57 protein-coding genes, 1 tRNA gene and 1 riboswitch (2 of these 59 running past the window's edge) are annotated in these 55,281 nt (G+C 71.6%); of the genes, 18 read left to right on the forward strand and 40 right to left on the reverse strand.

The features are described from left to right. On the reverse strand, window positions 1–711 hold the 5' portion of the coding sequence (locus Q9S71_RS13110) for a proline--tRNA ligase (RefSeq protein ID WP_311862777.1). Its footprint begins 1,083 nt before the window's first position; 711 of the gene's 1,794 nt are visible here — the first part of the coding sequence; it begins with the start codon at window positions 709–711; its stop codon lies beyond the left edge, outside the window. Between the two features lie 62 nt (window positions 712–773). Between Q9S71_RS13110 and pcp the strand changes: the two genes are divergently transcribed. After that, window positions 774–1,409: a pyroglutamyl-peptidase I gene (gene pcp / locus Q9S71_RS13115; protein WP_311862778.1), complete on the forward strand. Its 636-nt coding sequence runs from the start codon at window positions 774–776 to the stop codon at window positions 1,407–1,409. On the opposite strand, the gene Q9S71_RS13120 is transcribed toward pcp, so the two are convergent. Both Q9S71_RS13120 and Q9S71_RS13125 read right to left on the reverse strand, forming a co-directional pair. Next, complete coding sequence (locus tag Q9S71_RS13120; RefSeq protein WP_311862779.1) at window positions 1,402–2,415, reverse strand: hypothetical protein; 1,014 nt, start codon at window positions 2,413–2,415, stop codon at window positions 1,402–1,404. The genes pcp and Q9S71_RS13120 overlap by 8 nt on opposite strands. Before the next feature lie 39 nt (window positions 2,416–2,454). Next, a complete protein-coding gene (locus Q9S71_RS13125) occupies window positions 2,455–3,282 on the reverse strand; it encodes a cation-transporting ATPase (protein WP_311862780.1) in 828 nt (275 codons plus the stop codon). Window positions 3,283–3,366: 84 nt separating this feature from the next. Here Q9S71_RS13125 and Q9S71_RS13130 point away from each other — a divergent pair, with 84 nt between their 5' ends. Genes Q9S71_RS13130 through Q9S71_RS13140 form a run of 3 tightly spaced genes read left to right on the forward strand, consistent with a single transcriptional unit; the run spans window position 3,367 to window position 6,522 of the window. Then, window positions 3,367–4,800, forward strand: a complete 1,434-nt coding sequence (locus Q9S71_RS13130; RefSeq protein ID WP_311862782.1) for an RNB domain-containing ribonuclease — start codon at window positions 3,367–3,369, stop codon at window positions 4,798–4,800. Between the two features lie 46 nt (window positions 4,801–4,846). Further along, complete coding sequence (locus tag Q9S71_RS13135) at window positions 4,847–5,506, forward strand: GntR family transcriptional regulator (protein WP_311862783.1); 660 nt, start codon at window positions 4,847–4,849, stop codon at window positions 5,504–5,506. Further along, window positions 5,503–6,522 (forward strand): 1-aminocyclopropane-1-carboxylate deaminase, encoded by a 1,020-nt coding sequence (locus tag Q9S71_RS13140; protein ID WP_311862785.1) that lies wholly within the window; start codon window positions 5,503–5,505, stop codon window positions 6,520–6,522. The genes Q9S71_RS13135 and Q9S71_RS13140 overlap by 4 nt, the downstream gene beginning before the upstream one ends. A gap of 19 nt (window positions 6,523–6,541) precedes the next feature. On the opposite strand, the gene Q9S71_RS13145 is transcribed toward Q9S71_RS13140, so the two are convergent. Together Q9S71_RS13145 and ispG are read right to left on the reverse strand one after the other, a co-directional pair. Continuing rightward, complete coding sequence (locus Q9S71_RS13145) at window positions 6,542–7,609, reverse strand: hypothetical protein (RefSeq protein ID WP_311862786.1); 1,068 nt, start codon at window positions 7,607–7,609, stop codon at window positions 6,542–6,544. A 101-nt stretch (window positions 7,610–7,710) separates the two neighbouring features. Beyond that, on the reverse strand, window positions 7,711–8,841 hold the full coding sequence (gene ispG, locus Q9S71_RS13150) for a flavodoxin-dependent (E)-4-hydroxy-3-methylbut-2-enyl-diphosphate synthase (RefSeq protein WP_064002420.1): 1,131 nt from the start codon (window positions 8,839–8,841) through the stop codon (window positions 7,711–7,713). A gap of 238 nt (window positions 8,842–9,079) precedes the next feature. Between ispG and Q9S71_RS13155 the strand changes: the two genes are divergently transcribed. After that, on the forward strand, window positions 9,080–10,981 hold the full coding sequence (locus tag Q9S71_RS13155) for a chorismate-binding protein (protein ID WP_311862788.1): 1,902 nt from the start codon (window positions 9,080–9,082) through the stop codon (window positions 10,979–10,981). Between the two features lie 8 nt (window positions 10,982–10,989). Here the strand turns inward: Q9S71_RS13155 and Q9S71_RS13160 are convergent, their stop codons facing one another. Next, window positions 10,990–12,303 (reverse strand): M50 family metallopeptidase, encoded by a 1,314-nt coding sequence (locus Q9S71_RS13160; protein ID WP_311862789.1) that lies wholly within the window; start codon window positions 12,301–12,303, stop codon window positions 10,990–10,992. A gap of 86 nt (window positions 12,304–12,389) precedes the next feature. Between Q9S71_RS13160 and Q9S71_RS13165 the strand changes: the two genes are divergently transcribed. The 3 genes from Q9S71_RS13165 to Q9S71_RS13175 all read left to right on the forward strand — a co-directional run bounded on the left by Q9S71_RS13165 (window position 12,390) and on the right by Q9S71_RS13175 (window position 15,354). After that, on the forward strand, window positions 12,390–12,971 hold the full coding sequence (locus Q9S71_RS13165) for a hypothetical protein (RefSeq protein ID WP_311862791.1): 582 nt from the start codon (window positions 12,390–12,392) through the stop codon (window positions 12,969–12,971). Between the two features lie 90 nt (window positions 12,972–13,061). After that, window positions 13,062–13,739, forward strand: coding sequence for a DUF1775 domain-containing protein (locus Q9S71_RS13170; protein ID WP_311862792.1), 678 nt, complete (start codon window positions 13,062–13,064; stop codon window positions 13,737–13,739). Window positions 13,740–13,779: 40 nt separating this feature from the next. Continuing rightward, window positions 13,780–15,354, forward strand: coding sequence for a Mur ligase family protein (locus Q9S71_RS13175; RefSeq protein WP_311862794.1), 1,575 nt, complete (start codon window positions 13,780–13,782; stop codon window positions 15,352–15,354). 31 nt (window positions 15,355–15,385) lie between these two features. On the opposite strand, the gene dxr is transcribed toward Q9S71_RS13175, so the two are convergent. Together dxr and Q9S71_RS13185 are read right to left on the reverse strand one after the other, a co-directional pair. After that, entirely contained in the window at window positions 15,386–16,468 is a 1,083-nt protein-coding gene (dxr, locus tag Q9S71_RS13180; RefSeq protein ID WP_311862796.1) for a 1-deoxy-D-xylulose-5-phosphate reductoisomerase, read from the reverse strand. A gap of 42 nt (window positions 16,469–16,510) precedes the next feature. Continuing rightward, window positions 16,511–17,470 carry an FKBP-type peptidyl-prolyl cis-trans isomerase gene (locus Q9S71_RS13185; protein ID WP_311862798.1) on the reverse strand — a complete coding sequence of 320 codons (960 nt, stop codon included), beginning with the start codon at window positions 17,468–17,470 and terminating at the stop codon, window positions 16,511–16,513. Between the two features lie 141 nt (window positions 17,471–17,611). Here Q9S71_RS13185 and Q9S71_RS13190 point away from each other — a divergent pair, with 141 nt between their 5' ends. Further along, a complete protein-coding gene (locus Q9S71_RS13190; protein ID WP_064001494.1) occupies window positions 17,612–18,391 on the forward strand; it encodes a lysophospholipid acyltransferase family protein in 780 nt (259 codons plus the stop codon). Here the strand turns inward: Q9S71_RS13190 and Q9S71_RS13195 are convergent. Next, window positions 18,360–18,854: an OsmC family protein gene (locus Q9S71_RS13195; protein ID WP_311862800.1), complete on the reverse strand. Its 495-nt coding sequence runs from the start codon at window positions 18,852–18,854 to the stop codon at window positions 18,360–18,362. The genes Q9S71_RS13190 and Q9S71_RS13195 overlap by 32 nt on opposite strands. Window positions 18,855–18,915: 61 nt before the next feature. Between Q9S71_RS13195 and Q9S71_RS13200 the strand changes: the two genes are divergently transcribed. Beyond that, window positions 18,916–19,905: an asparaginase gene (locus Q9S71_RS13200; protein WP_311862802.1), complete on the forward strand. Its 990-nt coding sequence runs from the start codon at window positions 18,916–18,918 to the stop codon at window positions 19,903–19,905. A 17-nt stretch (window positions 19,906–19,922) separates the two neighbouring features. Here Q9S71_RS13200 and Q9S71_RS13205 read toward each other — a convergent pair whose 3' ends face one another. Beyond that, window positions 19,923–22,646, reverse strand: a complete 2,724-nt coding sequence (locus Q9S71_RS13205; protein WP_311862804.1) for an FtsK/SpoIIIE domain-containing protein — start codon at window positions 22,644–22,646, stop codon at window positions 19,923–19,925. A 66-nt stretch (window positions 22,647–22,712) separates the two neighbouring features. Next, window positions 22,713–23,531 (reverse strand): PP2C family protein-serine/threonine phosphatase, encoded by an 819-nt coding sequence (locus Q9S71_RS13210; protein ID WP_064001490.1) that lies wholly within the window; start codon window positions 23,529–23,531, stop codon window positions 22,713–22,715. 178 nt (window positions 23,532–23,709) lie between these two features. Here Q9S71_RS13210 and Q9S71_RS13215 point away from each other — a divergent pair, with 178 nt between their 5' ends. Continuing rightward, window positions 23,710–24,246: a DUF4870 domain-containing protein gene (locus Q9S71_RS13215; protein ID WP_311862806.1), complete on the forward strand. Its 537-nt coding sequence runs from the start codon at window positions 23,710–23,712 to the stop codon at window positions 24,244–24,246. On the opposite strand, the gene Q9S71_RS13220 is transcribed toward Q9S71_RS13215, so the two are convergent. From Q9S71_RS13220 to prmC, 13 genes are all read right to left on the reverse strand, one after another. Continuing rightward, window positions 24,236–25,000, reverse strand: coding sequence for a YaaA family protein (locus Q9S71_RS13220; protein WP_311862808.1), 765 nt, complete (start codon window positions 24,998–25,000; stop codon window positions 24,236–24,238). The genes Q9S71_RS13215 and Q9S71_RS13220 overlap by 11 nt on opposite strands. A 66-nt stretch (window positions 25,001–25,066) precedes the next feature. Further along, on the reverse strand, window positions 25,067–25,327 hold the full coding sequence (locus Q9S71_RS13225) for a F0F1 ATP synthase subunit epsilon (protein ID WP_064001487.1): 261 nt from the start codon (window positions 25,325–25,327) through the stop codon (window positions 25,067–25,069). 1 nt (window position 25,328) lies between these two features. Then, complete coding sequence (gene atpD, locus Q9S71_RS13230; RefSeq protein ID WP_311862810.1) at window positions 25,329–26,777, reverse strand: F0F1 ATP synthase subunit beta; 1,449 nt, start codon at window positions 26,775–26,777, stop codon at window positions 25,329–25,331. 22 nt (window positions 26,778–26,799) lie between these two features. Next, window positions 26,800–27,696, reverse strand: a complete 897-nt coding sequence (locus tag Q9S71_RS13235; RefSeq protein WP_311862812.1) for a F0F1 ATP synthase subunit gamma — start codon at window positions 27,694–27,696, stop codon at window positions 26,800–26,802. Window positions 27,697–27,719: 23 nt separating this feature from the next. Then, the gene (atpA, locus tag Q9S71_RS13240) at window positions 27,720–29,360 is read right to left on the reverse strand and encodes a F0F1 ATP synthase subunit alpha (protein WP_253035920.1); all 1,641 of its coding nucleotides are present in this window, start codon (window positions 29,358–29,360) and stop codon (window positions 27,720–27,722) included. 74 nt (window positions 29,361–29,434) lie between these two features. After that, a complete protein-coding gene (locus Q9S71_RS13245) occupies window positions 29,435–30,223 on the reverse strand; it encodes a F0F1 ATP synthase subunit delta (RefSeq protein ID WP_311862813.1) in 789 nt (262 codons plus the stop codon). After that, the gene (locus tag Q9S71_RS13250) at window positions 30,223–30,777 is read right to left on the reverse strand and encodes a F0F1 ATP synthase subunit B (protein ID WP_064001482.1); all 555 of its coding nucleotides are present in this window, start codon (window positions 30,775–30,777) and stop codon (window positions 30,223–30,225) included. Before Q9S71_RS13250 ends, Q9S71_RS13245 begins: the two co-directional genes overlap by 1 nt. 28 nt (window positions 30,778–30,805) lie before the next feature. Further along, entirely contained in the window at window positions 30,806–31,039 is a 234-nt protein-coding gene (gene atpE, locus Q9S71_RS13255) for an ATP synthase F0 subunit C (protein WP_064001481.1), read from the reverse strand. A 46-nt stretch (window positions 31,040–31,085) separates the two neighbouring features. Continuing rightward, a complete protein-coding gene (gene atpB / locus Q9S71_RS13260) occupies window positions 31,086–31,877 on the reverse strand; it encodes a F0F1 ATP synthase subunit A (protein ID WP_231872742.1) in 792 nt (263 codons plus the stop codon). Between the two features lie 129 nt (window positions 31,878–32,006). Continuing rightward, complete coding sequence (locus tag Q9S71_RS13265) at window positions 32,007–32,501, reverse strand: Cg1360 family ATP-synthase-associated protein (RefSeq protein WP_311862815.1); 495 nt, start codon at window positions 32,499–32,501, stop codon at window positions 32,007–32,009. Beyond that, window positions 32,498–33,658, reverse strand: a complete 1,161-nt coding sequence (locus Q9S71_RS13270) for an MraY family glycosyltransferase (RefSeq protein ID WP_311862816.1) — start codon at window positions 33,656–33,658, stop codon at window positions 32,498–32,500. The genes Q9S71_RS13265 and Q9S71_RS13270 overlap by 4 nt, the downstream gene beginning before the upstream one ends. Continuing rightward, window positions 33,655–34,350, reverse strand: coding sequence for an L-threonylcarbamoyladenylate synthase (locus tag Q9S71_RS13275; protein WP_311862818.1), 696 nt, complete (start codon window positions 34,348–34,350; stop codon window positions 33,655–33,657). The genes Q9S71_RS13270 and Q9S71_RS13275 overlap by 4 nt, the downstream gene beginning before the upstream one ends. Before the next feature lie 58 nt (window positions 34,351–34,408). After that, complete coding sequence (gene prmC, locus Q9S71_RS13280) at window positions 34,409–35,299, reverse strand: peptide chain release factor N(5)-glutamine methyltransferase (protein WP_311862820.1); 891 nt, start codon at window positions 35,297–35,299, stop codon at window positions 34,409–34,411. Between the two features lie 129 nt (window positions 35,300–35,428). Here prmC and cysK point away from each other — a divergent pair, with 129 nt between their 5' ends. Both cysK and epsC read left to right on the forward strand, forming a co-directional pair. Next, window positions 35,429–36,364 (forward strand): cysteine synthase A, encoded by a 936-nt coding sequence (gene cysK / locus Q9S71_RS13285; protein WP_064001476.1) that lies wholly within the window; start codon window positions 35,429–35,431, stop codon window positions 36,362–36,364. 26 nt (window positions 36,365–36,390) lie between these two features. Continuing rightward, entirely contained in the window at window positions 36,391–36,996 is a 606-nt protein-coding gene (epsC, locus tag Q9S71_RS13290; protein WP_082886059.1) for a serine O-acetyltransferase EpsC, read from the forward strand. A 4-nt stretch (window positions 36,997–37,000) separates the two neighbouring features. Here epsC and prfA read toward each other — a convergent pair whose 3' ends face one another. From prfA to Q9S71_RS13340, 10 genes are all read right to left on the reverse strand, one after another. After that, complete coding sequence (prfA, locus tag Q9S71_RS13295; protein ID WP_311862823.1) at window positions 37,001–38,080, reverse strand: peptide chain release factor 1; 1,080 nt, start codon at window positions 38,078–38,080, stop codon at window positions 37,001–37,003. Window positions 38,081–38,090: 10 nt separating this feature from the next. Next, a complete protein-coding gene (rho, locus tag Q9S71_RS13300; protein WP_311862824.1) occupies window positions 38,091–40,094 on the reverse strand; it encodes a transcription termination factor Rho in 2,004 nt (667 codons plus the stop codon). Between the two features lie 163 nt (window positions 40,095–40,257). Beyond that, window positions 40,258–41,190 (reverse strand): homoserine kinase, encoded by a 933-nt coding sequence (gene thrB / locus Q9S71_RS13305; RefSeq protein WP_064001473.1) that lies wholly within the window; start codon window positions 41,188–41,190, stop codon window positions 40,258–40,260. Then, the gene (thrC, locus tag Q9S71_RS13310) at window positions 41,187–42,269 is read right to left on the reverse strand and encodes a threonine synthase (protein WP_311862825.1); all 1,083 of its coding nucleotides are present in this window, start codon (window positions 42,267–42,269) and stop codon (window positions 41,187–41,189) included. The genes thrB and thrC overlap by 4 nt, the downstream gene beginning before the upstream one ends. A 1-nt stretch (window position 42,270) precedes the next feature. After that, window positions 42,271–43,608 carry a homoserine dehydrogenase gene (locus tag Q9S71_RS13315; protein ID WP_064001471.1) on the reverse strand — a complete coding sequence of 446 codons (1,338 nt, stop codon included), beginning with the start codon at window positions 43,606–43,608 and terminating at the stop codon, window positions 42,271–42,273. Next, complete coding sequence (gene lysA, locus Q9S71_RS13320) at window positions 43,605–45,032, reverse strand: diaminopimelate decarboxylase (protein ID WP_311862826.1); 1,428 nt, start codon at window positions 45,030–45,032, stop codon at window positions 43,605–43,607. The genes Q9S71_RS13315 and lysA overlap by 4 nt, the downstream gene beginning before the upstream one ends. Before the next feature lie 106 nt (window positions 45,033–45,138). Continuing rightward, window positions 45,139–45,912 (reverse strand): LmeA family phospholipid-binding protein, encoded by a 774-nt coding sequence (locus Q9S71_RS13325; RefSeq protein ID WP_311862827.1) that lies wholly within the window; start codon window positions 45,910–45,912, stop codon window positions 45,139–45,141. A gap of 1 nt (window position 45,913) precedes the next feature. Further along, window positions 45,914–47,581, reverse strand: a complete 1,668-nt coding sequence (argS, locus tag Q9S71_RS13330) for an arginine--tRNA ligase (RefSeq protein ID WP_311862828.1) — start codon at window positions 47,579–47,581, stop codon at window positions 45,914–45,916. A gap of 29 nt (window positions 47,582–47,610) precedes the next feature. Beyond that, a complete protein-coding gene (locus tag Q9S71_RS13335; protein WP_231872691.1) occupies window positions 47,611–48,783 on the reverse strand; it encodes a sensor histidine kinase in 1,173 nt (390 codons plus the stop codon). 34 nt (window positions 48,784–48,817) lie between these two features. Then, window positions 48,818–49,642 carry a transglutaminase-like domain-containing protein gene (locus tag Q9S71_RS13340; RefSeq protein ID WP_311862830.1) on the reverse strand — a complete coding sequence of 275 codons (825 nt, stop codon included), beginning with the start codon at window positions 49,640–49,642 and terminating at the stop codon, window positions 48,818–48,820. A 66-nt stretch (window positions 49,643–49,708) separates the two neighbouring features. On the opposite strand from Q9S71_RS13340, the gene Q9S71_RS13345 reads away from it, so the two are divergent. Next, a complete protein-coding gene (locus Q9S71_RS13345; protein ID WP_311862831.1) occupies window positions 49,709–50,500 on the forward strand; it encodes an SGNH/GDSL hydrolase family protein in 792 nt (263 codons plus the stop codon). A 4-nt stretch (window positions 50,501–50,504) separates the two neighbouring features. On the opposite strand, the gene Q9S71_RS13350 is transcribed toward Q9S71_RS13345, so the two are convergent. Then, window positions 50,505–51,149 (reverse strand): NAD(P)H-binding protein, encoded by a 645-nt coding sequence (locus Q9S71_RS13350; RefSeq protein ID WP_311862832.1) that lies wholly within the window; start codon window positions 51,147–51,149, stop codon window positions 50,505–50,507. A gap of 127 nt (window positions 51,150–51,276) precedes the next feature. On the opposite strand from Q9S71_RS13350, the gene Q9S71_RS13355 reads away from it, so the two are divergent. Then, window positions 51,277–52,281 carry a DUF2510 domain-containing protein gene (locus Q9S71_RS13355; protein WP_311862833.1) on the forward strand — a complete coding sequence of 335 codons (1,005 nt, stop codon included), beginning with the start codon at window positions 51,277–51,279 and terminating at the stop codon, window positions 52,279–52,281. Here Q9S71_RS13355 and Q9S71_RS13360 read toward each other — a convergent pair. After that, complete coding sequence (locus Q9S71_RS13360; protein WP_311862834.1) at window positions 52,269–52,994, reverse strand: NUDIX hydrolase; 726 nt, start codon at window positions 52,992–52,994, stop codon at window positions 52,269–52,271. The two genes, Q9S71_RS13355 and Q9S71_RS13360, sit on opposite strands and share 13 nt — an antisense overlap. A 71-nt stretch (window positions 52,995–53,065) precedes the next feature. On the opposite strand from Q9S71_RS13360, the gene Q9S71_RS13365 reads away from it, so the two are divergent. Next, window positions 53,066–53,138 (forward strand) — tRNA-Arg (locus tag Q9S71_RS13365). Window positions 53,139–53,196: 58 nt separating this feature from the next. Here the strand turns inward: Q9S71_RS13365 and Q9S71_RS13370 are convergent. Together Q9S71_RS13370 and Q9S71_RS13375 are read right to left on the reverse strand one after the other, a co-directional pair. Then, entirely contained in the window at window positions 53,197–53,346 is a 150-nt protein-coding gene (locus Q9S71_RS13370; protein WP_311862835.1) for a hypothetical protein, read from the reverse strand. 85 nt (window positions 53,347–53,431) lie between these two features. Further along, on the reverse strand, window positions 53,432–53,749 hold the full coding sequence (locus tag Q9S71_RS13375) for a DMT family transporter (RefSeq protein WP_217531235.1): 318 nt from the start codon (window positions 53,747–53,749) through the stop codon (window positions 53,432–53,434). A gap of 12 nt (window positions 53,750–53,761) precedes the next feature. Next, window positions 53,762–53,825, reverse strand: a riboswitch (guanidine-III (ykkC-III) riboswitch). Between the two features lie 294 nt (window positions 53,826–54,119). Here Q9S71_RS13375 and Q9S71_RS13380 point away from each other — a divergent pair. Further along, complete coding sequence (locus Q9S71_RS13380; RefSeq protein ID WP_311862836.1) at window positions 54,120–54,302, forward strand: hypothetical protein; 183 nt, start codon at window positions 54,120–54,122, stop codon at window positions 54,300–54,302. 115 nt (window positions 54,303–54,417) lie between these two features. Here Q9S71_RS13380 and Q9S71_RS13385 read toward each other — a convergent pair whose 3' ends face one another. Together Q9S71_RS13385 and Q9S71_RS13390 are read right to left on the reverse strand one after the other, a co-directional pair. Continuing rightward, window positions 54,418–54,573: a hypothetical protein gene (locus tag Q9S71_RS13385; protein ID WP_197471560.1), complete on the reverse strand. Its 156-nt coding sequence runs from the start codon at window positions 54,571–54,573 to the stop codon at window positions 54,418–54,420. Between the two features lie 98 nt (window positions 54,574–54,671). Continuing rightward, window positions 54,672–55,154 carry a pyridoxamine 5'-phosphate oxidase family protein gene (locus Q9S71_RS13390; RefSeq protein ID WP_311862837.1) on the reverse strand — a complete coding sequence of 161 codons (483 nt, stop codon included), beginning with the start codon at window positions 55,152–55,154 and terminating at the stop codon, window positions 54,672–54,674. Window positions 55,155–55,279: 125 nt separating this feature from the next. Between Q9S71_RS13390 and Q9S71_RS13395 the strand changes: the two genes are divergently transcribed. Next, window positions 55,280–55,281, forward strand: partial view of a hypothetical protein gene (locus Q9S71_RS13395; RefSeq protein WP_311862838.1) — a 2-nt sliver only. 499 nt of this gene lie beyond the right edge of the window; just 2 of its 501 coding nucleotides fall inside the window; the start codon is cut by the window's right edge — 2 of its three bases fall inside, at window positions 55,280–55,281; the stop codon falls past the right edge of the window.

The following is a 55,281-nucleotide window of genomic DNA, read 5'->3' on the forward strand; positions in this document are numbered from 1 at the left end:
GAAGGCCTCGACGTTGGCCGCGTAGCCGCCCGCGGACCGGACGAAGGTGTCCTCGCCGACGGCGATCGGGTGCAGGAACTCCTCACTGCGCGCACCGCCCATCAAGCCGTTGTCGGCGGCGACGATGACGTACTCCAGGCCGAGGCGCGTGAAGATCCGCTCGTACGCGTCGCGCTGCGACTGGTACGAGACGTCCTGCCCCTCGTCGGTGTAGTCGAACGAGTAGGCGTCCTTCATCGTGAACTCACGGCCGCGCAGCAGGCCCGCGCGGGGACGCGCCTCATCCCGGTACTTGTCCTGGATCTGGAAGATCGTCAGCGGCAGGTCCTTGTACGAGGAGTACAGGTCCTTCACGAGGAGCGTGAACATCTCCTCGTGCGTGGGGGCGAGCAGGTAGTCGGCGCCCTTGCGGTCCTGCAGGCGGAAGATCCCGTCGCCGTAGGAGGTCCAGCGTCCGGACTGCTCGTACGGCTCGCGCGGCAGCAGCGCGGGGAAGTGGACCTCGAAGGCCCCCGCGTTCGCCATCTCCTCGCGGATGATCTGCTCGAGCTTCGCCTTCACCCGCAGGCCGAGCGGCAGCCAGGTGAAGACGCCCGGGGCGGCGCGGCGGATGTAGCCGGCGCGCACCAGCAGGCGGTGACTGGTGACCTCGGCGTCGGCCGGGTCTTCGCGGAGCGTGCGGAGGAAGTATGTCGAGAGACGGGTGACCACGAGGGTCAAGTCTAGGTGCGCGGGCCGGGACGCCGTGGCGGCGAGGCGCTTAGCCTGAAGGGATGCGCACCGTCCTCCTGACCGGATTCGAACCGTTCGCCGGCGACGCGGTGAACCCGTCGGGGGATGCCGTCCGCGCACTCGCCGCGCGATGGCGCGGACCCGAGCGCCTCGTCACCGAGGTGCTGCCCGTCGCCTTCGACGGTGCGACGGCACGCCTGGCCGCACTCCTCGAGGCGCATCGACCCGACGTCGTGGTGGCCACGGGTCTAGCCGGCGGTCGTGCGGCCGTGACCCCCGAACGCGTGGCCGTGAACCTGGCCGACGCCCGCATCCCCGACAACGCGGGCCACCGCCCCCAGGACGCCCCCGTCGTCGACGGCGGACCCGCGGCGTACTTCGCGACGCTCCCCGTCAAGGCGATCGGTGCGGCGCTCGCGGACCGCGGCATCCCGTCCACCGTCTCGCACACGGCCGGCACGTTCGTCTGCAACGCGGTGATGTACGCCGCCCTGCACGCCACGGACGGTGCCCCGGTGCGCGCGGGATTCGTCCACCTCCCGTGGGCGGACGGCACCGGGCCCGGCGACGTGCCGTCGCTGCCCTTCGACCGCCTCGTCGACGCGCTCGAGGTCGCGGTCCGGGTGTCGCTCGACGCCGGTGACGACGCCGGCGGGGTCGGCGGCGAGATCAGCTGAGGGCGAGGAGCTCCTGCGCCACCGTCCGGAGATCCTCCGGGCTGACGGCTCGCTCGGGATCCCCGAACCGGCCTTCGACCAGGATCAGGTCGACACTTCCGCGGACGAGGAGCCGGACGCGGTTGTCCTCCTGGACCTCGGTGGCGTCGGCGCCGTCGACGGACGCAGCCGTGCCGCCGAGCCGGTCGCTCACCTCGCCCCACTTCTCCGCTCCACCCGGGACGATGACGACCTGCAGCTCTCGGGAGTCGGTCAACTCGGACCAGTCGCAGGCCCGCACGAGCTCCGCCGCCTCGACGGTCCGCCGGTCGAACGGGACGTCGCCCTCCATGATCGGTTCCGGGAACACCTCCTCGGCGCGCAGCACGGCGGACGGGTCGATGGCGTCGCCGAGCTCGGTGCACGACGGGGGCAGCGCCGCCGGCTCGGCGAGCGGCGCCCGGTCGGCGGCGCGCACCGCGTCGAGCGCGGCGTCGCGCAGTCGCGTCACGAGATCGGTCTGCGCCTGCGTCTGCTCCACGGTGAGGAACGACACGGCGACGGTCATCCCGTCCGCGGCACCCGTCCCGATGCATTCGACGGCATCGTAGGACGGGGCGCATTCGGCGTCCGCCGCGGCGGCCAGCGACCCTGCCCGGTCGGCGGGCAGCGCGACGATCGTGCCCGACAGCTGGGCGGAGTCGAACCCGCAGACGAGCCCGCCGGCCACCTCCGCCGCCGTCGACCACAGGCCGTCGGGTTCCGCCGACGACGCCGAGCCGGTCGCATCGCTCAGCGAGGGATCGGCGAGCAGGTCGTCGCACGTCGCCGAAATACCCTGCGCTTCGGCATCCGTCTCCTCCGGTGAGGAGGACGGTCCGGGCGACGATGCGGACGGTGACGACGGAGAGGGGGACGGGGATGCCTCGACGGCGCCCGCGCATCCGGCCAGCAGCAGGACGGAGGCCGCAGCCGCCAGGCTCGTCCCGATGATCCGACGACGTGTACCGCTCCCCCGAGTGCTCATGAGGCGACACTACGAGAGCGCGCCCACGCGCGCGAGGATTCAGCGGCCGAAGATGTCGTCGAGTCCGGGCAGCCCGAAGCCGCCGAGGTTCTCGCCGAAGCCCGAGACCTGCTCCCCGAAGCCGGAGACCTGCTCACCCGCACCGGAGAGCGCCTCTCCCGCCATGCCGTCGAGGTCGACGCCTGCGGCGAGCGCATCGAAGTCGACACCCATGCCGACAGCCTGGGCGAGCAGGGGCCCCGCCACCGAGGTGACGACGGCGCCTGCGGCGACCGCGCCGAGGATGCCGACACCGGCACCGATCGCCGCACCACCGGCGACGCGGGCCGCGCCACCGCCCGTCCCGGCCCGCGCCAGGAGACCCTTGAGCAGGCCCGGGCGCGTCGCCTCGCCCCGTGCCGCCGCGCGGGCGAGGTCATCCGGTGACGCCGATCGCGGGCGCTCGTGGGCGGGCAGCTCCGCGGCCATCCGCGCCTGCACGTGCGCGCGCTGCTCCGGAGTGAGACGGGCGAACGCCTCGCGGTGGATCTGCTCGACCTGATGAGGATCAGCCGTCTGCAGGAGGTAGTCGTACCGCGCGACCGCCTGGCGATCGGCCGCCGACAGAGGACTGTGCGAAGCGGATGCCGGGGCTCCGGCCGCCGGCGGCGTCAGACCCACCGGGGCGCCCGCCGAACGCACGTCGGGATTGTGCGCGGGCGACGGCGGAGCGCCGCGCCCGTCGCCCGTGAGCGCGTCCGCGGCGGAGCGGACCATGCCGCGCCAGTCCCCCGCTGACGAACCCTGCCGGGACGACGAGGTGGATGACGACGAGGACGAGTCGAGGGCTTTGGCGGCCAGGCCGATCAGTCGCGAGAGCTTGCTCATGCCGCTCACGGTATGCGGTGCCGTTATGGACGCGCTGGACGCAACCGAGCAACCCGCTGAGGCAGCCCGGCCTACACTGACCGCGTGCCCTCCCGCCGCGCCCGCCTCGTCTCCCCCGTCCAGTCGGAGCTGAGCGCCGCACTCGGCGCACTGCGCGAGCAGTTCGACCTTCCGGGCGCCTTCCCGGCCGAGGTCCAGGCCGCGGCGGAGCGGGCGGCACGCGAGGTCCCGGTCTCGGCGTCCGCGGAGCTCGCCGACCTGCGCGGCATCCCGTTCCTCACGATCGACCCCGAGGGCTCGACCGACCTCGACCAGGCCGTGCACCTCGAGCGGACCGCGGACGGCGGCGGCATCCTGCACTACGCGATCGCCGACGTGCCCGCGTTCGTGCCGATGGGCGGCGCCGTCGACGCGGAGGCCCGGCGACGCGGCCAGACCGTCTACGCGCCCGACGGCCGCATCCCGTTGCACCCGGCCGTCCTCAGCGAGGACGCGGCCTCGTTGCTACCGGATCGCGACCGGCACGCCTTCGTCTGGCGTTTCGAGCTGGATGCCGATGCCCGCCCAGCCGCCGTCACGCTCGCACGCGGAGTCATCCGGTCCCGCGCGCAGTGGTCGTACGTCGACGCGCAGGCGGCGCTGGGGCGCGGCGACGCCCCCGAGACTATCCAGCACCTCGTGTGGTTCGGCGACGAGCGCGCCCGGCGCGAGAGCGAGCGCGGCGGCGCCAGCCTGAACCTGCCCGAGATCCGGGTCGTGGCGACGCCGGAGGGGTACGACCTGCAGGCCGACGAGGGCGTGCCGCTCGAGGACGCGAACGCCCAGGTGTCGCTGTTGACCGGGATGGCCGCCGCGGAGATCATGCTCGCCGGCAAGGTGGGCATACTCCGGACGATGCCCCCGGCATCCGAGGAGGACGTCGCGGCGTTCCGCGCGCAGACCGCCGGGCTCGGCGTGCCGTGGCACCCGGACGTCCCCTACGGCGACTACCTCCGCGATCTGCCGCGGACCCCGGTCGGCCGCGCGATCCGCGAGCAGGCCGCGGGCCTCTTCCGCGGAGCGGGGTACACCGTCCTCGACGGCGAGGTACCGGACCTCGTGACGCAGGCGGCCATCGCCGCGCCCTACGCGCACACGACCGCGCCGCTGCGGCGCCTCGTCGATCGCTGGTCGCTGCTCGTGTGCCACGCGCTCGCGAACGGCGAGGAGGTGCCGGCCGAGGTCCGCGGGTCGCTGACGGAGTTGCCCGAGGCGATGGAACGCTCCGCGCGCGTCGCGTCGCAGGTAGATGCCGCCGCGATCGAGCACGTCGCCGCGGCGGTCCTCCGCGGTCGGGTGGGCGAGGTCTTCGACGCCGTCGTGCTCCGCCGCCGCGAGAACGGCGGGCGGGTCGCCCTGACGGTCCCGCCCCTCGAGACGACGGTCGGGGGCGTCGACGCCGAGCCCGGCGCGACGATCCGGCTGCGCCTCGTCGCCACCGACGTCACCTCCGGAACGGTCGAGTTCGCGCCCGCCTGAGCGCGTCGATTTGCGTCCGGCTGCCATCACGTGTGCAATATATTGCATGCCGGTGCCCTCGACCTCCCTTCCCCCGCGCGGACTGCTGCGCGACGAAGTCCGCACGAGACTGCGCGACGCGATCGTCGACGGGACCCTCGCCCCCGGCGAGCAGCTGCGCGACGTCGAGCTCGCCACGTGGCTCGGGGTATCCCGCACCCCCGTCCGTGAAGCGCTCCTCGACCTCGCCCGCTCCGGCCTCGTCCTCGCCCTCCCGGGCCGGTCGACCGTCGTCGCTCCCGTCGACGACGACAAGGTCCGGGATGCCGCGGCGGTCGTCGCCGCGATGCACCGGGTCGCGGTCGTCGAGGCGACACCCCGGTTCACCGACGACGACATCGACCGGATGCGTCAGGCGAACGACGCATTCCTCGCCGCACACGACGCGGGAGACACGTCCGCCGCGCTCGCTGCCGACCACGCGTTCCATGCCGTCGCCGTCGACCGCGCCGACAACGAGGCCGTGCGCACCGTCCTCGCCCTCTACGGACCGGTCCTCGAACGCGCCGAGCGCCTGCGCTTCGCCTCGAACGACGCGACCGCCTCCGCCGCCCGCCATGCCGAGCTCATCCGCCACTGCGCAGCGCGCGACGCGCAGGCCGCGGCAGCCGTGGCCGAAGGCCTCTGGCTCGACCTGCTCACCGACACCACCCAGGAGACCCCGTGATCCTCGACCAGTTCCCGCGCCACCCGCTGACCTTCGGTCCGAGCCCCCTGCAGCACCTGAAGCGCCTCACCCAGCACCTCGGCGGAGCCGAGATCTGGGCCAAGCGCGAAGACGTCTCGAGCGGACTCGCGTTCGGCGGCAACAAGACCCGCAAGCTCGAGTACATCGTCCCCGACGTCCTCGCCAGCGGCGCCGACACGATCGTCTCGATCGGCGGGTACCAGTCCAACCACACGCGTCAGGTGGCCGCGGTCGCCGCGCACCTGGGTCTGAAGGCTCGGCTCGTCCAGGAGAAGTGGGTCCCGTGGGACGAGCCCGTCAACGACAAGGTCGGCAACATCCTGCTCTCGCGCATGATGGGCGCGGACTCCCGCCTCGACGACGCCGGGTTCGACATCGGCATCCGTGACTCCTGGATGCAGGCGCTGCAGGAGGTGGAGGATGCCGGTGGCACCCCCTACCCCATCCCCGCCGGAGCCTCCGAGCACCGCCTCGGCGGCCTGGGCTTCGCGAACTGGGCGTTCGAGGTGGCCGAGCAGGAGAAGCAGCTGGGCGTGTTCTTCGACACGATCATCGTCTGCACCGTGACGGGATCCACCCACGCGGGCATGATCGCTGGTTTCGCCGCTCTTGAGGAGCTGACCGGAGTGAGGCGTCGGGTCCTCGGCATCGACGCCTCCGCCACCCTGCAGAAGACGCGCGATCAGGTGGCCCGCATCGCGCGCAACACGGCGGAGCTCATCGAGCTCGGCCGCGACCTGCGCGACGAAGAGATCCAGGTGCTCGAGGGGTGGGCGGGCGACCTTTACGGCATCCCGGTGGACTCCACGATGGAGGCGATGGCGCTCGGCGCGCAGCTCGAGGCGATGATCACCGACCCCGTCTACGAGGGCAAGTCGCTCGCCGGTCTCATCGACCTCGTGAAGAGCGGCGACATCCCGAAGGACTCGACCGTCCTCTATGCGCACCTGGGCGGGCAGCCGGCGATCAACGCCTACCACTCCCTCTGGAGCTGACGACGCGCGGTCGGCGCGCTCAGGAATTTGCGACGTCGAGCACACGCTCGGCGACGTCGACGTTGAAGCCGAGATCCGCCCCGTTGACGTGCAGGACGTTCACGCCGTCGGTCACGTAGATCGAGCCCGCTTCATCCTCGCGCTCGGAGAATGTGGCCGCGTCGACCGCGCCACTCACGTCGACGGGGCTCGCACCCTCCACCAGGTCTGCCCACATCCAGTGCCCCCCGGGGTACGTCGTCACCGAGAAGATCCGATGCGGCTCCCCGGCGGGCAGCGTCTCGCTCTCACTGAACCAGGGGCACTCCTGCGACACGCCCGCGGTCCGGAAGAAGCCGGCCTCCGGGCTCTCGACGCCCTCCCAGTACCCTGCGACGAAGGTGCCCTCCGTGAGGTCCGCGATCCTCTCACCGATCGCTTCGCACGCCGGGCCGTCCCACCACCGATCCGAGCGCGTGACCGGCGCCGCGGCCGCAACGCCCCTCCGGGCCGAGGCCGCGACGGCGTCGATCGCCTGCGACAGCGCGTCGTCGTGCGTGTCCGCTTCGCTCTCGGAGGCGAGCGTCGCCGCGAGGATTGCGACGCCGTCCTCCACCCGGAGGAGTCGGCAGATGAGCGCGTCGTACTGCCAGTCGCAGGCGGCCGTCGCGAACTTCTCCGCGAAGTCCGCCGGCACGGCGTCCGCGGGCAGGGCGAGGACACGGAGGTCGAACAATCCCGAGGCCGAATCCTCCGGCGCCTTCCAGCGGCACTCCATACCTCCGAGCGTGCCTTCCGGGGCCGGGTCGACGCGATCCGGAGAACCGGCGTACTGCGTGGTGAGCCACTGGTCGTAGTCCTGCCATCCGTCGCCGAGGAAGGCGTCCAGCGTCGCGGGCGCGAGCATCCTGTCGCACTCGCCGTCGAAGAGCCGAACCGGCTCGACGCGTGACTCCGCCGTCGGCGTGGGCGACGCCGGCATCGACGGAGCGGGTGAGGACTCCGGCGCGGCCGGCGACGGCTGCGGGGCGGCTTCGCCGGCGACGGTGCATCCGGCGAGGAGGACCGTGGTCAGGACGGCGAGGGACAGACCGACACGAGTGCGCATGCGCTGATCGTTGCAGATGCGGGAAGGCTCCCGGTGCTCTCTAGTACAACGATTCGATGACGCCCATTCCCCGATCGGAATACGCGCTCGTCGGCGGCGCGTCAGGAGGTGACGACCTGCGCCGTTCCGAGGGGCGCATCCGGCCCCATCTCGTCGGCGAGGCGGTTCGCCTCCTCGATGAGGGTCGCGACGATGTCCTCTTCGGGGACGGTCTTGATGACCTCGCCCTTGACGAAGATCTGCCCCTTGCCGTTGCCCGACGCGACACCGAGGTCGGCCTCGCGCGCCTCTCCCGGACCGTTCACGACGCAGCCCATGACGGCGACGCGGAGCGGGACCGTCATGTCCTTGAGGCCCTCGGTGACGTTGTCGGCGAGCGTGTAGACGTCGACCTGAGCGCGGCCGCACGACGGGCAGGACACGATCTCGAGCTTGCGCTCGCGCAGGTTCAGCGACTGGAGGATCTGGTGGCCGACCTTGACCTCTTCGGCGGGCGGCGCCGACAGCGAGACACGGATCGTGTCGCCGATACCCTCACCGAGCAGGATGCCGAACGCGGTCGCGCTCTTGATCGTGCCTTGGAAGGCGGGGCCTGCCTCGGTGACGCCGAGGTGGAGCGGCCAGTCGCCCCGTTCGGCGAGCTGCCGGTAGGCCTTCACCATGACGACGGGGTCGTTGTGCTTGACCGAGATCTTGAAGTCGTGGAAGTCGTGCTCCTCGAAGAGGGATGCCTCCCACACGGCGCTCTCGACGAGAGCCTCGGGCGTCGCCTTGCCGTACTTCTCGAGCAGGCGCCGGTCGAGTGACCCGGCGTTGACGCCGATGCGCAGCGACACACCCGCGGCCTGGGCCGCCTTGGCGATCGCACCGACCTGGTCGTCGAACTTGCGGATGTTGCCGGGGTTCACGCGAACGGCCGCGCAGCCGGCGTCGATCGCCTGGAACACGTACTTCGGCTGGAAGTGGATGTCGGCGATCACAGGGATCTGGCTCTTCGCGGCGATGATGTGCAGGACGTCCGCGTCATCCTGCGACGGCACGGCCACACGCACGATCTCGCACCCGGAGGCGGTGAGCTCGGCGATCTGCTGCAGCGTCGCGTTGATGTTGGTGGTCGGCGTCGTCGTCATCGACTGGACGCTGACGGGGGCATCGCCACCGACGAGGACCTTGCCGACCTTGATCTGACGGCTCTTGCGACGAGGCGCGAGGACCTCCGGCACGCGGGGCATCCCGATGTTCACAGCTGGCACGGCTCCAGCCTAAGCCGCGGGGGGCGCTCGGGCACGGCACCCGGCCGAGAGGATGCCGCGAGGGTCGCCTGTGGTAGGTTCGGCCCCATGTTCGCGAACCGCACGTGGTGGCGCTCCGCCTGAGGCGGACGCCACGTGCATCCCGACGACCGCCTGAGCTGACAGCCCGGCGGTCGTTTCTCGTTTACCGGCGACCGCCCCGAACGGAAGATCCCCCATGACCGGCACCGCCCCGATCATCCTCGCCGACCTCGCCGCGCGCGGCATCCCCTTCGCCCTTCTCGCCCGCGACGGCGCGACCGTCGAGGTGCTCACCGGCGAGGTGGTCGACGTCGAGCTGCTCGCCGACATCCCCCTCACCGATGCCGCGGGCTCCGCGCGCGAGGTGCTCGCGCTCGTCCCGTTCCGTCAGGTCGTGGAGCGCGGCTTCGCGTGCCACGACGACGGCGCGCCGCTGCGCTGCCTCGTCGTCGGCGAACGGCACTCCCTGCCCCTGTCGGACGCACTCGCCCAGCTGCCGACCGAGCCCGTCGCCCTCGAGGACGCCGGCTTCGACATCGACGACGAGGAGTACGCCGACATCGTCCGCCGGGTCATCGCCGACGAGATCGGCCGCGGCGAAGGGGCGAACTTCGTCATCCGCCGCGACTACGTCGCGCAGGTCGGCGGCGACCCGCTGACGGCGGGTCTGACGTGGTTCCGAGCGCTGCTCGAGCACGAGCGCGGCGCCTACTGGACGTTCCTGGTGTCGACTCCCGACCACCTCGCCGTCGGCGCGAGCCCCGAGGCACACGTCAGCGCCCAGGGCGGCGTCGTGACGATGAACCCCATCTCGGGGACCTTCCGCCACCCGGCGGGCGGCGCGACGGCCGAGACCCTGACCGAGTTCCTCTCCTCCACGAAGGAGACCGAGGAGCTCTTCATGGTCGTCGACGAGGAACTGAAGATGATGTCGGCGGTCTGCAGCGACGGCGGCCGCATCACGGGCCCGCACCTCAAGGAGATGTCGCGGCTGACGCACACCGAGTACATGCTGCGCGGGACGAGCACGATGGACCCGCGCGACATCCTCCGCGAGACCATGTTCGCGCCCACCGTGACCGGCTCGCCCATGCAGAACGCCTGCACCGTCATCGCCCGCCACGAACAGAGCCCGCGCGGGTACTACTCCGGCGTGGCGGCCCTCTTCACGCCGCGCGCCGACGGCGGACACGACCTCGACGCCCCCATCCTCATCCGCACCGCGTACGTCGTCGACGGCCGGCTGCGGGTCCCCGTGGGCGCGACCCTCGTGCGCCACTCCGACCCGTACGGCGAGGTGGGCGAAACCCACGGCAAGGCGGCCGGTGTGCTGGGGGCGATCGGCGCGATCCCGCGGGACGTCGTCGCCCGCACCGTCGACGAGGACGCCCCGGCCCCGGCCCCGCGGCCGCTCGCCGAGGATCCCGCGATCGCCGAGCTCCTCTCCTCGCGCAACGCCCGCCTGGCCGCCTTCTGGCTGAACCCCCAGGGCGAGCCGGGACGCGGTCCGCTCGCCGGGCGACGCGCCCTCGTGGTGGACGCCGAGGACCGGTTCACGACGATGCTCGCCCACCAGCTGCGTCATCTCGGCTTCGACGTGACGATCGCGCACTGGTCCGAGGCCTCCCCCGCAGCGGTCGCCGCGGCGGACCTCGTCGTCTCGGGCCCCGGACCGGGTGACCCGCGCGACGCCGACAGCGCCCGTATCGCCCGTCTCCGCGAGATCGTGGCGGAACGGGTGGATGCCGGTGCGCCGCTGCTCGCGGTGTGCCTGAGCCACCAGGTGCTCGCCGACCGGCTCGGACTCGAGCTGACGCCGCTCGCGAGCCCGCACCAGGGCCTGCAGAAGACCGTCGACGTCTTCGGCACCCCGGCATCCATCGGCTTCTACAACACGTTCACGGCCCGCGTCTCCCCGGGAACGACCCGCGTGGGGGCGACCGAGGTGTCGGCCGATGCACGGACCGGCGACGTCTACGCGCTGCGCGGTCCCGCGTACGCGTCGGTGCAGGGCCACCTCGAGTCGATCCTCTCGCGCGACGGTCTCACCACCCTCGAGCGGCTCGTCACGCACGCGCTCAGCCCCGTCGAGGCCTGAGCCGCCCGTCAGCCCAGCAGCTGCACGGGGTTGACGATGTCGGCGAGGATCAGGGTGCCGCCCATGATGATCAGGCCGATCACGACGATGTAGGTGATCGGGACGAGCTTCGTCGCGTCCACCGGACGCGGCGCGCGCCGCCCGGTCATCCGCGCCCAGACGCGCTTGAGCCCCTCCCACAGCGCGACGACGACGTGGCCGCCGTCGAGCGGGAGCAACGGCACGAGGTTGAACACGAACAGGGCGATGTTGAGCGAGCCCAGCAGCGCGAGCATGCCCGAGACGCGGTTCAGGATCGGCGTCTCGGTCGCGGCGACCTCGCCCGCGAGTCGCCCGGCGCCGACGACGGAGAGGGGGCCGTTCGGGTCGCGACCGGCGCCGGTGATCGTGTCGACGGCGGTCTGGTAGACCCGGGCCGGGAGCTGCCAGATGATCCCCACGACCTGGCCTGTCTGCGCGAGGGCCGCCTGCGGCCCGTCCCAGATGGGCTGCGGCACGAACGCGACCGTCGCCGACATCCCGACGAAGCCGACCTCGGCCGTCGTCGTGCCGCCGTCCGCCGTCGCGATCTCGCGGGTCGCGAGCACCGGGGTCACCTCGAGCGTCTGCCGCGTGCCGCCGCGCTCGACGACGACCGGGATCGGCCGGTCCGGGGACTTCTGGATGATCGCCGAAGCCTCGGCGAAGGTGTCGACCGGGGTGCCGTCCACCGAGACGAGGACGTCACCGGGACGGATGCCGGCGGCCGCCGCCGGGGAGGCCGGATCGTCCGCCGCGCACGAGGTCTGCGTGCTGCCGGCCGGGAGGACGCACTCGTTGACCGACGCGACGGTGGTCGTGGCCGTCTGCACGCCGATACCGGAGAACATGATCGCGAAGAGGATGATCGCGAGCACGAGGTTCATCGCGGGGCCGCCGAGCATGATGATGACGCGCTTGTAGACCGGCAGCTGGTAGAAGGCACGCCCGGCGCCGTCGCCCTGCAGCGTCTCGTCGTTGGCCGTGCGGGCGTCCTGGATGAGCGTCTCGAACAGGCGGCGGCGGCGCGGCCGCGCGTCGTCACCCTCGCCCGTGGTCGCCGCCGAGGGCGGGTACATGCCCGCCATGGAGATGTAACCGCCGAGCGGCAGGAGCTTGAAGCCGTACTCGGTCTCGCCGACCCGGCGCGAGAACACGGTCGGGCCGAAGCCGATCATGTACTGGCCCACACGGACACCGAACGCCTTGGCGGGGGCGAGGTGCCCGACCTCGTGGAGGGCGATCGACACGGCGAGCCCGACCACCAGCACGACGACGCCGATGATGAATGCGAGTACGGTCACGAGCCGACACGCTACCCCCGGACGCTATGAAGCGGCGATGACGTCGCCGCCGTCATCGCGGCTCGTCTCGGATCTAGGCTGGGAGGGTGATCCCCCGACCCGTCGACTCGCGGCGCGTGCGCGTCGTGCGTGCGGGCGGGGCGGCTGCGGTCGCGACGCTGACCGCGGCGGCCGCCCACACCCTCGGCGGGGGCACCGCACCCGCTCCCTGGCTCGTCGCGACCGTGATGCTGCTCGCGTGGCCGATCACACTGGCGATCGTGGGGTCCCGGCCCTCCGCCGTCCGGACGGGGCTCGCCGTCGTCGCCGCGCAGGCGCTCCTCCACTCGGCCTTCGCGCTCGTCGGCGACGTCCAGCCGACGGCCGCCCCCGCCGGCCATCACCACGCCGCCTTCGCGCTCGGCGCGACCGCCGGGGGCACCGTCTCGGTCGACGGCGCGATGATCGCCGGCCACGCCCTCGCCGCGGTCGTCACCGCGGTGGCGGTCTGCCACGGCGAACGGATGCTGCGCGCCGTGGCACGCGGCATCCACTCCCTCCTGCGCGTCGCCGTCGTCGCCCCGCCGACGGGCGGATGGCGCGCGCCGGCCCTTCCGCTCACGACGCCGCGGGGCCTCCGCCCCCGCCTCGCCCTCGCCGATCTCTCCCGCCGCGGACCTCCCCGCTGAGCCGGCCGCCCACGGCGGCACGACCCTCACCTTTCCGCGCGGGCCGGCCCTCGGGCGCGCCCCGCACACCCCTTCGGGAGACATCGACTCATGACCACGCGTTCCCCGCGCCGTTCGGCGCTCACCCTCACCGGCGTCGCCCTCGGCGGCGCCCTCGTCCTCGCCGCCCCCCTGGCGGCATCCGCCCACGTCCACGTCCACGCCGAGGGCGCCGCCGCCGGCGCCACGTCGCGCCTTGACTTCTCGTTCAGCCACGGGTGCGACGGCTCCCCCACGACGGCCCTCGTCTTCGACGTCCCCGAGGGAGTGGCCAACGTCACCCCCGTCGTCGACGGCGTGTGGAAGATCAGCCGCGTCCTCGGCGACGACGGCACGCCGACGCAGGTGACCTACACCGCGCTCACCCCGATCGAGGACGGCCTCGCCGCCTCGGCATCCTTCGACGCGCTCTTCTCCTCGGACGTCGGCGACACCGACATCGCGTTCCCCGTGACGCAGCGGTGCGAGGTCGGCGAGACGGCCTGGGCGCAGGTGGCCGAGGACGGTCAGGACCCGGAGGAGCTCGAATCCCCCGCGCCGGTCGTGGCCGTCGCTGCGGCGTCGGCCGCGGGCACCTCCGAGCACGGCGACGGCCACGGCGCGGCCGAGGCTGCTCCCGAGGCGGAGGCCGCCGCGAGCGCACCGGTCGCGACCTGGCTCGGGGGCGGCGCACTCGTGCTCGGCGCCGCGGCACTCGTCGTCGCTCTGCTGAACCGACGTCGGGTCTGACCCGGGCCGGCCGGAGGCCGGGTGCGATGATGGAGGGACCATGCAGAACCCCTCCGCACCTCCCCCCGTCCTCCGGCCGTCGCACCCCCGTGCCGTGCCACTGCAGGACGTCGCCGCCCACCTCGGCGCGACGGCGTCGGGCGACCTCGCGGGGGTGTCCGTCCACGGTGTGACCCTCGCGACCGCCGATCTGCGCGCGGGCGAGCTGTTCGTCGCCGTCCGCGGCGCGCATCGCCACGGGGCGGAGTTCGCTCCCGACGCGATCGCGATGGGCGCCGTCGCCGTGGTGACGGATGCCGACGGCGCGGCGCTCCTGGCGGACGTCCGCGTCCCGGTCCTCGTCGTCGACGACCCCCGGGCGCGCCTGGGCGGACTCGCCGCACTCGTCTACGGCACGGGCGCGGATGCCGACCTCCCGCCGCTCCTGGCCGTCACCGGGACGAACGGCAAGACGAGCGTCACCCACCTCATGGAGGGGATGCTGCACGGTCTCGGCGTCACGACGGGTCTGTCGTCGACGGCGGAGCGCCACATCGCGGGCGAGGTGATCCCCTCGCGGCTGACGACCCCCGAGGCATCCGAGATGCACGCCCTGATCGGACTCATGCGCGAGAAGGACGTCCAGGCGATCCTGGTCGAGGTCAGCGCGCAGGCCCTCACCCGGCACCGCGTCGACGGTCTCGTCTTTGACGTCGCCGGGTTCACGAACCTGTCGCACGATCACCTCGACGACTACGCCGACATGACCGAGTACCTCGCCGCCAAGGCGGCCCTGTTCACCCCCGAGCGCGCGCGCCGCGCGGTGGTGTGCGTGGACCAGCCGGCAGGACAGGCGATCGCCGAGCGTGCCGGCATCCCGGTGACGACGGTGCTGACCGCCGCCATCGCGGAGGACCCGACGGCGGCCGCCGACTGGCGCGTCGACCTCGTCGCCGAGACGCCCGAGGGCACGACCTTCACGCTGTCGGGCCCGGCGGGCTCGGTGACCACGACGGTGCCGGTGATCGGTCCGCACATGGCGTCCAACGCGGGCCTCGCGATCGTCATGCTGCTCGAGGCGGGCTGGGAGTGGGACGCGTTGACCGCCCTCATCGGCGACCGCGCCATCGACGCGCGCCTGCCCGGCCGCATCCAGCGGATCTCGGGCGCCGGCGGCCCGGCGCTCTACCTCGACTTCGGCCACTCCCCCGACGCCTTCGCGAAGACCCTCGACGCGGTCCGTCGGGTCACCCCCGGGCGGGTCGTCATGGTGTGCGGGGCCAACGGCGACCGCGACACCACCAAGCGCGCCGACATGGGCGCCGTCGCGGCGCTCGGGAGCGACGTGCTCGTCGTGACCGACCAGCATCCCCGCTCGGAGGATCCCGCTCTCATCCGACGTGCGCTCGTCGACGGGGCGCGCGCGGCGCGACCGGACGCTGTCATCCACGAGGTCACCCCGCCCGAGGAGGCCATCGCGACGGCGGTCTCGCTGGTCGGCGAGGGCGACGCCATCCTGTGGGCGGGACCGGGCCACCAGCACTACCGCGAGATCCACGGAGTCCGCACGCCGTTCGACGCCGAGGGCGCCGCGACGGACGCCCTGCGACGCGCGGGATGGCCGGTTCCCGCCTGACGTTCGGGAAGGGTAGGGACTCGAGGGAGCCTCAGCCGGCGGCGATGAGCCGGTCCGCGGTGGTCCGCGCCCAGCGCTCGGCGTCAGCGAGGCTCTCGCGCGTCAGCTCCGCTGGCGGTTCATGCGCGTCGACGACGCGCGCGATCGTGTCGACGATGCCCAGGAACGGCAGCGCGCCGTCGTGGAACGCCTCGACGGCCTGCTCGTTGGCGGCGTTGAACACGGCGGGATAGGTGGACCCGGCGACACCGACCTGCTTCGCCAGCGAGACGCTCGGGAAGGCCGCCGTGTCGAGCGGCTCGAACGTCCACGTCGACGCCGTCGTCCAGTCGAGCGGGGCACCCACCCCCGCGACGCGGCGCGGGTGGTCGAGGGCGAGGGAGATCGGCAGCCGCATGTCGGGCGGCGACGCCTGCGCGATCGTCGACCCGTCGACGAACTCGACCATCGAGTGCACGATCGACTGCGGGTGGACCGTCACGTCGATGCGGTCGTAGGGGACGTCGAACAGCAGGTGCGCCTCGATGACCTCGAGGCCCTTGTTCACGAGGGTGGCCGAGTTCGTCGTGACGACGCGCCCCATGTCCCAGGTGGGGTGCGCGAGCGCCTCACGGGGCGTCACCTCCCGCAGCTGCTCGCGGGTCCGCCCGCGGAAGGGGCCGCCGCTGGCGGTCAGGACGAGGCGGCGCACCTCGCCCGCCTCCCCCGAGCGCAGGCACTGCGCGATCGCGGAGTGCTCCGAGTCGACCGGGACGATCTGGCCGGGGGCCGCCCGCCGCGTGACGAGCTCGCCGCCGACGATGAGCGATTCCTTGTTGGCGAGCGCGAGCGCCGCGCCCGTCTCGAGCACCGCGAGCGTCGGCCCGAGCCCGACCGATCCGGTGATCCCGTTGACGACGACGTCGGCCTCGACGCTGCGGACGAGACGTTCGGCGTCGCCGGCCCCGAGCGCCGTGGCGGCCACGCCGAACTCCTCCGCCTGACGACGGAGGCCCTCGGCATCCCGCCCCGCCGCGAGACCGACGATCTCGAAGCGGTCGCGGTTCGCGCGGATGACGTCGAGCGCCTGCGTCCCGATCGAGCCCGTCGAACCGAGGATCAGGATGCGTCGCATGCGCTCACCCTACCCGCGGGGACCGGCTCGGCCGGGCCGCCGTCACTGCGCGGGAGCTGCCGCCGGTGTCTGCGCGCCGAGGATGTCGACGACGAAGACGATCGTCTCGCCCTTCAGGTCGGCCTCGTTGATCTTGCCCTCGCCGTAGCCTTCGGCGGGCGGGATCACGACGAGGACCTGCGACCCGACGGTCTGACCCTCGAGCGCCTTCTGGAAGCCCTGGACGTAGTTCGTCGTCGGGTAGGCGATGGGCGATCCCTTATCCCACGTGGAGTCGAAGGTCTCGCCGTTCGACCACCGGACGCCGGTGTACTGGATGAGGGCGTAGTCGCCCTTCTGCACCGTGTAGCCGTCGCCCTTCTTGATGGTCGCGACCTCGGTCTGGGTCGGCGGCTCCTCGCCCTCGGGGATCGTGATCTTCGGCGAGCCGTTCTCGGCGAGCTCGACCTTCGGGAAGCCGGCGGGGGCGGCCTGCGGCTCACCCCAGGCCGCGGTGGGCACCGTACCGAGCAGGTCGAGGACGTAGACCTCGGCCTGCGCCGTGTCACTGGCCGGGAACGCGGCGACGACGCGCTTGCCGACGTGCCCGCATCCGAAGACCTGACCGAGAACCGTGTCGGGCGACAGCTGCGAGGGCAGGAACTGGCCGGGCTCGTATCCGATCGTGGCGAGCTCCTTGCCGTCCTCGGCGCTGTACGCGGTCATCGCGTACGACACGAACTCGCCGGCCTTGACGGCGGGGCCGTCGCCCTCGTCGAGGACCGTGACCTGCAGTTCCTTCGGCTCGAGCGGCGTCGAGAAGGTGGCGGTGGAGGGCGAGCCGACGGCGCCGTCGACCTTGACGGAATCGGATGCCTCGCCCGGCTTCGCGGCAGCGTCGCAGAGATCTGCGGCCGCCGAGCCGGTGGGCGTCGGGGCGGCGGTGTCGGAGGAGCCGCATCCGGTCAGCAGAAGCGCGGTCACGGCGACGGCGGACAGGGCGGCGAAAGGACGAAGACGCACGGAGTAGACCTCACAGAGAAACGGGGAGTGCCTCCATCCTCCCCCACCTTCTTTTGTCCGGGGTGTGAGTCGGTGTTCCGAGCGCCGCGATGCACCGGGGGCATGTCCTGGCCCGCATGGGTTTGGCAGTACCCTCTTCTGGTGACCGAAGCGCCGATTCCCCCCGAGAACTCCGCCGGGTCATCCGACGACGAACTCGCGCGTGCCGGTGGCCTCTACTACCTCGTGCGCTGGGGCTTCGGCCCGTTGGCACGGCTGATCTACCGCCCCCGTATCGAGGGCGTGGGCAACATCCCGCGGTCGGGCCCCATCATCCTCGCGAGCAATCACCTGAGCTTCATCGACTCGTTCGTGCTGCCGCTGTTCGCGCCGCGGCCCGTCTACTTCCTGGCCAAGTCGAGCTACTTCGACGGGTCGGGGATCAAGGGCTGGTTCAGCAACCGCTTCTTCCGCGCCCTCGGCGCCACCCCCGTGCAGCGCGGGGCGGGCCAGGCCGCGCTCGACGCCCTCGACCAGCAGCGCCGCATCCTCGAGTCCGGCAAGGCCATCGCGCTGTACCCCGAGGGCACGCGCTCGCTCGACGGACGCCTCTACAAGGGCCGCACGGGTGTCGCCTTCCTCGCGCTGGAGACGGGCGCGAAGGTCGTGCCGGTGGGGATCGTCGGCACGAACGACGCGATGCCCGTGGGCGCGAAGTGGCCGCGCATGTCGCCGCGGGTGACGATCCGCTACGGCGCGCCGATGGATCTGTCCCACCACGGTCCGGCGTCGTCGGGCCGTGCCCGCCGCCAGGCCACCGACGACATCATGTCGGCGATCCACGCGCTCTCAGGTCAGGAACTCGCCGGCTCGTACAACGAGGTGCCCGCGCAGAATCCGGTCGAGCGCCTCAAGCAGGTCCTGCCGCACGAACGTCGCTGACGGTCACGACGGCCTCGTGGTGCACGGGGAAGTTCACCGAGTTCGCGATGAAGCACCACTCGCGCGCCTGCCGGTGGGCGGCCTCCGCCGCGGGGACCATCGCGGCATCCGCCACCGTCACCCGCGGCCGCAGGGTGACCTCGCGGAATGAGCCGCCTCCTCTGCCGTCGAGCGTCATCGTCCCCGTCGCGTCGTCCTCGTAGGAGGTCACGACGACACCCACCGTGACGCAGGCGTGCAGGTACGACAGCAGGTGGCACTCCGAGAGGGCGGCGAGCAGCAGGTCCTCGGGGTTCCAGCGCGTCGGGTCGCCGCGGAACGGCTTGTCGGCCGAGGCGAGCAGGTCGGGCTTGCCCTCGACCTGCACGGTGACGGCGCGGTCGTAGTCGCGGTATCCGCTTGTTCCGCTCCCCCGGTCGCCCGTCCAGAGGGTCTTCACGCGATAGTGGTGTTGGTCGTGCACGCGGCCAGTCTCGCACGCGCAGCCGGGGCGGGCGCGGGAGGGCCTTGGCTAGGCTGGACGGGTGCCTGAGACCTTCGCCGTGACGGATGCCGTCGAACTCGCCGTCGTCGAACGCAGCGGTTTCATCGAGTCCCGTCACGCGGGCTCGGCGATCGTGCTCGACCCCGAGGGCGGGGTCGTCTCGGCGCTGGGTGCCGTGGAGGCGCCGATCCTGCCCCGCTCGACCCTGAAGCCGATGCAGGCGCTCGCGAGCGTCTCGGCCGGGGCGACCCTCGAGGGCCCGCACCTCGCCGTCGCGACCGCCAGCCACTCCGGCACGGACCGGCACGTGGCCCTCGTCACCGACATCCTCACCGCCGCCGGTCTCGGTGAGGATGCGCTGCAGTGCCCGCCCGCGTGGCCGGGCGACCCGGCCGCGCGCGACGAGATGACCCGCGAGCTGATCGGGCCGCAGCGCGTGCGGATGAACTGCTCGGGCAAGCACGCGGCGATGCTGCTGGCCTGTCAGGCGAGCGGGTGGGACACGACGACCTACCTCGACCCGCAGCATCCGCTGCAGGTCCACACCCGTGAGGTCATCGAGCGCATGACCGGGACGAAAATCACGGCGACGGCGACGGACGGATGCGGCGCCCCGGTGCACGCGATGAGTCTCACCGCCCTCGCCCGGGCCTTCCACCGCATCGGCGCCTCGTCCGAGAAGTCGCCGTTCGCGCTGCACCGGAGCGCGGGCACCCTGGTCCGTGCCGTCCGGGAGAACCCGTGGGTGATCCAGGGCCCCGGTCAGCCCGACTCGATCGTGACGGAGCGCCTCGGCGTGTTCGCCAAGCACGGTGCCGAGGGCGTCATGGCCATGATCGCCCCGAACGGCACGACCGCCGTGCTGAAGATGCTCGACGGCAGCACCCGGGCGGGCGCCGTGACGGCGCTCACGCTGCTCGTCCGTGCCGGCGCCCTGCAGGCGGCGGACGTGGCGCGCACCCTCGCCGACCTGCCGCTGACGGTGACCGGCGGCGGCAGGGACGTCGGCGTCATCCGTCCCACCGTCTGATCCCGGCAGCCCGCCGCTCAGTCGCGCTCCATCAGGACGCGCCGCACCGGGCGATCGGGCACGTGCCACCAGCCGCGACCCGCACCGGGGACGACGAACGGCGGCAGGTCGCGGGACCCGACGAGAGCGCGGTACTCCGCCGCGCACGCGGCGTCGATGACAAGGTCCGCGTCGGCGCGCGCGTCGGCGAGCAGCCGCCACTGGGCGAGCCAGGCGTCGGGCGGCCCGATCACGACCCCGCCGCGCGTCAGGGACGCCTGCCCGTCGACGGGTGTCACCGGGATGCCCCAGCGTTCCCACTCCGCCGTGAGCCGTCGCAGACGCGCGCCGGCGGGCGCGACGACCGCCGCGGGCCGGCGTCCGGGCTGCCAGACGGGCGGCGGATCGCTGACGACGGAGAGGTCCTGGGCGCCGGCGTCGGCGACCTGGACGAGCGTCCGCCCGAGCCGGCCGCGTCCCGGCGGCAGATCCGGCAGGTGATCGCTCGCGTCGCCGCCGGCGGCGACGTGGTCGGCACGCGTGGCCGTCCCGAGGACGAGACGCCGCGGCACGAGCTCGAGGATCCGGCCGACGCCGCCGCCGACGCGCTGCGTCGTGAGGGCGATCCGGATGCCGCGGGTGCGCGCGCCGCGCAGCGCCTGCTCGAGCGACTCGGCAGCGACGGCGCCGTACTCCCCGCGCAGGGCGGCGAGCATGGCGTCGAGGTCGTCCACGAGCACCGTGCTGCCGGCGGGCACGTGCTCAAGGGTCGTCAGTGCGTCCCACGCCCCCTCGGGATCCCCCGGCACCAGGAGCGTCTCCGTCTGCGCGGCGATCGCGCGGAGCACCCCCGTCCTCCCACTCCGCGGCCCGCCGACCACGGCGAGCGCCGGCTCGTCCCAGACCACGGCGCGCTGGCGCTGCTGCTCGGGCTCGTCGGCGGTTCCGAGCACGACGACGCCGGCCTGCCGAACCGAGGCGAGCGGGATGCGCTCGGGAAGAGCCGGCAACCACGGGCGTCGCGCGCCCTCGCCCTCCCACCTCGCCGCCGTCTCGGCGATCACCGTGGCATCGCACAGAGCCACCCGCACCGGCTGCGGCGCCGTGTCGCCGGACCGCCGCACGAGCGCCGTGCCGCGGGCATCCGCTCGTCCCGAGAGCCGCGCGGCGTCGTCGACGCCCAGCACCGCACGGGAGTCGGTCCCATCGGCGACCCGCAGCGCGATGCGGAGCGGGGCGTTGGCGAGCACGGCTTCGCGGAAGACGCCGTTCGCGCGCTGCGCCGCGAGGACGAGGTGGATGCCGAGGGCCCGCCCGCGTGCGGCGAGATCACCGAACACGTCATGCAGCAGGGGGTGCGCCGCCACGAGCGCCGCATACTCGTCGACCACGATGACGAGCCGTCCGAGCTCCTCGCCCGCTTCGTCGACGTCGCGCACCCCGAGGGACGCGAGGGTGCGCTCCCGGAAGCGGACCTCGGCGCGAAGGCTCTCGATGGCGCGCAGCGTCGTGGCCTCGTCGAGATCGGTGAGGACACCGGTCACGTGCGGCAGAGGTGCCAGATGGTCGAAGGTGCGGCCGCCCTTGAAGTCCACGAGCAGCAGTCCCAACTGCGACGGCGTGTGCGCCGCGCACAGCGAGACGACCCACGACGTGAGCAGCTCGCTCTTGCCCGCCCCGGTCATCCCGATGACCACCGCGTGCGGGCCGTCGGCCACGAGGTCGACGGACGCCGCCGCTCCGCCCGCGCTGCCGAACGCCGCCGGCAGTGCGCCGCGCCGGGCGGGCGGAGCCTGCCGCAGCGTCTCGCGCAGGGTGAGGACGTCCCCCGCGGTCTGGCCGAGCGCGCGCTCCGCCCGATCGGCGAGGAGGCCGGCCAGGTGCGCCGCCTGCGCCGCCGAGAGCACGTCCACGGTCACGTCGCGGGACCGGCCGTCGAGATCGAGCCGCGCCTTGGTCGGCCCGGTCAGCCGCAGGACCGCCCCGCACCGCGGCGGCGGCGGCGCGCCTTCGGGCACGACGACGATCGGGATGTCGACGTCGCCGCCGACGAGCCCGCCGTCCTCGAGCACCTGCAGAAGCGGCCCGACCGCGGCGGCGCGGTGGGGGGCGGCATCCGCCCACGACGGACCGGCGTCGCTCAGACGCACGCGCCCGGGCGAGAGGCACAGGAGCACCTGCAACGCGAGCGCGCGCGCGACCGCGGCGGCCAGCGCCGGCGGCCCCACGACGGCGACACCCGTCGTGAGCGGCACGAGGACGGGCACGTCGTCCACCCGCGCCGCGCGTCGGCGGAGCTCCGCCGACGCGTCTTCCCCGTCACCGCCCGTCGTCCGCAGGGCGCTCGCGTCCTCTCCCGAACCGACGACGAGCATGGACTCGCGCTCGGGGACGACGCGCCAGATCGATTCCGGGCGGGCGAGGAAGCGCGGGACGTCGGGATGCGTCGCCCAACGCTGGGCGCGCTCCGCGTCATGGCGGTTCGCCACGTCGACCTCCGCCTGCGCCCGCCGACGGCGGAGCGCCGCGGCATCCTTCTTCGCGGTCCGTTTCGAGGTGCGCGCCGCGTCGGCGACCGAGGCGATCGCGATGAGCGGGCCGAGGGCGGCGAACAGCAGAGCGTAGGCCGACCCCGTCACCATCCACAGCACGCCCGCACCGACGACCGGTACGACGACGGTCAGGAGCGGGAGGGGCGGGCGCGGTGCCGGCTCGGCACGGCGGGGAAGCGCGAGGGGGTCATCGGGTGCGTAGGTGGACACCGCTCCACTGTGCGCGGAGGGCCCGGTCCGGCGGCCGGTGCACGGACGTCCTGTGGACGATCCGCGTCAGGGGCGCACTGGTGAGGAGATCTCGACCGTGGCGGTGTCCTCGTCGGCCGGGACGTGCCGCGCACTCACGACGATGATGGACACGTTGTCGCGGCCGCCGTTCTCCAGCGCCGCCTCGAGCATGGCGTCGACCGCGGCAGCCGGGTCCTGGTTCTGCAGGAGGAAGTGCAGGATGCCGTAGTCGGTGAGCTCTTTCGTGAGTCCGTCGCTGCACACCACGAAGCGGTCGCCGTCAACGACCTCGAGTCGCACGTAGTCGGGCACCACCCCGTCGCTCGGACCGACGGCCCGGGTGATGACGTTGCCGTAAGGGTGATTCTCGGCCTCCTCCGGGCTGAGACGGCCTGCGGCGATCAGCTCCTGGACGACGGAGTGGTCGGTCGTCACCTGCGCGAGCGCGCCGTCGCGGAGCAGGTACACCCGGGAGTCGCCGATGTTGAGGGTCACCCAGGTCGGCTCGGCGCCGGTGAGGTCGAGGTAGACACCCGTCACCGTCGTGCCGGTGCCGTCGTCGGTCGTCTCGGCGTGCGAGGCGATGTCGGCCACCGCGTGCTCGAGGGCGTCCTCGATCGCCTCCGGCGAGACCGTGCCGCGGTCGACGGCAGCCGAGAGGCGCTCCACCGTGCGCGAGCTGGCGATCTCGCCCCCGATGTGGCCGCCCATCCCGTCGGCGACGACGAAGAGCGGGAACGCCGACAGCACGGCATCCTGGTTGTTCTCGCGGCGGCGGCCCTGGTGGGTGACCTCGGCCCAGCGCACCTCGATGGGGCCTGCGCCGGAGGGGACGACGCGGGACGAGGTGACGGCTTCGGGCACGCTCCCACCCTTCTTCCTGATCGGTGCAGCGTCCTCACACTCTAGTGGACGTCCTCCCCCGTCATCATGCGTCGCGGGGCGTTGCCCCCGACCCGTTCCCGGCACTACCTTTCGTGTGTGGCAGCGCACGCGCGCTGAACGCCGCGCGCCGCGGCGACGCCGACAGAAGGGCATACCGATGACAGACCCGAACACGCCGCCGCAGGACGGCCCCGCGTCTCCTCCTCCCGCAGGCGCGCCGACCCCTCCGCCGGGACAGAACCCGGGCGGTTACGCTCCGCCGCCGCCCCAGCAGCCCTACACCCAGCAGCCCTACGGCCAGCCGGGCTACGGGCAGCCGGGTTACGGGCAGCCGCAGCCGGGCGCCGCTCTCACCCCCGATCAGGACAAGCAGTGGGCGATGTTCGCGCACCTCGGCGGCATCGTCGGCTTCCTGCCCGCCCTCATCATCTGGCTCGTGTTCAAGGACCGCGGTCCCCGCACGAACGTCGAGGGCAAAGAGGCGCTGAACTGGCAGATCACCTTCACGATCGCCATGATCGTCGCCTACATCGTTGCGGGCATCCTGGCCTTCATCCCGTTCCTCGGCTTCATCGGGGGGTTGCTCCCGTTCGCCGTGTGGGTCGCGAACATCATCTTCTCGATCCTCGGCGCGGTTCGGGTGAACGCCGGGGGCAGCTACCGCTACCCGGTGACCTTCCGGTTCATCTCGTAACGGGCGGCACGACGAGTTCCAGCTCGCCGGCCGCCGATGGGCGCAGGACGATCTCTTCGTCCTGCGCCCATCGCATGAGCGCGTCCGGTCCGGCAATGCCCGGCCGTGAGGTCGCGAGGCGGCGGACGAGCTCGCCCTTGGCGTGCTTGTTGAAGTGGTTCAGGGCCCGCACGGCGCCGTCCGGCCCCTCCGACACGACCCGCACGTAGGCCTGCGGGATCCCGGCGGGCACGGGCCCCAGGGCGACGTACGCCTCCGAACGCAGGTCGAGGACGAACGAGGGTGAGGATGCCGCGATCGCGGCACCGACGGCATCCGCCCACACTGCCCGCATGGGCGGGAGTCCCGGGATGCGGATGCCGGCTCCCAGGCGGTACGCCGGGATCGGATCCAGCGCCCCGACGAGGCCGAACGGTGCGGAGTGGGTCGCAACGTGCCCATCCAGCCACCCGCGCGCCGCAGCGTCGAGCGTCGCGGCGTCGAGGGCGTCGAAGAGGACCCCGGTATAGCGGTCGACGGCGGGCATGGTCGGGGAGCCGCGCAGCGCGGCGTTGACGGCGACCTCGCCGCGTTGCCGGGCGGAGAGCTTGAGCACGCGGGCCGCGGCCTCCTCGTCGTCGCTGAGTGCGACGAGCGCGTCGATCACCTGCTCGCGCTGCGTCGACAGCGTCGGGTAGGCGAGCGCGTCCGCACGCCAGCGCGGGCCGTCGCCGCCGGGGCGCTTGGTCTCGGACGGGGGCAGCAGGATGAGCACGGCGGCACCTCCGGGGAAAAGCGCAGCGCCGCCCGGCGAACCGGACGGCGCTGCGCGGAAAGGGTGTCAGGACTGCAGGGCTGCGTTCCCGGCCACGATGGTGAGCTCGTCGTTCTCCATCGAGAGGAAGCCGTCCTCCGCCGTCGCGACGATCTTCTCGCCGTTCGACTGCGTGATCCGGACTTCACCCTCCGCGAGGATGGCGAGGACGGGCTCGTGACCGGACATGAAGCCGATCTCGCCCTCGACCGTCTTGGCCACGACGAGGCTCGCCTCGCCGTGCCAGACCTCCGCCTCAGCGGAGACGAGGGTGACGGTCAGCGCCATGTCAGCCGTTCTCCTTCTGGATCTGCGCCCACTTCTCCTCGACGTCGGAGATGCCACCGACGTTGAAGAAGGCCTGCTCGGCCACGTGGTCGAAGTCACCCTTGACGATCGCGTCGAACGACTCGATGGTTTCCTTGATCGGGACCGTGGAGCCCTCGACACCGGTGAACTTCTTCGCCATGTAGGTGTTCTGCGAGAGGAACTGCTGGATGCGGCGTGCACGCGAAACGACGATCTTGTCCTCTTCGGAGAGCTCGTCGACACCGAGGATCGCGATGATCTCCTGCAGTTCCTTGTTCTTCTGCAGGATCTGCTTCACGGCGGTGGCCACGCGGTAGTGGTCCTCACCGATGTAGCGCGGGTCGAGGATGCGGCTGGTCGAGGTCAGCGGGTCGATCGCGGGGTACAGACCCTTCGAGGCGATCTCACGCGAGAGCTCGGTCGTCGCGTCGAGGTGCGCGAAGGTGGTCGCCGGAGCCGGGTCGGTGTAGTCGTCGGCGGGGACGTAGATCGCCTGCAGCGACGTGATCGAGTGACCGCGGGTCGACGTGATGCGCTCCTGGAGGACACCCATCTCGTCGGCGAGGTTCGGCTGGTAACCCACGGCGGAGGGCATGCGGCCCAGCAGCGTGGAGACCTCGGAACCTGCCTGCGTGAAGCGGAAGATGTTGTCGATGAACAGGAGCACGTCCTGCTTCTGCACGTCGCGGAAGTACTCCGCCATCGTCAGGGCCGACAGGGCGACGCGCAGACGCGTCCCCGGCGGCTCGTCCATCTGGCCGAAGACGAGGGCGGTCTTGTCGAAGACGCCCGCCTCCTCCATCTCACCGATGAGGTCGTTGCCCTCACGGGTACGCTCACCGACACCGGCGAACACCGACACACCACCGTGGTCCTGCGCGACGCGCTGGATCATCTCCTGGATGAGGACGGTCTTGCCGACGCCGGCACCACCGAAGAGGCCGATCTTGCCGCCCTGGACGTACGGGGTGAGCAGGTCGATGCTCTTGATGCCGGTCTCGAACATCTCGGTCTTGGACTCGAGCTGGTCGAAGTTCGGCGCCTGGCGGTGGATGCCCCAGCGCTCGGTGACCTCGATGGTCTCGCCAGGAGCGGCATTCAGGACGTCGCCCGTGACGTTGAAGACCTTGCCCTTGGTGACGTCGCCGACGGGGACCGTGATGGGGCCGCCGGTGTCGCGCACCTCCTGGCCGCGGACCATGCCGTCGGTGGGCTTCAGCGAGATGGCGCGGACGAGGTCGTCGCCGAGGTGCTGGGCGACCTCGAGGGTGATCTCGGTCGACTCGCCGTCGATCGTGATGGTGGTCTTGAGGGCGTTGTAGATCTCGGGGATCGAGTCGTGCGGGAACTCGATGTCGACGACCGGGCCGGTGACGCGCGCGACGCGACCGACGACGGGGGTCTCCGTCTTCTCAGCGATGAGGCTCATGGCTTCTCTTCTTTCGTGTGGTCTATTTGCCCGACGCCAGCGCGTCGGCGCCGCCGACGATCTCGGCGATCTGCTGCGTGATCTCCGCCTGACGCGCGTTGTTGCGCAGGCGGGTGTAGTCGGTGATGAGCTTGTCGGCGTTGTCGCTGGCGGACTTCATCGCCTTCTGCGTGGCGGCCTGCTTCGCGGCGGACGACTGGAGCAGCGCGTTGAACACACGGCTCTGCACGTACACCGGCAGCAGCGCGTCGAGCACCGTCTCGGCATCCGGTTCGAACTCGTAGAGCGGGTAGACCTGGCTGGATGCCGTGTCCTCCGCCTCGACGACCTCGAGCGGCAGGAGACGCGTGGTCTCCGGCGTCTGCGTCATCATGCTGACGAAACGGTTGTAGACGAGGTTGATCTCGTCGACGCCGCCGTCCGCGCCGCCCTTCTCGTACGCGCCGATCAGCGCGGCCGCGATCTCCTCGGCCGTCGAGAACGCCGGCGTGTCGGTGTCACCGATCCACTCCCCCGCCGTCGCGATGCGACGGAACTGGAAGAAGCCGACGGGCTTGCGACCGATGAGGTAGTACACCGGCTCGCGACCCTCGCTGCGCAGCAGCTCGCCGAGCTGCAGCGCCTCGCGGATCACCTGGGAGTTGAACGCGCCGGCGAGACCGCGGTCCGAGCCGAAGACGACGACGGCGGAGCGTCGGATGTCCTCGCGCTCGGTGGTCAGCGGGTGCTGCACGTTCGAGTGCGTCGCCACGGCGGAGACGGCCCGCGTCACGGCCCGCGCGAAGGGGTTGGACGCGCGCACGCGTGCCATCGCCTTCTGGATGCGCGAAGCCGCGATGAGTTCCATCGCCTTCGTGATCTTCTTGGTCGTCTGAGCAGAAGAGATCTTCTGCTTGTAGACCCTGAGTTGTGCGCCCATTGGTTATGAGTCTCCCGTCGGCGTCAGCCGCGGCGGCCCTTGACGATCTTCTCCTGGTTCACGTCGTCGGCGTCCGCAGCAGCGACCTCTTCGTGACCCGGCGCGCCGAGTGCCTGACCCTTGCCGCCCTGGAACTCGAGGACGAAGGCGTCGACCGCCTTGTCGAGCTCCGCGACGGTGCTGTCGTCGAGGACGTTCGTCTCGCGCAGCGTGTCGAGGATCGACGTGTTCCGCTTCAGGTGGTCCAGCAGCTCGCGCTCGAAGCGGAGGACGTCCTCCACCTCGATCGTGTCGAGCTTGCCGTTGGTGCCGGCCCAGATCGAGACGACCTGCTCCTCGACGGGGTACGGCGAGTACTGCGGCTGCTTCAGCAGCTCGGTCAGACGCGCACCGCGGGCGAGCTGACGACGCGACGCGGCGTCGAGGTCGGAGGCGAACATCGCGAACGCCTCGAGCGAGCGGTACTGGGCGAGCTCGAGCTTGAGCGTTCCCGAGACCTTCTTGATCGACTTGACCTGAGCGTCACCACCGACGCGCGAGACCGAGATACCCACGTCGACCGCGGGACGCTGGTTGGCGTTGAAGAGGTCGGACTGCAGGAAGATCTGGCCGTCGGTGATCGAGATCACGTTGGTCGGGATGTATGCCGAGACGTCGTTGGCCTTCGTCTCGATGATGGGCAGACCCGTCATCGATCCCGCACCGAGCTCGTCCGAGAGCTTGGCGCAACGCTCCAGCAGACGCGAGTGCAGGTAGAAGACGTCACCGGGGTACGCCTCGCGGCCCGGCGGGCGGCGCAGCAGCAGCGACACGGCACGGTAGGCCTCGGCCTGCTTCGACAGGTCGTCGAAGATGATGAGGACGTGCTTGCCCTCGTACATCCAGTGCTGGCCGATGGCCGAGCCGGTGTAGGGAGCGAGGTACTTGAAGCCGGCGGGGTCGGATGCCGGGGCCGCGACGATCGTCGTGTACTCCATGGCACCGGCGTCCTCGAGCGCGCCCTTCACCGAAGCGATGGTCGAGCCCTTCTGGCCGATCGCGACGTAGATGCAGCGGACCTGCTTGGTGACGTCGCCCGACTCCCAGTTGGACTTCTGGTTGATGATCGTGTCGATCGCGATCGCCGTCTTGCCGGTCTGGCGGTCGCCGATGATCAGCTGACGCTGACCGCGGCCGACGGGGATCATGGCGTCGATCGCCTTGATGCCGGTCTGCATCGGCTCGTGGACCGACTTGCGCTGCATGACGCCGGGAGCCTGGAGCTCGAGCGCGCGGCGGCCGGTGGTCGCGATCTCGCCGAGACCGTCGATCGGGTTGCCGAGCGGGTCGACGACGCGACCGAGGTAGCCCTCGCCGACACCGACCGAGAGGACCTCGCCGGTACGGGTGACCTTCTGACCGGCCTCGATGCCGGCGAAGTCGCCGAGGACGACGACACCGATCTCGTGCTCGTCGAGGTTCTGCGCGAGGCCTTCGACACCGTTCTCGAAGCGGACGAGCTCGTTCGCCATGACGCCGGGCAGGCCCTCGACGTGGGCGATGCCGTCCGCGGCGTCGACGACGGTGCCGACCTCGGTCGCCGCAGCCCCGGTGGGCTCGTAGGCGGCGACGAAGTCTTTCAGCGCGTCACGGATGACGTCGGGGCTGATGGACAGTTCTGCCATGGTCTTCCTTCTTAGTGAGGTCTTGTGGCGGGCACCTGGCCAGCCGGGTCCGCTCCTCGGTGGAGCGGGAAGAGTCAGCCCGCCAGACGCTGGCGGAGGTCGCCCAGTCGGGACGAGACGGTGGCGTCGATCACGTCGTCGCCGATCTCGATGCGGATGCCGCCCACGACGTCGGGGTCGATGACGACATTGAGCGAGACCTCGGTGTCGTACCGCGCCGCGAGGGTCTGCCGCAGACGCGCGGTCTGCGCCTCGGTCAGCTCCGCCGCGGCGAACACCGTCGCGACAGCGCGACCGCGCTGCTCGGCGACGACGCGGAGGGCCCAGCTCAGCATCGAACGCACCCGCCGCTCGCGCGGGAGCTGCGCGAGCGAGGAGACGATGATCACCGTCGGCTCGGCGGCGCGGCCGGCGAGCAGCTTCTCGATGAGGGCACCCTTGGCGGATGCCTCGCCGAGACGGCTGCCGAGCGCGAGTTCCAGCTCGGGGTTGGCCGCGATCGTGCGGGCCACCGAGAACAGTTCGCCCTCGATGTCGGCCTGCGGCGCCGCGATGGCCGCGGCACGGATGCCCGCCTCCTCGATGCCGGTCAGCAGATCGGCGGCCGAGGACCACCGCTCGCTGACGGCGGCGTCGAGGACGGCCACCGTGGCCGGCGCGAACGTGCCGAACACGTTCGCGACGACCTTCTGGCGGCCTTCCGCGGGAACCGACGCATCGGAGAGCGCGCCGCTCAGCTGCGACGAGCCGGCCAGGACGCGCGCCGCAGCGAAGAGCTCGCGGGCGACGTCGAGGTCGACGCCCGGCGCGGCCTGCAGGGCCGACGTCGTCGCCGCGAGGGCCTGAGTGGTCGCGCTGCCCATTACTTGGCCGCCTTCTCGGATGCCTCGAGGTCGGCGAGGAAGCGGTCGACCACGGCCTGGGCCTTGGCGTCGTCCGACAGGGTCTCACCGATCACGCCGCCGGCGAGGTCGAGGGCGAGGGTGCCCACCTCGCTGCGGAGGGAGACGAGCGCGCTCTGACGCTCAGCCTCGATCTGGGAGTGCGCGGCGGCGGTCAGACGTGCCGCCTCAGCGGTGGCGTTGTCCTTCGCCTCGGTGACGATCTTCTTGCCGTCCTCACGGGCGGCCTCACGGATCTCGCCGGCCTCCTTGCGAGCCTCGGCCAGCTGGGCCGTGTACTCCTCGAGGGCGGCTTCCGCCTTGCGCTGCGCCTCGTCGGCCTTCGCGATGTTGCCCTCGATGGCGGCAGCGCGCTGGTCGAGCAGAGCCTGCATCTTCGGAAGAGCGACCTTCCAGAAGACGAAGAGGATCACGACGAAGCAGACGCCCGACCAGATGATGTCGTACCACTCGGGAATGAGCGGGTTGTGAGACTCGCCCTCTTCCGCGGCGTACGTGACAAGAGCGTTCAGCATCCTGTCTCCTTAGGAATCTGTTCGGGGATCAGACGAAGATGAAGTAGGTCGCGATGCCGATGAAGGCGAGCGCCTCGGTGAAGGCGATACCGATGAACATCAGGACCTGCAGGCGACCGGCCAGCTCGGGCTGACGAGCCACGCCCTCGATCGTCTTGCCCACGACGATGCCCACGCCGATGGCGGGACCGATGGCGGCGAGGCCGTAGCCCATCGTCGCGACGTTGCCCTCGAGGGCGGCGAGAACCGTAGTTGCGTCCACGGAGGTGTTTCCTTTCGGTTGGATGGTTCGGCGTGCGCCGGACCGCTTAGTGCTCTTCTGCCACCGCGAGCTGGATGTAGACCGCGGTGAGGATGGCGAAGACGTAGGCCTGGAGGAAGGCGACGAAGATCTCGAACAGCGTGAAGGCGAACCCGAACGCGAGCGTGCCCGCGGCCAGGGCGGAGAACCAGCCGCCCACGGTGAAGAGGAAGAAGTGCGTCGCCGCGAAGAACAGGACCAGCATGAGGTGGCCGACGATCATGTTCATCAGGAGACGGAGCGTCAGCGTGACGGGTCGGATGATGAAGGTCGAGAGGAACTCGAGGGGGATGATCAGGATGTAGAGGAACCACGGCAGCCCGGGAGGCATCAGGGAGTTCCGGAAGAAGTTCCCCGGGCTCGCCTTGATGCCCGCGTAGATGAAGGTCGCGTACGCGACGAGGGCCAGCAGCAGCGGAACGGCCACGATCGACGAGCCCGCGATGTTCAGGAACGGGATGACACCCGTGATGTTCATGAACAGCACCATGAAGAAGATCGTGGTGAGGATCGGCAGGAACCGACGGCCGTCCTTCTTGCCCAGAAGGTCCTCCGCGATGTTGACGCGGACGAAGTCCAGCCCCATCTCGACGACGCTCTGGAAGCGGCCGGGGACGACCGTCATGCGGCGGGTGCCGAGCCAGAAGATGAGGACGATGGCGATCGTCGAGAGGATCTGGATCAGGTGGATCCGGTTGATCTCGAGGGCGCCGATCTGGAAGACCGCATCGGGGAAGAACTCCGAGATGGACGGTCCATGGAACTCGCCAGGGGCATCTTCGGCGGCAGTAGCGATCAGGGTCGCAGCTTGAGTAAACAGCGCTGGCTCCAGCTTCGGGGCGTCGATCAAAGGATCGGGCGACGATGGTCGGTGAGCTGACTCCGCAGACGTTCCCGTCGGGATCAGGCGGGCTCGGAGAACAGCCTATCAGTCCTGGGACGTGGCCGAGTCCCCGGGCCGACGCTCGCCGGCCTCGATGTCCGCCGCCGTGGGCAGCGTCGTGTCGCTGACGGCGGAGGTCCGCATCCTCAGCATCACGACGACGTCGACGACGAGCGAGGCGACGATGCTGACGACGAGCGAGATGAGGAAGACGAGGGGCGTCAGCCACGGCTGGTCGCGGAGGACGAACAGGACGATGAGGAAGAGGACGAACTTGAGGATCCAGCCACCCATGACCGAGCCGAAGAAGATCGGGACGAACAGCGGATCGCCGTAGAACCGGTTGGCGATGAGGATCGACACGATCGTGAAGGCGAGGAACACGGCCGCCATGAGCACGGCGACGAGCGCGCTCCACAGCCCGGACGTCCCGGCGACGAGCAGTCCGACTGCTCCCCCGGCGACGAGGAGGACGGCGGTGACGATCGCGGACCACACGAGGGCGGTACGGAGCATGGACGTGGACGACAGGGAGCTCACGAGAGGGCCTTCTGTTCGGGCGCGACCGGTCGGGTGCGGCGCGCGGGGGGCAGTGTGACGAGGACGCAGGCGATGCAGCCGATGACGAGGAACGCGACGCCGGGCCAGTACCGGCCGGGCCAGCCCTTCGTCGTGCCGATGTACATCAGGAGGACCGACAGCGAGACGACGGCGGTCCACGCGTAGAACACGAAGACGGCGTTGCGGTCGGTGTGGCCCATGTCGAGCATCCGGTGGTGCAGGTGCTTGCGGTCGGGCGAGAACGGCGACTTCCCCTGCGCCATCCGCCGGACGACGGCGAGCCCGAAGTCGACGAGCGGCAGCAGCACGATGACGACGGGGAGGATGACGGGGATGAAGGCACCGAGCAGCTGCGAACGGCCGAAGAGGTCGTTGTCGCTCAGGAGGTTCGGGGGCAGGTTGCCCGTGACGACGATCGCCGACGACGCCATCATGAGCCCGAGCAGGAGCGCACCGGCATCCCCCATGAACATGCGGGCCGGATTCCAGTTGAACGGCAGGAAGCCGGCGCACATCCCGAGCAGCACGATCGCGATGAACACCCCAGTGTTGCTCTGCTCGCTGTTGTCGAAGTCGCGCACGAGCATCGCGGAGTAGGCGAAGAACACCGCGTTGGCGATGAGGCACACCCCGGCGACGAGGCCGTCGAGCCCGTCGATGAAGTTGACGGCGTTCATGACGATGACGATGAGGAGGATCGACAGGCTGATGCTGACCCAGCTGGACACGACGACCTGCTGGCCGAAGGGCAGGTAGAAGATCTGGATGCCGCCCGGCGAGACGACGATCCAGGCGGCGACGAACTGCGCCCCGAGCTTGATCATCCAGTCGAGGTCCCAGAGGTCGTCGGCGACGCCGACCACCACCATGAGGGCGGCGGCCCCCAGCAGGGACCACACCATCGCCGGCTCCTGCCACACGATCGCGAAGGCGGGGAGCTGGGAGGACAGCACGAAGAAGCCGAGCATGCCGATGAACATCGCCACTCCCCCGAGCCGGGGCGTGGGGGTCTTGTGGACGTCCCGCTCGCGGATCGCCGGGTGCAGCCCGAACTTCATCGCGACACGCCAGACCACCCACGAGAAGACGAAGGTGAGGGCGCCGGTGATGACGAACGCGAGCAGGTAGTCCCTCACGCGTCGTCGGATTCGTCGGGCGAGACCGGATCCGGCTCGAGCAGGTCGCCGAGCACCTCGCGCAGGGCGGCGTGGGAGACGGCACCGTCGCGCAGCACCGTCACGGGCCGCGGGTCGCGGCCGACGAGACCGGTCGCATCGATGATGGTGGAAGCGACCCCGGTGTCGACGAGTCCCCCATCGAGGTACACGGAGATGCTGTCGCGGAGCATCTCGATCGCCGAGTCGATCTCGAGCGCCGCGGGCTTGCCCGTCAGGTTCGCGCTCGACACCGCCAGCGGACCGGTCTCCTGCAGCAGCTCGAGGGCGAAGGCGTCGTCCGGCATGCGCACCGCGACGGTTCCGCGCGTCTCGCCGAGATCCCACTGCAGCGAGGGCTGAGCGGGCAGCACGATGGTGAGTCCGCCCGGCCAGAACCGCTCCACGAGACGCTCGACGGGTTCGGGCACCTCGGCGACGAGGGCGCGCATCGTGTCGGGTCCCGAGACGAGGACGGGCGGGGGCGACTGCCGTCCGCGGCCCTTGGCCGCCAGCAGGCGCGCGACGGCGGAGGCGTTGAACGCGTCGGCGGCCACGCCGTAGACGGTGTCGGTCGGCATCACGATGAGTTCGCCGCGGCCGATGGCCTGGCGGGCCTGGCGCAGAGCGGGGAGCAGCTGGTCGGCGTCGCGGCAGTCGAGGACGGGAGACATATCCGCAGCATTCTACGAGGACCGGGCTCGGGACCGCCTGCATGCGGGCGGTCCCGGTTCAGGGACGCAGCGCCGTCGTCGCGCGGTCGCGCGTGGTGAGGTCGCGGTGCGTGGCCGCGCCGCGCCACCCGTCCGCGGTCAGCAGATCGCGGATGCCGGAGCCCTGCCACTCGCCGTGCTCGATGACCAGCGTGCCGCCGGGGTGCAGCAGCCGCAGCGCCACGTGCGACAGCACGCGCACGACGTCGAGGCCGTCGGGGCCGCCGTACAGCGCCGCCGGCGGGTCCCAGAAGCGCACCTCGGGGTCGCGCGGGATCGCGTCGTCGGGGACGTACGGCGGGTTCGACACCACGACCGAGACCGTGCCGTCGAGCTCGGGGAACGCGTCGGCGAGGTCGATGAACGCGAGACGCGCATGCGGGGCGTGGCGGGCGAAGTTCTCCTTCGCCCAGAGGAAGGCGTCGACCGAGTTCTCGGCCGCGTGCACCTGCGCGTGCGGGACCTCGGTCGCGAGCGACAGGGCGAGCGCGCCGCTCCCCGTACCGAGGTCGACGGCGACCGGCTCGGGGCCGGGCGCGGCGCGCAGCGCATCGATCGCGAGCTGCGCGACCATCTCGGTCTCGGGACGGGGGACGAACACCCCCGGCCCCACCCGGAGCTCGAGGTGGCGGAACGGCGCCGTCCCGGTGAGGTGCTGCAGCGGTTCGCGCGCGGCGCGGCGCTCGACGAGCTCGGCCAAGCGCGTGGCGGCGGCCTCCGGCATCCGATCTCCGCGCATCATGGCAGCGGCGAGCTCCCCCCGACCGATGCCCAGGACGTGCGCGGCGAGGAGCTCGGCGTCGACATCGGCGGACGTCACGCCGGACGCGGCGAGGCGCTCGGCGGCGCGGCGGACGAGGGGGGCGAGGTCGCTGCCCGTGGGCGCGTCGGAAGTCCGTGAAGTCGACATGGGAAGCCTCAGGATACCGCGCACGGCATCGTCACACAGGGCCGCCCGGGTCGCCGGGACCGTAGGCTGGGGGCGCATCGCGGACACCTGAGCCGCACCCTTTCATCCGACCCGCACGGAAGGCATCCCATGACCGGCATCCACTCCGACATCACGAGCGCATTCGGCAACACCCCCCTCGTCCGATTGAACCGCGTGTCCGAGGGACTGCCGGGGACCATCCTCGCCAAGCTCGAGTTCTACAACCCCGCCTCGTCGGTCAAGGACCGCCTGGGCATCGCGATCGTCGACGCCGCGGAGGCGTCCGGCGAGCTGCAGCCCGGCGGCACGATCGTCGAGGGCACGAGCGGCAACACCGGCATCGCGCTGGCGATGGTGGGCGCGGCCCGCGGCTACAAGGTCATCCTGACGATGCCGTCCTCGATGTCGATCGAGCGTCGGATGCTGCTGCGCGCCTACGGCGCCGAGCTCGTCCTGACCGACCCGTCGCTCGGCATGAAGGGCGCCGTCGGCGAGGCCGAGCGCATCGCCGCCGAGACCCCCGGCGCCGTGCTCGCGAAGCAGTTCGCCAACCAGGCCAACGTCGAGATCCACCGCAAGACCACCGCCGAGGAGATCCTGCGCGACACCGACGGCGCCGTCGACTACTTCGTCGCCGGCATCGGCACCGGCGGGACGATCACCGGCGTCGGCCAGGTGCTGAAGGAGCGCGTGCCCGCCGCGAAGGTGGTCGCGGTCGAGCCGAAGGACTCCCCCCTGCTGACCGAGGGCAAGCCCGGACCCCACAAGATCCAGGGCATCGGCCCGAACTTCATCCCGCCGATCCTCGACCAGGGCGTGATCGACGAAGTCCAGGACGTCACGTTCGACGACGCGATCGCGACCGCCAAGAAGGTCGCCACGACCGAGGGCATCCTCGTGGGCATCTCGTCCGGCGCCGCCATCTGGGCGGCGCTCCAGGTCGCCGCACGTCCCGAGGCCGAGGGCAAGAACATCGTCGTGATCATCCCCTCCTTCGGCGAGCGGTACCTCTCGACGGCGCTCTTCGAGGAGTTCCGCGACTGATCCCCGCCGCCCCCGAAAGGTCCGTCGTGCCCGGCATCGCCCGCTCCCTGCGCCGCAGCCTCGTCGCCGTCGTCCGCGCCGTCCGCGAGGACATCGCGGCGGCGAAGCTCCGCGACCCGGCCGCACGCGGCGGGCTCGAGATCGCGCTGCTGTACCCGGGGCTCCACGCCGTGTGGAGCCACCGGGTGTCGCACGCGCTGTGGCGGCGGGGCCGGCGCTTCCCCGCGCGGGCGCTCTCGCAGGTCACCCGCTGGCTCACCGGCATCGAGATCCACCCCGGCGCCCGCATCGGGCGACGCTTCTTCATCGACCACGGCATGGGTGTCGTGATCGGCGAGACGGCGGAGGTCGGCGACGACGTCATGCTCTACCACGGGGTGACTCTGGGCGGCCGGACACGGGACGGCGGCAAGCGGCATCCGACCCTCGAAGACGGCGTCGCCGTCGGCGCCGGAGCGAAGATCCTCGGACCGATCGTCATCGGCGCGCACTCGGTCATCGGCGCGAACGCCGTGGTCACGAAGGACGCGCCGTCCGACTCCGTGCTCGTCGGGGTGCCGGCGCGGGCCCGACGGCGGGCGGTCGGCGAGGACACCCGGGCGATCCTGACGGCGCCCGAGTACCACATCTGAGCGGTCAGGCCTCGGAGCCGACGGCAGCCAGCCGCGCTTCCTCATCGGCCGCGATCGCGGACTCGATGAGCGGCCCGAGCGCGCCGTCCATCACCTGGTCGAGGTTGTACGCCTTGTACCCGGTGCGGTGGTCGGCGATGCGGTTCTCGGGGAAGTTGTACGTGCGGATGCGCTCCGAACGGTCCATCCCGCGGATCTGGGACCGGCGGGCGTCGGAGGCCGCGGCATCCCGCTCCTCCTGCTGCTTGGCGAGCAGGCGCGCGCGGAGCACACGCATGCCGGCTTCGCGGTTCTGCAGCTGGCTCTTCTCGTTCTGCATCGACACGACGATGCCCGTGGGCAGGTGGGTGATGCGGACGGCGGAGTCGGTCGTGTTGACCGACTGACCTCCCGGACCCGACGAGCGGAAGACGTCGATCTTGAGGTCGTTCGCGTCGATCTGCACCTCTTCGGGCTCGTCAACCTCGGGGAAGACCAGCACTCCGGTCGTGGAGGTGTGGATGCGGCCCTGCGACTCGGTCGCGGGCACGCGCTGCACACGGTGCACGCCGCCCTCGTACTTGAGGTGGGCCCAGACGCCCTGGGCAGGATCGCTCGAGGATCCCTTGATGGCGATCTGGACATCCTTGTAGCCGCCCAGATCGGACTCGTTGCGCTCGAGCAGTTCGGTCTTCCACCCCTGCGAGGCGGCGTACTGCAGGTACATGCGCAGCAGGTCGGCGGCGAACAGCGCCGACTCGGCGCCGCCCTCCCCCGCCTTGATCTCGAGGATCACGTCGCGGGCGTCGTCGGGGTCGCGCGGGATGAGCAGGCGACGGAGCTTCTCCTGCGCCTCCGCGAGACGCTGCTCGAGCGCGGGGACCTCGTCGGCGAAGGCGGCGTCCTCCTTCGCGAGTTCCCGCGCAGCCGCGAGGTCCTCCTCCGCGGCCCGCCAGGCGTCGTGCGCCGCGACGATGCGCGAGAGCTCCGCGTACCGCCGGTTGACGCGCTTGGCGCGCGCCGCATCGGCGTGCACCGCGGGGTCGGAGAGTTCCTCCTGGACCGCGCGGTGCTCGTCGATCAGCGTCTGGACGGACTCGAACACGACGCGAGGGTCAGCGGATGCTGTTCTCGTGCCCGTGGCCGTGGCCGCCCGCGGCGGGCGTCGGGATCGACTTCTGCATCTGCACGAGGAACTCGACGTTCGACGTCGTCTCCTTGAGCTTGCCGAGGACGACCTCGAGGGCCTGCTGGGGGTCGAGACCCGCGAGGGCCCGGCGCAGCTTCCACGTGATCTTGACCTCGTCAGCGGACAGCAGCATCTCCTCGCGACGCGTGCTCGACGCGTTCACGTCGACGGCGGGGAAGATGCGCTTGTCGGCGAGCTGACGCGACAGGCGCAGCTCGCTGTTGCCGGTGCCCTTGAACTCCTCGAAGATGACGTCGTCCATCTTCGAACCGGTCTCGACGAGGGCTGTCGCGAGGATCGTGAGCGATCCGCCGTTCTCGATGTTGCGCGCAGCGCCGAAGAAGCGCTTGGGCGGGTAGAGAGCGGATGCGTCGACACCGCCGGTGAGCACGCGACCCGAGGTCGGCGCCGAGATGTTGTAGGCGCGACCGAGGCGGGTGATCGAGTCGAGCAGGACGACGACGTCGCGGCCCAGCTCGACGAGGCGCTTGGCGCGCTCGATGGCGAGCTCGGCGACCGTCGTGTGATCCTCGGCGGGGCGGTCGAACGTCGAGGCGATGACCTCGCCCTTGACCGTCCGCTGCATGTCGGTGACCTCTTCGGGACGCTCGTCGACGAGCACGACCATGAGGTGGACCTCGGGGTTGTTCGTCGCGATCGCGTTCGCGATCTGCTGCAGGACGATCGTCTTGCCGGCCTTCGGCGGCGCGACGATCAGGCCGCGCTGACCCTTGCCGATCGGGGCGACGAGGTCGATGATGCGCTGCGTCAGCTTCTCGGGGGCAGTCTCGAGGCGCAGGCGCTCCTGCGGGTAGAGCGGCGTGAGCTTGCCGAACTCGACACGCGTCGCGGCGTCCTCGACCGAGAGGCCGTTGACGGCGTCGACCTTGACGAGCGCGTTGTACTTCTGACGGCTCGACTGCTCGCCCTCGCGCGGCTGCTTGATCGCGCCGACGACGGCGTCGCCCTTGCGGAGGTTGTACTTCTTGACCTGGCCGAGCGAGACGTAGACGTCGCTCTGGCCGGGGAGGTAGCCGGTCGTGCGGACGAACGCGTAGTTGTCGAGGACGTCGAGGATGCCGGCGATCGGGATGAGGACGTCGTCCTCGCCGATCTCGGTGTCGAATTCGTCGTTCGTGGACTGACCGCGACGCTTGTTGCGCTGGCGACCGCGGCCCTGACCCTGCTCGTCGTCGGAGGCCTGCTCGACGGCGGGCTTGTCGGCGGGCGCGTTCTGGCCGTTGCCGTTCTGCGCGCTGCCGTTCTGCGCGTTGCCGTTCTGACCGTTCTCGCCCTTGTTGCGGTTGCGGCTGCGGCTGCGCGAACGGCTGCGGCTGCGGCTGTTGCCCTCGCCGGCGTTCTCGCTGTCATCGGCGGATGCCGTCGGTGCCGCGGCATCGGCGGTCGGCGCCTCGGTGGTCGCGGCCTGCTCGGTGGTCTCGGGGGCGGCGTCGGCTGCGGGTGCCTCGACGGCGGACGCCGCATCGGCGGCCGGAGTCTCGGCGGCGTCGGCGGTCGGGGCCACGGCAGCGGGGGCCTCGACGGCGGGGGCTTCCGCGGCGTCGGCGGCGACGGCGGCATCGGCGGCCGGCACATCGGTGCTCTTCGCGCGACGCGGAGCGCGCTTGCGCGGCGCCTTCGCCGGCTTCTCGGCGGGCTTCTCCTCGGCCGGGGTCTCGTCGACCGGCTGCGCAGCGGCGACCTCGTCGTCGGCGACGGGGGCGGGGTCGGCGGTGGGGGCCTCTTCGACGGGCGCCTCGGCGGCGGGCGCCTCGTCCGCGGGGGCCTCCTCGACGGGAGCCTCCTCGACGGGCGTCTCTTCGGTCGCGGGCGCGGCCGACTCGGCGGTGGCGTCGGCGGTGGTCTCGTCGGCGACGGTGCCGCCGGTGGCGACGTCGTCGCCGGTCTGGATCTCGGAGATGGACTCCACGAGTTCTCCCTTTCAGATGTGGAAAGTCATAACCGCAGGTGGTTCCGTCCACGACGGATCCGGTTCCTCAGCGGGGTGTTCGCGCAGGCACAGAAGTTGCGCAGGCCCGTCAGAAGGGGTGTGCGGTGGTTCGCAGATTGCGATGGAGGGCAGATTCACGTGATTACGTGGCATCCTCCGTATGGTCCTTCACTGTACCACCCCGGACATCGACGGCCAGCAGCAGGGGTTTCCATGGCGTGTCCGTGGACCGCGCCGCGAACTCGACCGCCTCGAGGCGGCGTCCGGGGCCGTCGGCCAGGACGAGCACGCTGGGGCCGGCACCCGAGACGACGGCGGCGAAACCGGCGCCGCGGAGCGACTGCACGAGCGCGTCGGTCGCGGGCATCGCCTGCGCCCGGTACGACTGGTGCAGCTTGTCCTCGGTCGCCGCCATCAGCAGCTCGGGGCTCTGCGTGAGCGCCGCGATCAGCAGCGCAGACCGCGAGACGTTGAAGACGGCGTCCTCGCGGGTGACGTGGAGCGGCGCGAGTCCCCGTGCGACCGACGTCGACATCGTGAACTCGGGGACGAACACGAGGGGCGAGACACCGCGGTGGACCGCGAGCTTCTTGTGCTGCGGACCGTCCTGGTCCATCCACGCGATCGTCAGACCGCCGAACAGCGCCGGGGCCACGTTGTCGGGGTGCCCTTCGAGTTCGGTGGCGAGGCGCAGCAGGGTCTCGGGCCCGAGGGTGACGTCCCCCTCGAGCAGTCCCTGCGCCGCGAGGAGGCCCGCGACCACGGCGGCCCCCGACGACCCCATGCCCCGGCCGTGCGGGATCACGTTGTGCGCGCGCAGTCGGATGCCGGGCATCGGCCTGCCGACGGCCTCGAACGCGTACGCCATCGATTTCACGACGAGGTGCGAGGCGTCCGTCGGCACGTCGGCGGAACCCTCGCCGGTGACCTCGATCTCGAGCCCCGGCGCGTCGAGCGCGGTCACGACGAGCTCGTCGTGGACGCTCAGGGCGAGGCCCAGCGTGTCGAAGCCCGGGCCCAGGTTGGCGCTCGTGGCCGGCACGCGGACGGCGACGCTGCGCCCGGCGAGCGTCATCCCGCCACGCGGGTGAGGTCGAGCGCGGACGCGACCTCGCTGGTCGCGGCATCCACGACGAGCGGCTCGACCTGCGAGCCGTCGGCGTTGCGCAGCGCCCACTGCGGGTCCTTCAGGCCGTGGCCGGTGACGGTCAGCACGACCTTGGCGCCGTTCGGGACGACGCCGGCCTCGGCACGGTCGAGCAGACCCGCGACGCTGATCGCGGAGGCCGGCTCGACGAAGACGCCGACGGTCCCGGCGAGCAGCTTCTGCGCCGCGAGGATGCGCTCGTCGTCGATCGCGCCGAACCACCCGTCGGTCGCCGCACGGGCCTCGAGAGCGAGGTCCCACGACGCGGGGTTGCCGATGCGGATGGCCGAGGCGATCGTCTCGGGGTTCTTCACGACCTCGCCGCGCACGAGCGGCGCCGAACCCTCGGCCTGGAAGCCGAACATGCGGGGCACGCGCGTCGCGACGCCGCGCTCGGCCTCCTCGCGGTACCCGCGGGAGTAGGCGGTGTAGTTGCCGGCGTTGCCGACCGGGATGAAGTGGAAGTCGGGGGCGTCGCCGAGCTGGCTGACGACCTCGTAGGCGGCGGTCTTCTGCCCCTCGATGCGGTCCGGGTTGACCGAATTGACGAGGTGCACCTTGTACCCGACGGCGAGCTCGCGCGCGATCTCGAGGCAGTCGTCGAAGTTGCCGCGGATCTGGATGAGCTTGCCGCCATGGGCGACGGCCTGGCTGAGCTTGCCCATCGCGATCTTGCCCTCGGGCACGAGGACGGCCGCCGTGATGCCGGCGTGCGCCGCGTAGGCGGCTGCGGATGCCGAGGTGTTGCCCGTCGAGGCGCAGATGACGGCCTCGGCGCCGTGCTCGACGGCACGCGAAAGCGCGACCGTCATGCCGCGGTCCTTGAACGAGCCGGTCGGGTTCATGCCCTCGAACTTGATGTAGACGTCGGCTCCGGTGATGCGCGACAGCGACGCGGCGGGGATGAGGGGGGTGCCGCCCTCGCCGAGCGTCACGACGGTCGAGGCGTCGGTGACGCCCAGTCGATCGGCGTACTCGCGGAGGACTCCGCGCCAGACGTGTGCCATGTCAGTCTCCTTCTACGCGCAGGACCGAGATCACCCGGCGCACGGCGCTGGTGGCAGCCAGCCGCTCGACGGTGTCGGCCAGGTCCTGCTCCCGGGCCGTGTGGGTTCCGATGACGAGGTGCGCGACGGCATCCCCGCCGTCCCGGACGACGGCGTCGCCCGAGGTGGTCTGTTCGACGGTCGCGATGGACACGTCCCCGTCGCTGAGGATTCCCGCGACGGTGGCCAGGACGCCCGGTCGGTCGTCGACCTCGAGCGTGATCTGGCAGCTGGTGCGGATGCGGCCGATCGGCACGATCGGGAGTCCGGCCCGCGTCGACTCGCCGACACCCGGCCCCCCGGCGACGTGACGACGCGCGGCCGAGACGACGTCGCCGAGCACGGCCGACGCGGTCTGCACTCCCCCGGCGCCGGCGCCGTAGAACATGAGGTCGCCGGCGGCCTCGGCCTCGACGAACACGGCGTTGTTGGCGCCGTGGACGGACGCCAGCGGGTGCTCGCGCGGGACGAGCGCCGGGTAGACGCGCACCGAGATGGCCTCGCCCGTGGGCGCAGCGTCGGGCTGGTCGACGAGACGCTCGCAGACGGCGAGCAGCTTCACGACGTAGCCCGCCTTGCGGGCTGCCTCGATGACACCGGCATCCACCGCCGTGATGCCCTCGCGGTGCACGGCCTCGAGCGGGACGGTCGTGTGGAAGGCGAGGCTCGCGAGGATGGCGGCCTTCTGCGCCGCGTCGTAGCCCTCGACATCCGCCGTCGGATCGGCCTCGGCGTACCCGAGCCGCTGCGCCTCGGCGAGCACCTCGTCGAAGCCGAGGCCCTCGCGGTCCATGCGGTCGAGGATGTAGTTCGTCGTCCCGTTGACGATGCCCATGATGCGGCGGACGCGGTCGCCGGCGAGCGAGTCGCGCAGCGGACGGATGATCGGGATGGCGCCGGCGACGGCGGCCTCGTAGGCGACGGTCGCACCGACCTGGTCGGCGGCGTCGAAGATCTCACTGCCGTGGGTGGCCAGCAGCGCCTTGTTGGCGGTGACGACGTCGGCGCCGGAGGACAGGGCGTGGAGGATCCGGGTGCGCGCCGGCTCGAGACCGCCGGTGACCTCGATCACGATGTCGGCGCCGGCGATGAGGGTGTCGGCGTCGGTCGTGAACAGATCGCGCGGCAGGTCGGCCTCGCGCGGGGCGTCCACGTCGCGGACGGCGATCCCGACGAGGTCGAGCGGTGCACCGGCCCGGTCGGCGAGCTCGTCGGCGTGGGTCAGCAGCAGGCGGGCGACCTGGGATCCGACGGCGCCGGCTCCCAGCAGCGCGACGCGCAGGCGGCGGGGTTCGATCATGCGGACTCCTCGGTGGTGCGGGATGCGGCCGGTGCGACGCCGAGGTCGCGCGCCAGCAGGTCGTTCTCGTCCTCGCCGCGGACGATCAGCCGGGCGGCACCGCCGCCGACGGCGACCACGGGAGGGCGCGTCAGGTAGTTGTAGTTGCTCGCGAGCGAGAAGCAGTACGCGCCGGTCGCCGCGACGGCCAGCAGGTCGCCCGGGGCCACGTCGCCGGGGAGGTACTCCGCGCCGACGACGATGTCACCCGCCTCGCAGTGCCGACCGACGACGCGCGCGAGCGAGGCGTCCGCGTCGCTGCGACGGCTCGCGATGCGGGCGCTGTAGTCGGCGCCGTACAGCGCCGTCCGCGCGTTGTCGCTCATACCCCCGTCGACGCTCACGTACAACCGCTCGAGGTCGTCCGAGACGCGCACGGGCTTCACCGTGCCGACCGAATACAGGGTCACGCCGGCGCGGCCGACGATCGCCCGTCCCGGCTCGAACGCGAGTTCGGGAAGAGGGATGCCGCGGCTCGCGCACTCGCGGGCGACCGCCGCGACGATCCCCTCGGCGAGCTCCGCGATGGGGGTGGGGTCGTCCTTCGACGTGTAGGCGATGCCGAAGCCGCCGCCGAGGTTCAGCATCGGGACCTCGCCGCCCTCGCGCAGCCGCGCGTGGACCTCGACGACCCGGGCGGCGGACTCGGCGAACCCGGCCGTGCCGAAGATCTGCGAGCCGATGTGACAGTGCAGCCCCGCGAAGCGCAGCGAAGGCAGCTCGCGGATGCGGGCGACCGCCGCCTCGGCATCCGTCAGGGCGAAGCCGAACTTCTGATCCTCGTGGGCGGTCGCCAGGAAGTCGTGCGTCTCGGCGTGGACGCCGCTGTTGACGCGGACGAGGACGGTCTGCACGACGCCCTGGGAGGCGGCCTCGGCCGCGATCCGCTCGATCTCGACGAGCGAGTCGATGACGATCGAGCCGACGCCCGCGCGCACCGCGCGGGCGATCTCGGGCAGGAGCTTGTTGTTGCCATGGAGTCCGAGACGGCTCGGGTCCGCACCCGCGGCCAGGGCGACCGCCAGCTCGCCGCCGCTCGCGACATCGACGCCGAGGCCCTCCGCGGTCACCCAGCGCACGACGTCGGTCGTGAGGAACGCCTTGCCCGCGTAGTAGACCCGCGCCGAGCCGCCGTGGCGGGCCGCGGCATCCCGGAACGCCGTCAGCACCTCGCGGGCGCGGGCGCGGACGAGGTCCTCGTCGACGACGTAGAGCGGCGTGCCGAACCGCTCGGCCAGCTCGGTCGCCGGCACGCCACCGAAGACGAGCGCGCCGGTGTCGTCGCGCGTCGCGCCGGCGGGCCAGACGGCCTCGACGAGCGCATTCGCATCATCCGGCTTCGAGAGCCACTCGGGCACGGCGGGACGGTCGGAGGCGGTGGACACGCAGGGGCACCAATCGGGTGGGAACGGGATTGTCGGGCGGTGTGGCCACGCCCCGACGGTGCCCACAGTCTAGGGCACCCCGGCCGCCGCCCCCGGCCCCGTGACGCTACGAGGCGTCGGAGCAGGAACCGGGCTGCTGCGCGGTCTCGTCGCGCAGAATCGCGCTGTCGATCTCGAAGGTCGCGACGACCCCGCGCTCCTCGACGGCGACGCCCGTCAGGGTGAGCGCCCGCGGCAGGTACTGCGCGAGGCACACCGGCCAGCTCTGCGCGAAGGACCCCACGAGCGGCCCGACCTGCTCGCGGAGCGCGTCGGCGCTCACGTCCACGTCGCCGAGCCGGAAGGTCATCGGCGAGAGGACGAGGTCGCCGTCCTCCGCGGCCGCGGACAGGCGCACACCCAGTGGGATGGCGGCCCCGAACAGGTTCAGTTCTGTGTCGAGGGCGACCTCGGGGGGCGCGAGGTGGAACGCGTCCACCGGGAAACCGTCCACCCGCGACAGGATCGTGCGCACCTGATCCTCGTCCAGCAAGACGACGGCGCGGGCGCTGCTCCAGTCGCCGCCCCGGACCGGGGCATCCTGGATGTCGACCCGGACGTCGCCCGAGATCCCCTCGACCTCGACGTCGTCAGCGGACACGCTCATCTGAGCGATGCTCCCGACGGCGAGCTGGGGCAGGACGAGCCCGGGGATCTCGACGTCGATCGCCTGGTCTGCGGGCAGGCCGAGGTTCTCGATCAGCTGCGAGCGGACGACCTGCGGCACGATCGCCCGCGCCGCGAACTCCGCCGCGACCACGAGGGCGGCGAGCACCGCGACGACGACGATCACCACGACCCAGCCGCGGCGACGTCGGCGGGGCGCCGTGACGGTCGTCATGTCACATCCGCTCGGGCGCGCTCACGCCGAGCAGGTCGAGACCGTTGCGCAGCACCTGGCCGGTGGCGTCGTTGAGCCACAGGCGCGTGCGGTGCAGGTCGGTGACCTCCTCGTCGCCGAGGGGCGTCACACGGCAGGAGTCGTACCAGCGGTGGTAGAGGCTCGCGAGCTCCTCGAGGTAGCGCGCGATGCGGTGCGGCTCGCGCAGCTCGGCCGCGAAGGCGACCAGGCGCGGGAACTCCTGCAGGGCGCCGAGGAGAGCGGACTCGGCCTCGTGCGTGAGCAGCTCGGGGGCGAACGCGTCGCGCGAGACGCCGGAGTCGGCGGCATTCCGAGCGACGTTGTGCGTCCGCGCGTGGGCGTACTGCACGTAGAACACCGGGTTGTCGTTCGTGCGCTTCTGCAGGATCTCGGGATCGAGCGTGAGCGGCGAGTCGGCCGGGTAGCGCGCGAGCGAGTACCGCAGCGCGTCCGTGCCGAGCCACTCGCGCAGGTCGTCGAGCTCGATGATGTTGCCCGCGCGCTTGGACAGCCGCGCGCCGTTGACCGACACGAGCTGCCCGATGAGCACCTCGATGTCCTTCTCCGGGTCGTCGCCGGCAGCCCCCGCGAGCGCCTTGAGGCGGTGCACGTACCCGTGGTGGTCGGCGCCGAGCAGGTAGATCTTGTGCGCGAAGCCGCGGTCGCCTTTGTTCAAGTAGTAGGCGGCGTCGGCGGCGAAGTAGGTGTACTCGCCGTTGGACCGACGGATGACGCGGTCCTTGTCGTCGCCGAAGTCGGTCGTGCGCACCCAGACCGCACCCTCGGCGTCGAACACGTGGCCCTGCGCGCGCAGGCGGTCGACGGCCTCGTCGACGAGGCTCGGGCCGCCGTCCGGCTTCTTCGCGTGGAGCGTGCGCTCACTGAAGAAGACGTCGAAATGCACGTTGAACTTCTCGAGGGATGCCTGGAGCTCCGCGAGCTGCAGTTCGTAGGCCTTGTCGCGGGCCACCGCGACGCGCTCGGGCTCGGGCAGGTCGCCCAGACCCGGCTCGGCGGCGGCGACCCGGGTCGCGAGGTCGTCGATGTACGCGCCGGCATACCCGTCCTCGGGCGTCGGCTTACCTTCGATGCGGGCGAGGACCGAGCGGCCGAAGCGATCCATCTGCGCACCGGCGTCGTTGATGTAGAACTCGCGCACGAGGGTCGCGCCGCTGGCCAGCAGCAGACGCGCGATCGCGTCGCCGAGCGCCGCCCACCGCGTGTGGCCGATGTGCATGGGACCGGTCGGGTTCGCGCTGACGAACTCGAGGTTGATCGTGTTGCCCTCCTGCGTGCGCCCGTGTCCGAAGCTCGCACCGGCGTCGACGATCGTCTTCGCGAGCGCGCCGGCGGCGGCGGCATCCAGTCGGATGTTGATGAACCCGGGACCGGCGACCTCGACCGAGGCGATGCCGTCGACGGCGGCGAGCGCCTCGGCGACCTCGGCCGCGAACTCGCGCGGGTTCGCCCCGACCTGCTTCGAGAGCTTCAGGGCGGCGTTGGAGGCCCAGTCGCCGTGATCGCGGTTCTTCGGCCGCTCGACCGGGAAGTCGGCGACGGTGAGCGCCTCACCGGCGCCGGGTCGTCGCGCCTCGACGAGCGGGAGGACGACGGCGAGGAGGGCGGCGGAGAGGGCGTCGGGAGTCATAACCCGACAAGTCTACGGTCGGGAGACCCTCACGCCGACGGCAGGACGACCCAGATGCGGGCTCCCCCGAGCGGCGAATCGTCGATCCCGAGGCGGCCGCCGTGGGACTCGACGATGCGACGGCACGTCGCGAGGCCGATGCCGAAGCCGGGGGCCTCGGCGTTCGATCCGCGCTCGAGCGGCTCGAGCACGAGCTCCCGCTCGGCGACCGGGACGCCCGGGCCGTTGTCGTCGACGACGATGCGCACGCCGGACGCAACCGTTCCGACCGAGACGACGACCCGCGGGAGGCGACCGCCGGTCCCGGCGAACTTGACCGCGTTCCCGACGAGGTTCTGCACGAGGACGCTTGCCAGGGTCGGGTCGGCCTGGACGGGGACGGATGCCTCGACCGTCACCTCGGCGCCGTTGTCCTCGCCCGCGCTGCGGAGGTCCTCCATCGTCGAGGCGACGAGCGGTTCGACGTCGACCGCGGTGCGACGGATGGGCGATCCGCCGACGCGCGCGTAGTCCAGCAGCCGCGCGATCATCCCCGACATCCTGTCGGCGACCGACTCGGCGCGGGCGAGCGCGCGCGACGCCGCGGGGAGATCTGCGACCTCGGGGACGTCCGCGGCGAGCTCGATGTATCCGGTGAGCGCGGTCAGCGGGTTGCGGAGGTCGTGCGCGACCTGCGCCGCGAAGTTCTCGAGCTGCTCGTTCGACTCGCCGAGCTCCCGCGAGATGCGTCGCAGTTCGAGCACGTCGACGATCTGGCGCGCGATGAGGGCGAGCGCCGCACTCTCGTCCTCGGGGAGCTCACGGGGCACCTCGTCGAAGATGCAGATGGTGCCGATGGGCACCCCCATCGGGGTGATGAGCGGGCTCGAGGCGTAGAACTTGACGTTGGCGACCTCCCCGGTCACGAACGGATTGCCCGCGAATCGCTCGTCGAGGCTCGCGTCGGTGACGACGGTGTGACCCGGCTTGCGGAACACGACCGCGCACATCGAGTCCTCGCGGCTGCAGACAGCCGGCTCGATGCCGACCGCCGCGATCTGATGCTGGAACCGATCGTCGATGAGGTTGATGACCGCGGTGGGGACGCCGCACACGGTGGCGGCCAGCTGCACCAGGCCCTGGAGGTCCGCTTCCGGGGCCTCGCCCAGCACGCGGTAGTCCTCGATGATCGCTCGCCGAATGGCGTCATCTGCGGTCTTCACCCGCACCTCCCCGATGTCCTACGCATCACCCTAATCACCCGATCGAGACCAGCGCTGCCCGATCGTCCTGCTGCGGATCGGATGCCGCGGCGGCGACCGCGTCGTCGGCGTCGACGCGCGCGTCCACGACGAGCCGTCGAAGCGCCAGGTTCGCACCGTAATAGCTGAGGAAGGCGCAGTCCGCGGCGTCCCGTCCCGTGGCGATGCGCACCAGCCCGCGACGGTTCGACAGCCGGGTCGCGTCGACGACGAGCCAGCGCCCGTCGATCCACGCCTCGGCGACCGCGTGGAAGTCCATGGGCACGAGACCCGGTGCGTAGCACGCGACGTACCGGGCGGGGACGTCCATCGCCCGCAGGAGCGCGATGACGAGGTGCGCGTAATCGCGGCAGACGCCCTGCCCCGTGGCGAGCGTCGTGACGGCCGAGTCGGTGCCGAGCGACAGACCGGGCGAATAGGTCACGGTCTCGGCGACGAAGGACTCGACGGCGGCGAGGAGGTCGGTGCCGCGGAGCCCCCCGAACTGGCGGCGCGCCTGCGCGAAGACGGAGTCCGACGGGGCGTAGCGGCTCGGCCGGAGGTAGACGGCGGTGTCGAGGTCGGAGGCCGGGGCCACGGCGAGCGGCCCGTCGACGCGTGCGTCGTACCGCACCTGCACGGGGCCCGCCCCGACGCGGAGTCGGTGCAGCCGCGTGCCCACGGCATCCGTCACCGTCACGGCGGGCAGATCCTCGCCGTTCCGCAGGATGCGGAGCCGCTCGTGGGCGAGCGGAGTGCCGGCGGCCACGGCGACGGAGAGGATGAGGTCGAGCTCCCCCTCGAGGTCGAGGTCGAGTTCCGCCGTGACGACACGCTGCACCGAGCAATCCTCCCACGGTGAAGATCGTGCTCGGCGAGTTCGGCGATCATCGCTTACCCTCGTCGCATGACCTCTGAACGACGCGCTCGGGGGTGGGGACTGGGGATCATCGCCGTCGGAGTCGCCGCCATCGTCGCGCTCGCCGCGTGGCAGCCGTGGCGCAGCATCTCCGCCGTCGACGCCGCATCCTCATCGGGCGGCGTCTCCGCCGTCGAGCCGCTCTCGCTCCCGGCCGACCCCGACGTGCTCGTCTTCGGCGACTCCTGGACCTACGGCGCGGCAGCGACCGTCCCCACGGACGGCTACGCGTACCGCCTCGGGCGGCTCACCGGATGGGACGTGACCGTCGACGGCGTCCGCGGCTCGGGGTACATGAAGCCCGGGTGGGACGGTCCCGACTTCCGCACGCGGGCGAAGTGGCTCGACCCGGCCGCCGACTACGACCTGATCATCATCCAGGGCTCGATCAACGACCGTCAGCAGGGCGAGCGCGGCTACCGCGAGGCCGTCGACGCCACCTGGGACGTCTTCGCCCGGCTGTACCCGCACGCGCAGATCGTGATCTTCGGGCCGACCCCGCACCAGTTCCCGATCGACGAGGGCACCGCCCGCATCGACCGCGACCTCCAGAAGGCGGCCGCCGACCGGCACTGGTGGTACATCTCGCCGCTCCAGGAGCAGTGGGTCACCCCCGCCAACTACCTCGACGTGATCGACGTCGGCGCCGGTAAGCGGCATCCCTCGGACCGGGGTCACGCGTACCTCGCCGAGCGGCTTCAGCAGGCGCTCGTCGACCGCAGCGCGAGCACCGACGCCGTCGCCCCGACCGAGGACGAGTCGGCGCCCGTCCGGCCCTGACCTCTCACGGCCGGATGGCCTCGGCGATCGGCACGTCGCCGGTGTTGAACGAGACGGTCCGTCCGATCGTGGCCGGTTCCGCCAGCACCGCCGCGATCACGGCGGCGACGTCCGCACGCGGGACCGAGGTCCCCTCGTCGGAGCGGGCGTCGATCCTCCCCGTCGGCTCGTCCAGGGTCAGCGCCGACGGCGCGAGGATCGTCCAGTCGAGGTCGGCGCCCCGCAGGTGTTCGTCCGCCGCCGCCTTCGCCTCGGCGTACGCGTAGAAGCCGTCCGACGGGTCGACCCCGTGATCCGGCCCGGCGCCGAAGTACGACACCATGACGTAGCGGCGCGCCTCAGCGGCGACGGCCGCGTCGATCGATCGGATCGCGGCATCCCGATCCACCGCGTAGGTGCGCTCGGGCGAGCCGCCACCGGCGCCGGCGGACCAGACGACCGCGTCGCTGTCGGCCAGCAGATCGGTGAGGGCGTCGAGATCGGATGCCGCGACGTCGGCGACGACCGGGCGGGCACCCGTGCGGGCGACGTCCTGCTCGTGCTCCGGGTTGCGGATGACGGACGTGACGTCGTGTCCGGTCTCGACCAGGAGCGGCGCAAGCAGCAGCGCGACCTTCCCGTGTCCCCCGATGATCGTGATGCGTGCCATGTGGGCTCCCTTCCTACCGCCTCGACGCTACGGTGGACAGCCCCGGAGGCGCTTCCCCTTGCGCTTGTACGCTCGTCGTGGAAGGGGGCCGGTGGGCTCTCTCTGCATCGACGAGGGGGACACACACGTGAGCGAGACGACGCCTGCCGGGTGGTATCCGGCTCCGCACGCCGGCAACGAACTCCGCTACTGGGACGGCGCGGCGTGGCACGCCGCTCCCCCGTTCCTGCCCGCCGACGCGGCGGCCGTTCCTCCCGCGCAGGGTCCCGTACCGGCGTACGGCCCGGTGCCGCCGCACGCGCCCTACGGAGCGCCGCCGGCACCGTACGGAGCGCCGCCGGCGGGGTACGCGCCGTACGGCGGCCCCGTCCTGGCGCCGAGCGCGCCCCAGGGGTGGGCGGTCGCGGCGCTCGTGCTCGGCATCGCGGCCTTCCTGTCGGCGTGGATCCCGTTCCTCGGACTCCTCATCGCCCTGACCGGCGCCGTCATCGGCGTGATCGCCCTCGTCCGCCGGCAGCGCAAGGCGCTCGCGGTGACGGGCACGGTCCTCTCCGCCCTCGGACTGGCGTGGGCGCTCATCGTGTCGATCTCGATCGGCTCCCTGATCTGGGCGCCGAGCCCGTCGTACAGCGATCCCGATGCGGGCGCGGCACCGGCACCCGAGGCATCCCCCTCGGACCGCGGCTTCGAACCCTACGCCCCCGAGACCGGTCCCGGGTCCCTGGAGGACCCGCTCCCCCTGCCGTACGTGGCGGGGTCGTCGTCGCGCGACGAGTACCGTGCCGACGTCCGGCTCGTCGACGAGGACGCCACCGACGAGATCCTGGGGTGGAACGCCTACAACGACAGGGACATCACCGGCATGCGGTACGTCCTCGTCGAGATGACGGTGACGGGACTCGACCCCGAGGGCATCGAGGCGTCGTACGCGTCGTACGACCTGTCGGTCGCGACCCCGGACGGGATGAGCTACCCGAGTGCGTACGTCGTGCCGCCTGACGACACGACGCTGCTGGTCGACCAGGGCACGATCGCCGAGGGCGAGACGGTCGAGGGGCTTGTCGCCTACCTCGTCCCGGAGGATGCGACCGACCTGCTGCTGTCGGACTACGCGAACTTCTACGCGTTCTGACCCGGCAGGGGGATGACGCGGCCCGCATCCCACGGCTCCTCCCAGCCGAGCCGGGTGAACAGGCCCGCCAGGATCATGGCGGTGAACCCCCATACGAGACGGTCGCCGCGGGGTGTCGGGATGAGGAACGCGGGACCGCGGAACTCGCCCCGCTCGCTCCGCACGACGGTGACGCCCCGGTGGGCGGGGTCGAGCAGATCGGCGACGGGAGCGCGGAACACGTCCGCCGACTCGGCCTCGTCCACGACGCGGACGGGTGACGGGCGGCGCCACCACGCGACCACGGGTGTCACGAGGTGGCGGGAGAACTCGAGCGGGATCGGCTCGAGAGTGCCGAGGACGTCGACCCCGTCGATTTCGAGCCCCGTCTCCTCCCACGCTTCGCGGAGGGATGCCGCGACGGCATCCGCATCCCCCGGATCGACGCGTCCGCCGGGGAACGCGACCTGTCCCGGGTGGGCGCGGAGCGTCTCGGCCCGGGACAGCAGCAGCACGTCGAGATCGCGGGAGACGGCACTCTCGGCCGCGTCGCGGTCGGCCGGCACCTCGTCGAGGACGCCGAACAGGATGAGCACCGCCGCCGGCCGGGCACCCGGCACCTCCGGCATCGAACGCAGCACCTCGAAACCCGGCTGGGCGGCCCCGCTCGCGACGGATTCGACGAGGCTCACGAGCTGCTCCCGCGCGGTCGGGGCGGGAGCGGAGGAGGTCATCGCTTCAGGCTATGCGACGGCGTGGACGTGCGCGCGGGAGCGGCCGCACCGGTGATAGTCTCGATCGGTACGCCTCCGTAGCTCAGGGGATAGAGCGTTGGTTTCCGGTACCAGAAGTCGGGGGTTCGAATCCCTCCGGGGGCACACGGAAGCGAAGGGGACTCGGCATCGCGCCGGGTCCCCTTCGTCGTTCCGCGGGACCTCAGTCCTCGCGCGCGTCCTGGTGCTCGTCCGAATGGACGGGGTGGCCGAAGGGCGGGACGCCGCCCGGTACCGCGCCGTCGTGGGTGGGGAGCTCCACATCCGGCCCCTCGTACGCGTTGTCGTCGGTGCTGCGGTCGTCGCCGGTCATGTCGCCCTCCGTCGGTCGGTGTCCTCTGTGGACGTGACGCTAACGCGACGCTCGCGCGGATGCCCGGGGTTGACAGCGCGGCGCGTCAATCCGAGACGAGCTTGAGCCCGACGATGCACGCGACGAGGCCGAGGATGAGCAGGATCTTCACCACGGAGACCGACTCGGCGCCCGTCACCATCGCCCAGACCACGGTGAGGGATGCCCCGATGCCGACCCACACGGCGTACCCCGTCCCGGTGGGGATCTCGCGCAGCGCGAAGGCGAGACCGCCCATGCTGGCGACGAGCGCGACACCGAAGGTGACCGTCGGCCACAGCTTCGTGAAGCCTTCGGAGCGCCCGAGCGCGGTGGCCCACACGGCTTCGAGCATCCCGGCGACGATGAGAACGATCCACGACAGCATCACTGACCTCCTGGCCAGTCTTGTCGCTCACCGGGTACTGAACCCTCGTCCGGGGGCCCGGTCGGAGCCCGCCGCCGAGTCTATCGAGGCTCCCTGTGCGGACCCGGTGCAGCCCCACCGCTCCCCTGTCACAACACGCCGCGCCGCTCCGCGTTTCGTGACAGGGGAACGGATGCCGCGGCGCGCCGTCACTACTCCCCTGTCACAACACGCCGCGGTCCACCGCACTTTGCGACAGGGGAAGAGATGGGATGCGGTGGCGGGGAGGTCGCCACCGCCGGTCTGACGGCCGACATCATCCCCGAGGATGACCCCGGCCACCCTCGCGAAGGACGCGCCGGCGAGCGCCGGTTCGTAGCGTCTGAGTATGGCTACCGCGACCCTCTCCACACGCTCGCATTCCGTCGCCCGCGCGGGCGGCGCGGCCTCGGCGGCAGTGCTGTCGGTGCTCGGCACGATCGTCGCCATCGGCATCGCGGCGATCGGTCTGCTCGTGGTCCCCGTCGCCCTCCTGGTGACCTTCGGCGCGTCCCTGGTCGCCCTGTTCTGACACCAGGCGCGGCAGGGTGCGGCATCCGCGTCGGCTCAGCGATGCCCGCACACAGAACTGCCGTCGCACGAAGACGGACATCCTCGTGCGGCGGCAGGCCTTGCGTCGGGCGGACTCAGCCGCCCGACGGGTTCTCGATGGGAGTACCGTCCTCGTCCGTCGTGACGGGCGGGTTCTCGTCGGGCGATCCGCCGGACGCGGTGTCGGCGTCAGCGCCCTCGTCGGGGACACCCTGCGTGTTGTGCTCGTCCGAGCCGTTCGTGTCGCTCATCGCAGTCCTTCCGGTCGTTGTCGGTCACGTGTCGGCGACGCTACGCAGCCGCCCGCATCCCGCTCAGGGCCTTGACAGACCCGATCCGCTGGGAACGCTCAGAGGTCGACGGTCGCGTTGCGCCCCTCGTACGGCTCACCCGTGATCTTCGACTTGACGAGGCTGACCACCGAGGCGACGACCCCTCCCGGGCTGCTCCAGTACTCCCCCGACACCGCATCGATCTTCAGCAGCGTGACGTTCGGGTCCTCGGGGCCGTCGGGGAACCACGCCTCGACCGCGGGCGACCAGTACTCGCGCAGTCGCGCGAGGTCGTCGACCACCTCGGCGTTGCCCGCGATCGACACCCACGCGTCGTTCGTGCTCAGCGCGACGCCGACCTCAGGACGGGCGGCGACATGCGCGACGACGGACGAGTCACGACCGACGATGAACCACAGGTCGCCGTCGAACTCGCGATCCTGCACCGTCAACGGCCGCGCCGTGTGGGCACCCTCCTCGTTCATCGTGGTGACCATCGCGAAGCGGAACTTCGGCAGCAGGTCGATCAGTGTCGCGTGCGGATCCTTCTCATCGGCCATGAGGCCCTCCTTCGTCTTTCCGCCAGGCTCGCACCGGGGCGCGACGCGATCGCAGGGCTTGACACCCTCCATCGGATGCGCGACACGAGGTACCGCCGCCGCCCGACCCATGCCAGGCTCGGGCCAT

This window comes from Microbacterium gawkjiense, from assembly GCF_031932225.1.
Classification (GTDB): Bacteria; Actinomycetota; Actinomycetes; order Actinomycetales; family Microbacteriaceae; genus Microbacterium; species Microbacterium gawkjiense.

Bases quoted from the DNA above. Each gene is read 5' to 3' on its own strand.
- pcp (WP_311862778.1), top strand. From the start codon at position 774: ATGCGCACCGTCCTCCTGACCGGATTCGAACCGTTCGCCGGCGACGCG.
- Q9S71_RS13120 (WP_311862779.1), bottom strand. From the start codon at position 2,415: ATGAGCACTCGGGGGAGCGGTACACGTCGTCGGATCATCGGGACGAGC.
- Q9S71_RS13125 (WP_311862780.1), bottom strand. From the start codon at position 3,282: ATGAGCAAGCTCTCGCGACTGATCGGCCTGGCCGCCAAAGCCCTCGAC.
- Q9S71_RS13135 (WP_311862783.1), top strand. From the start codon at position 4,847: ATGCCGGTGCCCTCGACCTCCCTTCCCCCGCGCGGACTGCTGCGCGAC.
- Q9S71_RS13145 (WP_311862786.1), bottom strand. From the start codon at position 7,609: ATGCGCACTCGTGTCGGTCTGTCCCTCGCCGTCCTGACCACGGTCCTC.
- ispG (WP_064002420.1), bottom strand. From the start codon at position 8,841: ATGCCCCGCGTGCCGGAGGTCCTCGCGCCTCGTCGCAAGAGCCGTCAG.
- Q9S71_RS13155 (WP_311862788.1), top strand. From the start codon at position 9,080: ATGACCGGCACCGCCCCGATCATCCTCGCCGACCTCGCCGCGCGCGGC.
- Q9S71_RS13170 (WP_311862792.1), top strand. From the start codon at position 13,062: ATGACCACGCGTTCCCCGCGCCGTTCGGCGCTCACCCTCACCGGCGTC.
- Q9S71_RS13175 (WP_311862794.1), top strand. From the start codon at position 13,780: ATGCAGAACCCCTCCGCACCTCCCCCCGTCCTCCGGCCGTCGCACCCC.
- dxr (WP_311862796.1), bottom strand. From the start codon at position 16,468: ATGCGACGCATCCTGATCCTCGGTTCGACGGGCTCGATCGGGACGCAG.
- Q9S71_RS13215 (WP_311862806.1), top strand. From the start codon at position 23,710: ATGACAGACCCGAACACGCCGCCGCAGGACGGCCCCGCGTCTCCTCCT.
- Q9S71_RS13225 (WP_064001487.1), bottom strand. From the start codon at position 25,327: ATGGCGCTGACCGTCACCCTCGTCTCCGCTGAGGCGGAGGTCTGGCAC.
- atpD (WP_311862810.1), bottom strand. From the start codon at position 26,777: ATGAGCCTCATCGCTGAGAAGACGGAGACCCCCGTCGTCGGTCGCGTC.
- Q9S71_RS13235 (WP_311862812.1), bottom strand. From the start codon at position 27,696: ATGGGCGCACAACTCAGGGTCTACAAGCAGAAGATCTCTTCTGCTCAG.
- atpA (WP_253035920.1), bottom strand. From the start codon at position 29,360: ATGGCAGAACTGTCCATCAGCCCCGACGTCATCCGTGACGCGCTGAAA.
- Q9S71_RS13245 (WP_311862813.1), bottom strand. From the start codon at position 30,223: ATGGGCAGCGCGACCACTCAGGCCCTCGCGGCGACGACGTCGGCCCTG.
- Q9S71_RS13250 (WP_064001482.1), bottom strand. From the start codon at position 30,777: ATGCTGAACGCTCTTGTCACGTACGCCGCGGAAGAGGGCGAGTCTCAC.
- Q9S71_RS13275 (WP_311862818.1), bottom strand. From the start codon at position 34,350: ATGTCTCCCGTCCTCGACTGCCGCGACGCCGACCAGCTGCTCCCCGCT.
- prmC (WP_311862820.1), bottom strand. From the start codon at position 35,299: ATGTCGACTTCACGGACTTCCGACGCGCCCACGGGCAGCGACCTCGCC.
- cysK (WP_064001476.1), top strand. From the start codon at position 35,429: ATGACCGGCATCCACTCCGACATCACGAGCGCATTCGGCAACACCCCC.
- thrB (WP_064001473.1), bottom strand. From the start codon at position 41,190: ATGACGCTCGCCGGGCGCAGCGTCGCCGTCCGCGTGCCGGCCACGAGC.
- thrC (WP_311862825.1), bottom strand. From the start codon at position 42,269: ATGGCACACGTCTGGCGCGGAGTCCTCCGCGAGTACGCCGATCGACTG.
- Q9S71_RS13315 (WP_064001471.1), bottom strand. From the start codon at position 43,608: ATGATCGAACCCCGCCGCCTGCGCGTCGCGCTGCTGGGAGCCGGCGCC.
- Q9S71_RS13325 (WP_311862827.1), bottom strand. From the start codon at position 45,912: ATGACGACCGTCACGGCGCCCCGCCGACGTCGCCGCGGCTGGGTCGTG.
- argS (WP_311862828.1), bottom strand. From the start codon at position 47,581: ATGACTCCCGACGCCCTCTCCGCCGCCCTCCTCGCCGTCGTCCTCCCG.
- Q9S71_RS13345 (WP_311862831.1), top strand. From the start codon at position 49,709: ATGACCTCTGAACGACGCGCTCGGGGGTGGGGACTGGGGATCATCGCC.
- Q9S71_RS13350 (WP_311862832.1), bottom strand. From the start codon at position 51,149: ATGGCACGCATCACGATCATCGGGGGACACGGGAAGGTCGCGCTGCTG.
- Q9S71_RS13360 (WP_311862834.1), bottom strand. From the start codon at position 52,994: ATGACCTCCTCCGCTCCCGCCCCGACCGCGCGGGAGCAGCTCGTGAGC.
- Q9S71_RS13370 (WP_311862835.1), bottom strand. From the start codon at position 53,346: ATGACCGGCGACGACCGCAGCACCGACGACAACGCGTACGAGGGGCCG.
- Q9S71_RS13380 (WP_311862836.1), top strand. From the start codon at position 54,120: ATGGCTACCGCGACCCTCTCCACACGCTCGCATTCCGTCGCCCGCGCG.
- Q9S71_RS13385 (WP_197471560.1), bottom strand. From the start codon at position 54,573: ATGAGCGACACGAACGGCTCGGACGAGCACAACACGCAGGGTGTCCCC.
- Q9S71_RS13390 (WP_311862837.1), bottom strand. From the start codon at position 55,154: ATGGCCGATGAGAAGGATCCGCACGCGACACTGATCGACCTGCTGCCG.